The sequence below is a fragment of the Streptomyces sp. 17_S59 genome, from assembly GCF_056930295.1.
The window spans coordinates 4388488-4444355 of the sequence record NZ_JBXOWD010000001.1 but is presented as its reverse complement, the minus strand read 5'-3'; the positions used below and the strand labels follow the sequence as shown (position 1 = coordinate 4444355).

Annotated in this window: 54 protein-coding genes and 1 pseudogene (2 of these 55 only partly in view); 32 read left to right on the top strand and 23 right to left on the bottom strand. The window is 70.8% G+C overall.

Going from position 1 to position 55868, the window contains the following annotated elements; all coding sequences use genetic code 11:
* The 3 genes from mmpB to AC1Z4A_RS20135 form a co-directional block, all read left to right on the top strand.
* Positions 1-6 carry the end of a morphogenic membrane protein MmpB gene (gene mmpB, locus AC1Z4A_RS20145; protein WP_483680723.1) on the top strand. It extends 120 nt beyond the left edge of the window, so only the last 6 of its 126 coding nucleotides appear in the window; its start codon lies off the left edge, out of view; the stop codon is at positions 4-6.
* Between the two features lie 108 nt (positions 7-114).
* Positions 115-1587, top strand: coding sequence for a peptidoglycan D,D-transpeptidase FtsI family protein (locus AC1Z4A_RS20140; protein ID WP_483680720.1), 1473 nt, complete (start codon positions 115-117; stop codon positions 1585-1587).
* 32 nt (positions 1588-1619) lie between these two features.
* Complete coding sequence (locus AC1Z4A_RS20135) at positions 1620-2231, top strand: Maf family protein (protein WP_483680717.1); 612 nt, start codon at positions 1620-1622, stop codon at positions 2229-2231.
* Between the two features lie 16 nt (positions 2232-2247).
* Here the strand turns inward: AC1Z4A_RS20135 and AC1Z4A_RS20130 are convergent, their stop codons facing one another.
* The gene (locus tag AC1Z4A_RS20130) at positions 2248-2805 is read right to left on the bottom strand and encodes a hypothetical protein (protein WP_483680715.1); all 558 of its coding nucleotides are present in this window, start codon (positions 2803-2805) and stop codon (positions 2248-2250) included.
* 187 nt (positions 2806-2992) lie between these two features.
* Here AC1Z4A_RS20130 and AC1Z4A_RS20125 point away from each other — a divergent pair, with 187 nt between their 5' ends.
* The 3 genes from AC1Z4A_RS20125 (at position 2993) to AC1Z4A_RS20115 (ending at position 6551) form a co-directional block, all read left to right on the top strand.
* A complete protein-coding gene (locus AC1Z4A_RS20125; protein WP_483680713.1) occupies positions 2993-3757 on the top strand; it encodes an IclR family transcriptional regulator in 765 nt (254 codons plus the stop codon).
* Positions 3758-4069: 312 nt separating this feature from the next.
* Complete coding sequence (locus AC1Z4A_RS20120) at positions 4070-5824, top strand: acetyl/propionyl/methylcrotonyl-CoA carboxylase subunit alpha (RefSeq protein WP_483680711.1); 1755 nt, start codon at positions 4070-4072, stop codon at positions 5822-5824.
* Positions 5825-6002: 178 nt separating this feature from the next.
* Positions 6003-6551 carry a TetR/AcrR family transcriptional regulator gene (locus AC1Z4A_RS20115; RefSeq protein WP_483683658.1) on the top strand — a complete coding sequence of 183 codons (549 nt, stop codon included), beginning with the start codon at positions 6003-6005 and terminating at the stop codon, positions 6549-6551.
* A gap of 8 nt (positions 6552-6559) precedes the next feature.
* On the opposite strand, the gene AC1Z4A_RS20110 is transcribed toward AC1Z4A_RS20115, so the two are convergent.
* Both AC1Z4A_RS20110 and AC1Z4A_RS20105 read right to left on the bottom strand, forming a co-directional pair.
* Positions 6560-7540, bottom strand: a complete 981-nt coding sequence (locus AC1Z4A_RS20110) for a DeoR/GlpR family DNA-binding transcription regulator (protein WP_483683657.1) — start codon at positions 7538-7540, stop codon at positions 6560-6562.
* A gap of 155 nt (positions 7541-7695) precedes the next feature.
* Complete coding sequence (locus tag AC1Z4A_RS20105) at positions 7696-9144, bottom strand: NAD(P)H-quinone dehydrogenase (RefSeq protein ID WP_483680709.1); 1449 nt, start codon at positions 9142-9144, stop codon at positions 7696-7698.
* A 175-nt stretch (positions 9145-9319) separates the two neighbouring features.
* Here AC1Z4A_RS20105 and AC1Z4A_RS20100 point away from each other — a divergent pair, with 175 nt between their 5' ends.
* The 3 genes from AC1Z4A_RS20100 to AC1Z4A_RS20090 all read left to right on the top strand — a co-directional run bounded on the left by AC1Z4A_RS20100 (position 9320) and on the right by AC1Z4A_RS20090 (position 12795).
* Entirely contained in the window at positions 9320-9757 is a 438-nt protein-coding gene (locus tag AC1Z4A_RS20100) for a gamma-glutamylcyclotransferase family protein (RefSeq protein WP_071965776.1), read from the top strand.
* Between the two features lie 154 nt (positions 9758-9911).
* Positions 9912-10733, top strand: coding sequence for a purine-nucleoside phosphorylase (locus tag AC1Z4A_RS20095; protein WP_483680706.1), 822 nt, complete (start codon positions 9912-9914; stop codon positions 10731-10733).
* 376 nt (positions 10734-11109) lie between these two features.
* The gene (locus AC1Z4A_RS20090; protein WP_483680704.1) at positions 11110-12795 is read left to right on the top strand and encodes a phospho-sugar mutase; all 1686 of its coding nucleotides are present in this window, start codon (positions 11110-11112) and stop codon (positions 12793-12795) included.
* Between the two features lie 406 nt (positions 12796-13201).
* On the opposite strand, the gene AC1Z4A_RS20085 is transcribed toward AC1Z4A_RS20090, so the two are convergent.
* Positions 13202-13825, bottom strand: coding sequence for a PH domain-containing protein (locus tag AC1Z4A_RS20085; protein WP_483680702.1), 624 nt, complete (start codon positions 13823-13825; stop codon positions 13202-13204).
* Between the two features lie 181 nt (positions 13826-14006).
* Here AC1Z4A_RS20085 and deoC point away from each other — a divergent pair, with 181 nt between their 5' ends.
* Genes deoC through AC1Z4A_RS20070 form a run of 3 tightly spaced genes read left to right on the top strand, consistent with a single transcriptional unit; the run spans position 14007 to position 17312 of the window.
* Positions 14007-14999 carry a deoxyribose-phosphate aldolase gene (gene deoC, locus AC1Z4A_RS20080; RefSeq protein WP_483683656.1) on the top strand — a complete coding sequence of 331 codons (993 nt, stop codon included), beginning with the start codon at positions 14007-14009 and terminating at the stop codon, positions 14997-14999.
* On the top strand, positions 14996-16432 hold the full coding sequence (locus AC1Z4A_RS20075) for an aldehyde dehydrogenase family protein (protein WP_483683655.1): 1437 nt from the start codon (positions 14996-14998) through the stop codon (positions 16430-16432). Before deoC ends, AC1Z4A_RS20075 begins: the two co-directional genes overlap by 4 nt.
* Complete coding sequence (locus AC1Z4A_RS20070; protein ID WP_483680700.1) at positions 16425-17312, top strand: aldehyde dehydrogenase family protein; 888 nt, start codon at positions 16425-16427, stop codon at positions 17310-17312. Before AC1Z4A_RS20075 ends, AC1Z4A_RS20070 begins: the two co-directional genes overlap by 8 nt.
* 212 nt (positions 17313-17524) lie before the next feature.
* Here AC1Z4A_RS20070 and AC1Z4A_RS20065 read toward each other — a convergent pair whose 3' ends face one another.
* Positions 17525-18016: a hypothetical protein gene (locus AC1Z4A_RS20065; protein ID WP_483680698.1), complete on the bottom strand. Its 492-nt coding sequence runs from the start codon at positions 18014-18016 to the stop codon at positions 17525-17527.
* Positions 18017-18147: 131 nt separating this feature from the next.
* Between AC1Z4A_RS20065 and AC1Z4A_RS20060 the strand changes: the two genes are divergently transcribed.
* On the top strand, positions 18148-18801 hold the full coding sequence (locus AC1Z4A_RS20060; RefSeq protein WP_483680696.1) for a uridine kinase family protein: 654 nt from the start codon (positions 18148-18150) through the stop codon (positions 18799-18801).
* 93 nt (positions 18802-18894) lie between these two features.
* Here AC1Z4A_RS20060 and AC1Z4A_RS20055 read toward each other — a convergent pair whose 3' ends face one another.
* Positions 18895-19641 (bottom strand): SigE family RNA polymerase sigma factor, encoded by a 747-nt coding sequence (locus AC1Z4A_RS20055; protein WP_483680694.1) that lies wholly within the window; start codon positions 19639-19641, stop codon positions 18895-18897.
* Between the two features lie 194 nt (positions 19642-19835).
* On the opposite strand from AC1Z4A_RS20055, the gene afsQ1 reads away from it, so the two are divergent.
* The 5 genes from afsQ1 to AC1Z4A_RS20030 all read left to right on the top strand — a co-directional run bounded on the left by afsQ1 (position 19836) and on the right by AC1Z4A_RS20030 (position 23638).
* A complete protein-coding gene (afsQ1, locus tag AC1Z4A_RS20050) occupies positions 19836-20513 on the top strand; it encodes a two-component system response regulator AfsQ1 (protein WP_483683654.1) in 678 nt (225 codons plus the stop codon).
* A gap of 88 nt (positions 20514-20601) precedes the next feature.
* The gene (locus AC1Z4A_RS20045; protein WP_483683653.1) at positions 20602-22098 is read left to right on the top strand and encodes an ATP-binding protein; all 1497 of its coding nucleotides are present in this window, start codon (positions 20602-20604) and stop codon (positions 22096-22098) included.
* Entirely contained in the window at positions 22095-22676 is a 582-nt protein-coding gene (locus AC1Z4A_RS20040; protein WP_483680692.1) for a hypothetical protein, read from the top strand. Before AC1Z4A_RS20045 ends, AC1Z4A_RS20040 begins: the two co-directional genes overlap by 4 nt.
* A 90-nt stretch (positions 22677-22766) precedes the next feature.
* The gene (locus AC1Z4A_RS20035) at positions 22767-23321 is read left to right on the top strand and encodes a VanZ family protein (protein WP_483680690.1); all 555 of its coding nucleotides are present in this window, start codon (positions 22767-22769) and stop codon (positions 23319-23321) included.
* Between the two features lie 110 nt (positions 23322-23431).
* On the top strand, positions 23432-23638 hold the full coding sequence (locus AC1Z4A_RS20030) for a PspC domain-containing protein (protein ID WP_483680688.1): 207 nt from the start codon (positions 23432-23434) through the stop codon (positions 23636-23638).
* An 89-nt stretch (positions 23639-23727) separates the two neighbouring features.
* Here the strand turns inward: AC1Z4A_RS20030 and AC1Z4A_RS20025 are convergent, their stop codons facing one another.
* Positions 23728-24159, bottom strand: a complete 432-nt coding sequence (locus AC1Z4A_RS20025; protein ID WP_483680686.1) for a hypothetical protein — start codon at positions 24157-24159, stop codon at positions 23728-23730.
* Between the two features lie 184 nt (positions 24160-24343).
* A complete protein-coding gene (locus AC1Z4A_RS20020) occupies positions 24344-25504 on the bottom strand; it encodes an adenosine deaminase (protein WP_483680684.1) in 1161 nt (386 codons plus the stop codon).
* Between the two features lie 104 nt (positions 25505-25608).
* Here AC1Z4A_RS20020 and AC1Z4A_RS20015 point away from each other — a divergent pair, with 104 nt between their 5' ends.
* Entirely contained in the window at positions 25609-26415 is an 807-nt protein-coding gene (locus AC1Z4A_RS20015) for an alpha/beta hydrolase (RefSeq protein WP_483680683.1), read from the top strand.
* A gap of 7 nt (positions 26416-26422) precedes the next feature.
* On the opposite strand, the gene AC1Z4A_RS20010 is transcribed toward AC1Z4A_RS20015, so the two are convergent.
* Entirely contained in the window at positions 26423-27445 is a 1023-nt protein-coding gene (locus tag AC1Z4A_RS20010) for a LysR family transcriptional regulator (RefSeq protein WP_483680681.1), read from the bottom strand.
* A gap of 45 nt (positions 27446-27490) precedes the next feature.
* On the opposite strand from AC1Z4A_RS20010, the gene AC1Z4A_RS20005 reads away from it, so the two are divergent.
* From AC1Z4A_RS20005 to AC1Z4A_RS19965, 9 genes are all read left to right on the top strand, one after another.
* On the top strand, positions 27491-28795 hold the full coding sequence (locus AC1Z4A_RS20005; RefSeq protein ID WP_483680679.1) for an MFS transporter: 1305 nt from the start codon (positions 27491-27493) through the stop codon (positions 28793-28795).
* Between the two features lie 321 nt (positions 28796-29116).
* Positions 29117-31528 carry a GMC oxidoreductase gene (locus AC1Z4A_RS20000; RefSeq protein ID WP_483680677.1) on the top strand — a complete coding sequence of 804 codons (2412 nt, stop codon included), beginning with the start codon at positions 29117-29119 and terminating at the stop codon, positions 31526-31528.
* Positions 31525-33363 (top strand): hypothetical protein, encoded by a 1839-nt coding sequence (locus tag AC1Z4A_RS19995; RefSeq protein ID WP_483680675.1) that lies wholly within the window; start codon positions 31525-31527, stop codon positions 33361-33363. The genes AC1Z4A_RS20000 and AC1Z4A_RS19995 overlap by 4 nt, the downstream gene beginning before the upstream one ends.
* A complete protein-coding gene (locus tag AC1Z4A_RS19990; protein WP_483680673.1) occupies positions 33360-34415 on the top strand; it encodes an alpha/beta fold hydrolase in 1056 nt (351 codons plus the stop codon). Before AC1Z4A_RS19995 ends, AC1Z4A_RS19990 begins: the two co-directional genes overlap by 4 nt.
* Positions 34412-35341 (top strand): acetoacetate decarboxylase family protein, encoded by a 930-nt coding sequence (locus AC1Z4A_RS19985; RefSeq protein ID WP_483680671.1) that lies wholly within the window; start codon positions 34412-34414, stop codon positions 35339-35341. The genes AC1Z4A_RS19990 and AC1Z4A_RS19985 overlap by 4 nt, the downstream gene beginning before the upstream one ends.
* A gap of 13 nt (positions 35342-35354) precedes the next feature.
* Positions 35355-35840 carry a hypothetical protein gene (locus AC1Z4A_RS19980; RefSeq protein WP_483680669.1) on the top strand — a complete coding sequence of 162 codons (486 nt, stop codon included), beginning with the start codon at positions 35355-35357 and terminating at the stop codon, positions 35838-35840.
* Complete coding sequence (locus tag AC1Z4A_RS19975) at positions 35837-36244, top strand: hypothetical protein (RefSeq protein WP_483680667.1); 408 nt, start codon at positions 35837-35839, stop codon at positions 36242-36244. The genes AC1Z4A_RS19980 and AC1Z4A_RS19975 overlap by 4 nt, the downstream gene beginning before the upstream one ends.
* Entirely contained in the window at positions 36241-37590 is a 1350-nt protein-coding gene (locus tag AC1Z4A_RS19970) for a patatin-like phospholipase family protein (RefSeq protein WP_483680665.1), read from the top strand. The genes AC1Z4A_RS19975 and AC1Z4A_RS19970 overlap by 4 nt, the downstream gene beginning before the upstream one ends.
* Positions 37591-38365: 775 nt before the next feature.
* The gene (locus AC1Z4A_RS19965) at positions 38366-38905 is read left to right on the top strand and encodes a class I SAM-dependent methyltransferase (RefSeq protein WP_483680664.1); all 540 of its coding nucleotides are present in this window, start codon (positions 38366-38368) and stop codon (positions 38903-38905) included.
* Positions 38906-39304: 399 nt separating this feature from the next.
* On the opposite strand, the gene AC1Z4A_RS19960 is transcribed toward AC1Z4A_RS19965, so the two are convergent.
* The 4 genes from AC1Z4A_RS19960 to AC1Z4A_RS19945 all read right to left on the bottom strand — a co-directional run bounded on the left by AC1Z4A_RS19960 (position 39305) and on the right by AC1Z4A_RS19945 (position 41348).
* Entirely contained in the window at positions 39305-39892 is a 588-nt protein-coding gene (locus AC1Z4A_RS19960) for a Uma2 family endonuclease (RefSeq protein WP_483680662.1), read from the bottom strand.
* Positions 39893-39971: 79 nt separating this feature from the next.
* A complete protein-coding gene (locus AC1Z4A_RS19955; protein ID WP_483680661.1) occupies positions 39972-40247 on the bottom strand; it encodes a DUF397 domain-containing protein in 276 nt (91 codons plus the stop codon).
* On the bottom strand, positions 40240-40461 hold the full coding sequence (locus AC1Z4A_RS19950) for a DUF397 domain-containing protein (RefSeq protein WP_483680659.1): 222 nt from the start codon (positions 40459-40461) through the stop codon (positions 40240-40242). Before AC1Z4A_RS19950 ends, AC1Z4A_RS19955 begins: the two co-directional genes overlap by 8 nt.
* 8 nt (positions 40462-40469) lie before the next feature.
* Entirely contained in the window at positions 40470-41348 is an 879-nt protein-coding gene (locus AC1Z4A_RS19945) for a helix-turn-helix domain-containing protein (RefSeq protein ID WP_483680658.1), read from the bottom strand.
* A 259-nt stretch (positions 41349-41607) separates the two neighbouring features.
* Here AC1Z4A_RS19945 and AC1Z4A_RS19940 point away from each other — a divergent pair, with 259 nt between their 5' ends.
* From AC1Z4A_RS19940 to AC1Z4A_RS19925, 4 genes are all read left to right on the top strand, one after another.
* Positions 41608-42183 (top strand): ATP-binding protein, encoded by a 576-nt coding sequence (locus AC1Z4A_RS19940; RefSeq protein WP_483680657.1) that lies wholly within the window; start codon positions 41608-41610, stop codon positions 42181-42183.
* Positions 42180-42443 carry a DUF6255 family natural product biosynthesis protein gene (locus tag AC1Z4A_RS19935; RefSeq protein WP_483680656.1) on the top strand — a complete coding sequence of 88 codons (264 nt, stop codon included), beginning with the start codon at positions 42180-42182 and terminating at the stop codon, positions 42441-42443. Before AC1Z4A_RS19940 ends, AC1Z4A_RS19935 begins: the two co-directional genes overlap by 4 nt.
* Positions 42444-42649: 206 nt before the next feature.
* Entirely contained in the window at positions 42650-42856 is a 207-nt protein-coding gene (locus tag AC1Z4A_RS19930; protein ID WP_483680655.1) for a hypothetical protein, read from the top strand.
* 1051 nt (positions 42857-43907) lie between these two features.
* Entirely contained in the window at positions 43908-44402 is a 495-nt protein-coding gene (locus AC1Z4A_RS19925; RefSeq protein WP_483680654.1) for an RICIN domain-containing protein, read from the top strand.
* Between the two features lie 283 nt (positions 44403-44685).
* Here the strand turns inward: AC1Z4A_RS19925 and AC1Z4A_RS19920 are convergent, their stop codons facing one another.
* The 10 genes and pseudogenes from AC1Z4A_RS19920 to AC1Z4A_RS19875 form a co-directional block, all read right to left on the bottom strand.
* Complete coding sequence (locus AC1Z4A_RS19920) at positions 44686-45561, bottom strand: AraC family transcriptional regulator (protein WP_483680653.1); 876 nt, start codon at positions 45559-45561, stop codon at positions 44686-44688.
* A gap of 181 nt (positions 45562-45742) precedes the next feature.
* Positions 45743-46861, bottom strand: coding sequence for a TerD family protein (locus AC1Z4A_RS19915; RefSeq protein WP_483680651.1), 1119 nt, complete (start codon positions 46859-46861; stop codon positions 45743-45745).
* A 172-nt stretch (positions 46862-47033) separates the two neighbouring features.
* Positions 47034-48317 (bottom strand): thymidine phosphorylase, encoded by a 1284-nt coding sequence (locus tag AC1Z4A_RS19910; protein ID WP_483680650.1) that lies wholly within the window; start codon positions 48315-48317, stop codon positions 47034-47036.
* Between the two features lie 95 nt (positions 48318-48412).
* Entirely contained in the window at positions 48413-48808 is a 396-nt protein-coding gene (locus AC1Z4A_RS19905) for a cytidine deaminase (protein WP_483680649.1), read from the bottom strand.
* Positions 48805-50094 (bottom strand): ABC transporter permease, encoded by a 1290-nt coding sequence (locus AC1Z4A_RS19900; protein WP_483680648.1) that lies wholly within the window; start codon positions 50092-50094, stop codon positions 48805-48807. The genes AC1Z4A_RS19905 and AC1Z4A_RS19900 overlap by 4 nt, the downstream gene beginning before the upstream one ends.
* The gene (locus AC1Z4A_RS19895) at positions 50091-51197 is read right to left on the bottom strand and encodes an ABC transporter permease (protein ID WP_483680646.1); all 1107 of its coding nucleotides are present in this window, start codon (positions 51195-51197) and stop codon (positions 50091-50093) included. The genes AC1Z4A_RS19900 and AC1Z4A_RS19895 overlap by 4 nt, the downstream gene beginning before the upstream one ends.
* Positions 51198-51415: 218 nt before the next feature.
* A pseudogene (locus tag AC1Z4A_RS19890) lies at positions 51416-52999 on the bottom strand (ABC transporter ATP-binding protein); the annotation flags it as partial.
* A gap of 204 nt (positions 53000-53203) precedes the next feature.
* Positions 53204-54235 carry a BMP family lipoprotein gene (locus AC1Z4A_RS19885; RefSeq protein ID WP_483680644.1) on the bottom strand — a complete coding sequence of 344 codons (1032 nt, stop codon included), beginning with the start codon at positions 54233-54235 and terminating at the stop codon, positions 53204-53206.
* A gap of 131 nt (positions 54236-54366) precedes the next feature.
* Positions 54367-55599, bottom strand: coding sequence for an amidohydrolase (locus tag AC1Z4A_RS19880; RefSeq protein ID WP_483683652.1), 1233 nt, complete (start codon positions 55597-55599; stop codon positions 54367-54369).
* 106 nt (positions 55600-55705) lie between these two features.
* A protein-coding gene (locus AC1Z4A_RS19875; RefSeq protein WP_483680642.1) for a hypothetical protein crosses the window boundary here: on the bottom strand, positions 55706-55868 show its end. 1097 nt of this gene lie beyond the right edge of the window; 163 of the gene's 1260 nt are visible here — the last part of the coding sequence; its start codon lies off the right edge, out of view — the gene reads right to left on this strand; its stop codon occupies positions 55706-55708.

Genomic DNA, 55868 nt, shown 5'->3' with positions numbered 1-55868 from the left:
GTGTGACGTCACACAGGTCACAGGTGACACATAGGTTTGCCCCGACCGCAACCGCAATTGCCCGATTCGCGTCATGCCCAGTGATATGCCCGCGAACCGGGGAGCCCGTCACTCATGAACAAGCCCGTCCGCCACATAGCGATATTCGCCGGCTTGCTCGTCTTCGCCCTGCTCGCCCAGGCGACCTGGGTGCAGTTCGCCCGCGGCGACGAGCTGGCGAGCAGCAAGTGGAACCGGCGCGTCAAGATCGCGGACTTCGCCCAGCCGCGCGGCAACATCATCGTCGGCGGCCGCCCGATCACGGGCTCCGCGGAGACCTCCGGCAGCGACTTCAAGTGGAAGCGCACCTACACGGACGGCGCCCTGTACGCACCGGTCACCGGCTTCTTCTCGCAGATCTACGGCGGCACCCAGCTGGAGGCCGAGTCGGTCGACGGCAAGTGGCTGAGCGGCAGCGACGACCGGCTGTTCCTGCGGCGCACCGCCGACATGCTCAGCGGCAAGAAGAAGCGCGGCGGTGACGTCGTCACGACCATCGACCCCGATGCGCAGAAGGCGGCCTACGAGGGCCTGGGCAAGTACAAGGGTGCGGTGGTCGCCATCGAGCCGGACACCGGCAAGATCCTCGCGATGGCCTCCACCCCCTCGTACGACCCCTCGGTCTTCGCGGGCAGCTCCGGCGACGACAAGAAGGCGTGGGCGGCGCTGGAGGGCGACAAGGACAAGCCGATGGCGAACCGGGCCCTGAAGGAACGGTTCCCCCCGGGCTCCACCTTCAAGATCCTCACCGCCGCGGCCGCCCTCGACCACGGCCTCGTCTCGGACATCGACGCCCCCTCGGGCGCCCCGGCCCCGTACACCCTGCCCGGCACCCGGACGCAGGTCCGCAACGACATCCCGTCCGCGCCCTGCGACAAGGCGTCGCTCAAGGTCGCCATGCAGTGGTCCTGCAACAACGTCTTCCTCGACCTCGCCGCCCGCCTCGGCAAGGACAAGATGCGCGAGACGGCGGAGAAGTTCGGCTTCAACAACGCCAAGGTCGACACCCCGGTCCGCGCCTCCAAGAGCATCTACCCCGACAACATCGACCAGGCGCAGACCGCGCTCACCGGCATGGGCCAGGGCAGCCTCGACGCGACGCCCCTCCAGATCGCCATGATGACGGCCGCCCTCGTCAACGACGGCAAGCTGATGAAGCCCTACATGGTCGACTCGCTGCGCAGCCCCGACCTGTCGACCGTCGAGAAGCACAAGCCCGAGGTCATGTCCCAGGCCGTCTCCGCGGACGCCGCGAAGAAGGTCCAGCAGATGATGGAGAACACAGCCGGCGAGGGCACCGGCAAGGCGGCCCTCATCGACGGGATGACCGTCGGGGCCAAGACGGGCACCGCGCAGCACGGCGTGGACAACAAGGAGACGCCGTTCGCCTGGTTCGTCTCGTACGGGAAGAACAGCGAGGGCAAGTCGGTCGCCGTCGCCGTCTTCATCGACCCGCGCGGCTCCGACATCGCCCGCGAGGACGTGCACGGCGGCACGCTCGCCGGGCCGATCGCCAAGAAGGTCATGGAGTCGGTGCTGAAGAAGTGAGGGCCGCCGGGCACCGGACCGGCCGCCTTACGATGGCGGGCATGACCGCACAGCGCCGCCTCGTCCTCGCCTCCCAGTCCCCCGCCCGCCTCGGCCTGCTGCGCCAGGCCGGGCTGGCCCCCGAGGTGATAGTGAGCGGGGTGGACGAGGACGCCCTGGACGCCGCCACGCCCGGCGAGCTGGCGCTGGCGCTGGCCGAGGCGAAGGCCACGGCCGTGGCCGCGCAGCCCGCCGCGGCGGGGGCGCTCGTGGTCGGCTGCGACTCGGTGCTGGAGCTGGACGGCCAGGCGCTCGGCAAGCCGGCCGACGCCGAGGAGGCCACGGCGCGCTGGAAGGCCATGCGCGGCCGCTCCGGCGTGCTGCGGACCGGGCACTGCGTGATCGACACCGGGAACGGGCGCCGGGCCTCGGCGACCGCCTCCACCACGGTCCGTTTCGGGGAGCCGACCGACGCCGAGATCGCCGCCTACGTGGCTTCCGGCGAGCCCCTGCACGTGGCGGGCGCCTTCACCCTCGACGGCCGGTCCGCCCCGTTCGTCCAGGGCATCGACGGCGACCCGGGCAACGTCATCGGCCTGTCGCTCCCGCTGCTGCGCGAGCTGCTGGCGGAGCTGGAGATCGGGATCACCGACCTCTGGGCGTAGTCCGTACGGGACGCGATTACAGGGGAAGGGCGTTCGCGGCCTGGCCGACCTGCTTCAGCTGGCCCAGCTGGTCGAGCTTGCCGAGCCCGTTGACGACGCCCGGGTAGACGCTGGTCTCCGGGGCCTCCGGAGCGGGCTGCTGCGGGGTCGCGGTGGGGGTCGGGGAGCCCTTCGGCTGCTGCGCGTGGGCGGGGGCCTGCTTGGCGGGGGCGGCCTGGGGGGCCGGGTTGCCCTTGGCGGCCGGGGACGACTTGGGGGCGGGCGCGGCCTTCGCCGGGGCGCCCTTCACCGGAGCCTCCTTCGCGGGGGCGGCCTTGCCCGGCGCGGGCTTGGCGGGGCCCTTCTTCGCGGGGCCCTGCTTACCGGAGTCCTGCTTGCCGGCGTCCTGCTTGCCCGGGGCGGCTTTCGAGGGAGAGGCGGGCGAGGGGGCGGTCACGCCCAGGGGCCCGGCGTTCGAGGACGGGGGCGGCGCCACCGGGGTGGGCGCGACGGGTGCGGCGGAAGCGGTGGCTACGGAGGACATGGACAGTGCGGCGCCGGCCAGAGCGGCAGCGGCTGCAATGCGCTTGATCATGACTTCTTCAACGATGTCCTGGCATATCGGTCACCTCCCCGTCCCTCGGTCGAGGGGAATTCCGGCACCGCCCGGAACCCGGATATTTTCCGCAACTTCCTTTTAGATCCAGTCGGATCCAGCCTCTGGATCTCACCTCTGGATCCAGGCACTCAGCGAGCCACGAGAACCGAGCAAGGAGCCCGTCATGCCGCAGTCCGTGGACCGCGCCCTGGACGTCCTGGACGCCGTGGCCGCCTCCGACGGCCCGGTGCCCGCCAAGTCCCTCGCCCGGCAGCTGGGCTGCGGGCTCTCCACGGTGTACGAACTGCTGGGCACCCTCACCGCCCGCGGCCACCTGGTCCGCACCCCCGCCGGCTATGTCCTCGGCTATCGCGTGCCCTCCCTGCACCAGGCGTTCCGGCGGCAGATGCGGGTGGCCGACGAGGTGCAGGAGCTGCTGGTGCGGGCGCGCCGGGCGATCGGCGTCGACACCTACTTCAGCACCTACCGCGACGGGGGCGTCGCCGTGCTCGCCGGCACGGCCGCCACCCACCCGGCGACCGGCGGCTTCGCCCTGGGCCAGGACCCCGCGGCGCACGCCACCGCGCACGGCAAGGTGCTGCTCGCGGCCCTGCCCCGGGCCGCGCGGCTGCGCTATCTGACGGCGTCGGGGATGGAGGCGTTCACCTCGCACACCATCACCTCGCCGGAACGCCTGGACGCCCAGCTGCGGCAGGTGCGCCGCACGGGGAGCGCCGTGGAGGTCGAGGAGAGCGTGCCGGGCGTGGCCTGTGTGGCCGTACGCGTGCCGGCCCCGGCCGGGGGTGCCCTCACCGCCGTCTCCGCCGCACTGCCGCTGACGGACTTCCGGCGGCGCGGGGAACGGGTGACCGAGGCGATCCGCCTCGTCGCGACGGAGGCGGCCAAGTTCCAGGGCGCGGCCGACATCACCCGGCCTACCGGCGGGTAGACCTGAAATACGGGGTTCCGGAAGATCGGGCGGGCCGCAAACTTTATGTCACCCGTTCGTAGGGACTCCACAAAGATTCGGCGCCGCCGGTCCCTGGTGCACGCCGAGAGCTAGGCCACACCACCACGCGAGCAGCGCTCCAGGAAACCCGGCGTACCGTGGAGGTTCCGGGGACTTGGGGCTACGCGGAACCTCCGATTCACGCTCCGTGTGGGCAACGTCACGCCGGAAGTCGGGTCGGCACAAGGTGTCGCCAGTACCTAAACTCGCGACGTTACTTAATTGCGGCGCAGCGCCAAGGAAGGATCCATCGTGCGCAAGGTGCTCATCGCCAACCGTGGCGAAATCGCTGTCCGCGTGGCTCGTGCGTGCAGGGACGCCGGCATCGGGAGCGTGGCGGTCTACGCCGACCCCGACCGCGACGCGCTGCACGTGCGCGCGGCCGACGAAGCGTTCGCGCTGGGCGGTGACACCCCGGCGACGAGTTACCTCGACATGGCCAAGGTGCTTGCCGCGGCAGCCGAGTCGGGCGCCGACGCGATCCACCCCGGTTACGGCTTCCTCTCCGAGAACGCCGACTTCGCCCAGGCCGTCATCGACGCGGGCCTGACCTGGATCGGCCCCCCGCCGCAGGCCATCCGCGGCCTCGGCGACAAGGTGGCGGCGCGTCATATCGCGCAGCGCGCCGGGGCGCCCCTGGTGGCCGGCACGCCCGACCCGGTCTCCGGTGCCGACGAGGTCGTCGCCTTCGCCGAGGAGCACGGCCTGCCGATCGCCATCAAGGCGGCCTTCGGCGGCGGCGGCCGCGGCCTGAAGGTCGCCCGCACGCTCGAAGAGGTGCCCGAGCTCTACGACTCCGCCGTGCGCGAGGCCGTCGCGGCCTTCGGCCGTGGCGAGTGCTTCGTCGAGCGCTACCTGGACCGTCCGCGGCACGTCGAGACCCAGTGCCTGGCCGACAAGCACGGCAACGTGGTCGTGGTCTCCACCCGCGACTGCTCCCTCCAGCGCCGCCACCAGAAGCTGGTCGAGGAGGCCCCCGCGCCGTTCCTGACCGAGGAGCAGAACGCCGAGCTGTACCGCGCCTCCAAGGCCATCCTCAAGGAGGCCGGCTACGAGGGCGCCGGCACCTGCGAGTTCCTCGTGGGCCAGGACGGCACGATCTCCTTCCTGGAGGTCAACACCCGTCTCCAGGTGGAGCACCCGGTCACCGAGGAGGTCACCGGCATCGACCTGGTCCGCGAGATGTTCCGCATCGCCGACGGCGAGGAGCTGGGCTACGAGGACCCGGCGCTGCGCGGCCACTCGTTCGAGTTCCGCATCAACGGCGAGGACCCGGGCCGCAACTTCCTGCCCGCCCCCGGCACCGTCACCCGCTTCGTGCCGCCGTCCGGTCCGGGCGTGCGGCTGGACGCGGGCGTGGAGTCCGGCTCGGTCATCGGCCCCGCCTGGGACTCCCTGCTGGCCAAGCTGATCGTCACCGGTGCCACCCGCGAGCAGGCCCTGCAGCGCGCGGCCCGCGCCCTGGCCGAGTTCCAGGTCGAGGGCATGGCCACGGCCATCCCGTTCCACCAGGCCGTGGTGACGGACCCCGCCTTCACCTCGGACCCGTTCCGGGTGCACACCCGCTGGATCGAGACCGAGTTCGAGAACACCATCCAGCCGTTCAGCGGCGCGGGTGCCGACGAGGACGAGGAGGCGGCCGGCCGCGAGACGGTCGTCGTCGAGGTCGGCGGCAAGCGCCTGGAGGTCTCGCTGCCCGCCTCGCTGGGCATGACCCTGGCCCGCACCGCCGCGGCCGGCGGCGCCAAGCCCAAGCGCCGCGCCGCCAAGAAGTCCGGCTCCGCCGCCTCGGGCGACGCGCTGGCCTCGCCGATGCAGGGCACGATCGTCAAGGTCGCGGTCGAGGAGGGCCAGCAGGTCAACGAGGGCGACCTGATCGTGGTCCTGGAGGCCATGAAGATGGAGCAGCCGCTCAACGCCCACCGTGCGGGCACGGTCAAGGGCATCACGGCCGAGGTCGGCGCCTCCGTCTCCTCCGGCGCCGTCATCTGCGAGATCAAGGACTGACCGGACGACCCCGTCCGTCCCACGGGCCCCGGCTGCATCGGCCGGGGCCCGTGGCATTCGTGGTCCGGCGTCTCTCGGCGCCTGGCATCCTTGACTGACGGGGACCGTGGGCCCAGAGCCACCGATCGGGAGGACGGACGCAATGGCGACCGATGCGGCGCAGACGTCACCACGACCCATGCGCGCGGACGCGCGGCGCAACTACGAGCGGCTGCTCGCGGAGGCCCGCACGGCATTCACCGAGCACGGCACGGATGCCTCGCTGGAGGACATCGCCAAGCGGGCCGGCGTCGGCATCGGAACGCTCTACCGGCACTTCCCCAACCGCACCGCCCTGATGAGCGCGGTCTTCCAGGGCGAGGTCGACGGCCTGCTCGCCCGCTCCCGGGAGCTGCTGGCCTCCCCCGAGCCCTGCCGGGCGCTGGTGGCCTGGCTGCGGGCCATCGTCACCCACGCGGGCACCTACCGCGGCCTGTCGCGGGCCCTGATGGCCGCGCAGAGCGACGAGGCGTCCGCCATGTCGCGGTGCAGCCTGCCGATGCGGGAGGCCGGCGACACCCTGCTCACCCGGGCGAAGCGTGCCGGGGCCATCCGCGAGGACGTGGGCATCACGGATCTGATGCAGCTGACCAACGCCATTTCGCTGGCGGCCGAACAGTCTCCGGACGACCCGGAGTTGGCCGACCGCCTGCTCATGCTGACGCTGACCGGGATCAAGGCACTCTGATCGGCCGGTCAGCGCCGCCGGGGCGCCAGGTCCGCCACCCGGGCCGAGGGCTGCTCGCCCAGGGACACCGCGCTGCGCAGCTGGGCTCCCGGCGGACCGCCCTGGATCGGCCCCGGCTGCTGGCCGTGCCCGTGCCCGAGGGGCAGGCTTCTGCGCTGCCCCGGCAGTGGCGGAACGTCCCGGCGGCGGGCCGGGGAGACCGTGTCGCCGTGCACCGCCGCGGCCCCCGGGCCCGACCCCGCGCCGGGCCCGGCGACCGAAATGTGCACGCCCTGGTCGGCCAGCGCCTGGAGTTCCGTGGCCGCCCGGTCGTCGTGCGCCGGGGGCTCGTCGGTCACGAGTCTGGTGATGACGTCCGTGGGCACGGTCTGGAACATCGTGTCGGTGCCCAGCTTGGTGTGGTCGGCGAGGACCACGACCTCGGCCGCGGCCTGCACCAGCGCCCGGTCCACGCTCGCGGAGAGCATGTTGGAGGTGGACAGGCCGCGCTCGGCGGTGAGCCCGCTCCCGGACAGGAACGCCCGCGACACCCGCAGCCCCTGGAGGGACTGCTCGGCCCCGCTGCCGACGAGCGCGTAGTTCGACCCTCTGAGCGTGCCCCCGGTCATGACGACCTCGACACGGTTGGCATGGGCCAGCGCCTGGGCGACCAGCAGGGAGTTGGTGACCACGGTGAGACCCGGTACGCGGGCGAGCCGGCGGGCCAGCTCCTGAGTGGTCGTACCGGCGCCGACGACGACGGCCTCGCCCTCTTCGACGAAGCTCGCCGCGAGATCGGCGATGGCCGTCTTCTCGGCAGTGGCTAGATGGGATTTCTGCGGGAAGCCGGACTCCCTGGTGAATCCGCCCGGCAGTACCGCACCGCCGTGCCGGCGGTCGAGCAGTCCTTCGGCCTCCAGCGCCCGCACGTCCCGCCGTACGGTCACTTCTGAGGTCTGGACGACGCGGGCGAGCTCACGGAGCGAAACCGCTCCGTTGGCCCGCACCATTTCGAGGATCAATTGGCGACGTTCTGCAGCGAACACGAAACCGACAGTAACGCCAACGTCCATCTGTTTTCAGCAGGTTGCAGCAATTAACGGAAGTTGTCCGCTCCGCAACCCAAGGAGTGGTAGAGGGATCCGGAACCCGGAGTCCCGTCTCCTTACGCCTCGCGCTGCGTCTTCCTCGTGTGCAACTGCCGTGCCACCTCGGCGATCGAGCCGGACAGCGACGGATACACGGTGAACGCATTTGCGATCTGCTCGACGGTCAGGTTGTTGTCGACCGCGATCGAGATGGGATGAATCAGTTCACTCGCCCGCGGGGACACCACGACACCGCCCACCACGATGCCCGTACCGGGACGGCAGAACATCTTCACAAAACCATCCCGGATGCCCTGCATCTTCGCCCGCGGATTACGCAGCAGCGGAAGCTTCACGACCCGGGCGTCTATCAGGCCGTTGTCGACATCGGCCTGCGTATAGCCGACCGTGGCAATCTCGGGATCCGTAAACACGTTCGCCGATACAGCCTTGAGATTCAGCGGGTACACCGCATCGCCCAGGAAGTGGTACATGGCGATGCGCCCCTGCATGGCGGCGACGGAGGCCAGCGCGAAGACCCCGGTGCAGTCGCCGGCCGCGTAGACACCCGGCGCGGAGGTCCGCGAGACCTTGTCCGTCCAGACGTGGCCGGACTCCTTGAGCCGGACCCCGGCCTCCTCCAGCCCTATCCCCTCGGTGTTGGGGATGGACCCGACGGCCATCAGGCAGTGGGTACCCGTGATCACGCGGCCGTCGGCCAGCGTCACCTCGACCCGGTCCCCGACCCGCTTGGCGGACTGCGCCCGGGACCGCGCCATCACGTTCATGCCGCGCCGCCGGAAGACGTCCTCCAGCACGGCCGCTGCGTCGGGGTCCTCGCCGGGCAGCACCCGGTCCCGCGACGACACCAGCGTCACCTTGGACCCGAGCGCCTGGTAGGCACCCGCGAACTCGGCGCCGGTCACGCCGGAGCCCACCACGATCAGCTCTTCGGGCAGCTCGTCGAGGTCGTAGACCTGGGTCCAGTTCAGGATCCGCTCGCCGTCGGGCAGCGCGTCCGGGATCTCCCGGGGGTGGGCACCCGTGGCGATCAGCACGGCGTCCGCGGCCAGCGTCTCCTCGGTGCCGTCGGCGGCCCGCACCACGACCCGGCGCGAACCGTCCGGCGCCTGCTGCGGCTCCAGCCGCCCGCGCCCGCGCATGACCCGGCCGCCCGCGCGCGTCACCGAGGCGGTGATGTCGTGCGACTGCGCCAGCGCGAGCCGCTTCACACGGCGGTTGACCTTGCCCAGGTCCACGCCGACCACGCCGGCGGCCTGCTCCAGGGGCGGAGTGTCGTCGGCGACCATGATCCCCAGCTCCTCGTAGGAGGAGTCGAAGTTGGTCATCACCTCTGCCGTGGCAATGAGTGTCTTCGAGGGCACGCAGTCGGTCAGCACCGATGCCCCGCCCAGACCGTCGCAGTCGACGACGGTCACCTCCGCGCCGAGCTGAGCGGCGACCAGCGCCGCCTCATAGCCGCCGGGTCCGCCACCGATGATCACGATCCGAGTCACGTATTCCATTGTTCCGCACCCATCGAAGCGGCTCCTTCCGGGGCCTCCCTACGCGATCCTTACGCTGATCTGTACGACTTTCGAGGGAACTTTGAGCGAGATCCGTCCGAAAGTTCCACGCGAACCTCCCTTCGAGCCTGCCACCCCAAAGGCCGTTCCGCCTCACTCCCGTACCCTCGGAACCATGTCGCTCTATGCCGCGTACGCCGGCAACCTCGACGCGCGGCTGATGACCCGCCGCGCACCGCACTCGCCGCTGCGCGGCACGGGCTGGCTCAACGGCTGGCGGCTGACCTTCGGCGGGGAGCAGATGGGCTGGGAGGGCGCGCTCGCCACCATCGTGGAGGCCCCCCGGTCGCAGGTGTTCGTCGCCCTCTACGACATCGCCCCGATGGACGAGGACTCGATGGACCGTTGGGAGGGTGTCGGCCTGGACATCTACCGCCGCATGCGGGTCCGGGTGCACACTCTGGACGGCGAGGAGCCGGCCTGGGTCTACGTCCTCAACGGCTACGAGGGCGGTCTGCCCTCCGCCCGCTATCTCGGGGAGATCGCCGACGCGGCGGAATCCGCCGGGGCCCCGCACGACTACGTCATGGAGCTGCGCAAGCGGCCGTGCTAGGGGGTGTCCGATGGGCCTGTGCCGGCCCGTCGGACGCCCCCTGAAAGCGTCCGAGATGACGATTGCATCTCGTCGCAAAGCACAAAGCAACAATCGGAACACCGTAACCAGAGACATCTACGCGCGTAGGCGATTAGCGGTTACCCTCGTCCGCGTGAACGCATCTGTTACCCCGGACATCCAGACCGACCCGTACGCCGCGGCCGACGCCGCCGCCGCCCGCCTGCGCGAGCTCACTGGCGCCGAGACCCACGACGTCGCCCTGGTCATGGGCTCCGGCTGGGTCCCCGCCACCGAAGCGCTCGGCGCCCCCGAGGCCGAGTTCCCGGTGACCGAACTCCCCGGCTTCACGCCGGCCGCCGTCGCCGGCCACGCGGGCACCATTCGCTCGTACAAGATCAACGACAAGCGTGCGCTCGTCTTCCTCGGCCGCACCCACTACTACGAGGGCCGCGGCGTCGCCGCCGTCGTGCACGGCGTCCGCACATCCGTCGCCGCCGGCTGCAAGACCGTCGTCCTGACGAACGGCTGCGGCGGCCTGCGCGACGGCATGCGCCCCGGCCAGCCGGTCCTGATCAGCGACCACATCAACATGACGGCGACCTCGCCGATCGTCGGCGCCAACTTCGTCGACCTCACCGACCTGTACTCCCCGCGCCTGCGCAGCCTGTGCAAGGAGGTGGACGCCACCCTGGAGGAGGGCGTCTACGTCCAGCTCCCCGGCCCGCACTACGAGACCCCGGCCGAGATCAAGATGGTCCGCACCCTCGGCGGCGACCTGGTCGGCATGTCCACCACCCTCGAGGCGATCGCGGCCCGCGAGGCCGGCGCCGAGGTGCTGGGCATCTCCCTGGTGACCAACCTCGCCGCGGGCATGACGGGCGAGCCGCTGAACCACGAAGAGGTTCTGCAGGCCGGCCGTGACTCCGCTGCCCGCATGGGTTCCCTGCTGGCGCAGGTCCTGCCCAAGCTGTGACCTTTGGCGGTCCGCATCGCCGCCTGCCTCACCCCGGTGCCGGGGGCGCATCTTCGCGCCTCCGGCGCGGGTGTTTTCCGCGCCTTCGGCGCGATTTGCACCCACCCGCCCGCCCGATACCCCGCATCCGCCCATGCAGGTGGGGCCACGGCCCGCAGTCGCCGACGGGCGGGAGGGGCCGGGGCGGGACGGGCCCCGGCAGGGGGCGTCTCGGCATATTTGCGGCGTCCTTCCGGGCACCATGACGCAAGACCGTTGCCGTAAATATCCCTAGCCCCCAGAGGGGCCCGTCCCGCCCCGGCCCCGACCCACCCACGCACCCCGTGCGCACCTGTGCACCAGGGGCGCACCGAGAAACACCGACGGAGGAAACGACGTGGAGCGAGACCTCATCGCGCAGGCCAACACCTGGCTCGCCGAGGACCCCGACCCCGAGACCCGCGAGGAGCTGGCCCGGCTCATCGAAGCCGGCGACCTCACCGAGCTTGCCGCCCGCTTCGCCGGCACCCTTCAGTTCGGCACCGCCGGTCTCCGCGGGGAGCTGGGCGCCGGCCCCATGCGCATGAACCGCACCGTCGTCATCCGCGCGGCCGCGGGCCTCGCCGCGTACCTCAAGAAGCAGGGCCACACCAGTGGCACCGTCGTCATCGGCTACGACGCCCGCTACAAGTCCGCCGACTTCGCCCGTGACACCGCCGCCGTCATGGTGGGCGCCGGGCTGAAGGCCGCGCTGCTGCCCAAGCCGCTGCCCACCCCGGTGCTCGCCTTCGCGATCCGCCACCTGGGCGCTGTGGCCGGCATCGAGGTCACCGCCAGCCACAATCCGCCCCGCGACAACGGCTACAAGGTCTACCTCGGCGACGGCTCCCAGATCGTCCCCCCGGCGGACGCCGGCATCGCCGCCGAGATCGCCGCGATCGAGAGCCTGAACGACGTGCCCCGGCCGGACGCCGGCTGGGAGACCCTCCGCGAGGAGGACGTGGTCGAGGCCTACCTGGCCCGCACGGACGCCGTCCTCACCGCCGGTTCCGCCCGTGACGTCCGCGTCGTCTACACGCCGATGCACGGCGTCGGCCGCGACGTGCTGACCGCCGCCTTCGCCCGCGCCGGGTTCCCCGCGCCGTCCGTCGTGGCCGCCCAGGCCGAGCCGGACCCGGACTTCCCGACCGTCGCGTTCCCCAACCCGGAGGAGCCGGGCGCGATGGACCTGTCCTTCGCCACCGCCCGCGAGGCCGCGGCCCGGGGCGAGGCGCCGGACATCATCATCGCCAACGACCCCGACGCGGACCGCTGCGCCGTCGCCGTGCCCGCGCCGGAGACCGTCGAGGGCTGGCGCATGCTGCGCGGCGACGAGGTCGGCGCGCTGCTGGCCGAGCACCTGGTGCACAAGAACGCCCGGGGCGCGTTCGCGACCACCATCGTCTCGTCCTCGCTGCTGTCCCGGATCTCCGCGGCCGCCGCCGGCACGACGTACGAGGAGACGCTGACGGGCTTCAAGTGGCTCTCCCGTGTGGACGGGCTGCGGTACGCCTACGAGGAGGCGCTGGGCTACTGCGTGGACCCGGACGGGGTGCGCGACAAGGACGGCATCACGGCGGCCCTGCTGATCGCCGAGCTGACCGCCGAGCTGAAGGAGTCGGGCCGTACGCTCGCCGACCTGCTGGACGACATGGCGGTCGAGCACGGGCTGCACGCGACGGACCAGCTGTCGGTGCGGGTGGAGGACCTGTCGCTGATCGGTGCGGCGATGCGGAGGCTGCGGGAGCAGCCGCCGACGGTGCTGGCCGGGCTGCACGTGGTGTCCGCGGAGGACCTGACGAAGGGCACCGAGTCGCTGCCGCCGACCGACGGGCTCCGCTACCAGCTGGCCGGGGACGAGGCCGGTGCGGTGTCCGGGGCGCGGGTGATCGTGCGCCCGAGCGGCACGGAGCCGAAGCTGAAGTGCTACCTGGAGGTCGTGGTGCCGGTGGCGTCAGCCAGCGCGCTGGCCGACGCGCGGCGCAAGGCAGACGAGGTCCTGGCTTCCGTGAAGACAGACCTCTCGCGCGCCGCGGGCATCTGACGCTCATGGGTCACCCCGAACCGGGGTGACCCACCCCCGGCCCGGTGGGTGGGTCGGGGGTGGGGTGGGACGGGTGGGCCCTTCTGGGGCTGCACTCTTCGCGGCGTTCCGTTCCGTGTCACGGCGTACCCCGCACCTGCCGCGAAGAATGCTTTACGCCCCTGCCAGGGCCCACCCGTCCCACCCCACCCCCTCCGCGCCGCAGTCAGGTTGCGGGCAATCGCGCCGCAGTCAGATTGCGGGCAATCGTTCCTCCCCCAGCTACCGCTGGGAGGTGCCCCCAGGCGATGGGGGTGCCCCCATGCCGTTCAGGCAATGGGGGAGGGTGGGCACAACCGGAACGACGGCCCGCACCCCCACCGGCAACCCCGGTGCCGCGCACCGTCAACCGTTAGCCGAAACGGCCTCACCCAACCCCCGCCAGCGCAGCAAACAGCACCAAGCCGACGATCGACGGAACGATCAGCTCAAACGCCCACCGCACCGAAGGTGCGCCTTGTGCCCCCTCACGCGAAGCACACCGCTCCGCAAGTTCCCGCAAATCCTCGATCGCCTGATCGGACGCCGCCCGCAGAGGGCCACCCGAAACAGGGGCCACCGGGGACACCGTCCCCGTCACATCCTCCGCCGCCGACCGAGCCGCATTCCGCGCCGCCCTCTTCCGCTGCCGCAGCGACACCGGAATGGCCCACAGCTGGTACTTCGCACCACCCGCGAGCACCTCACTGGAGTACCCGGCCCGAACGGCCTCGACAGAGGCCCACGGCAAGGTGATCGTGCGGAACGGATTCCGCACCAGCAGCCGGTCCTCCCCCGCCCACACCGCCGGCCGCACCGTGAAGGCGATGATCAGCGGTGCCGCGAAGAGCAGTCCGGCCAGGGCGAGCCAGGGCGCACGGCCCTCGCCGCGGGCGATCGCGTCGCCCCCCAGCCACGCGGCCAGTATCAGCAGCAGCACGCCGCTGCCGATGCCTGCGGAGGAGCGGTAGCACCGCTCGGCGTATTCCGGTGCCTTCGGGTCGCTCGTCATGCCGCCGATTGTGCCCCACGCTGCGGCGCGAGCCGGGTGGTGTGAGCATGGGGCCGGTATGGGGTCGGTACGGGACCGGCACGGTAAGGGCACAGGAAGGCCACGGGAAGGGCACGGAAAGGCAGTGCCCGCACGGGGGGTTGGCACGCGCTACGCGCGTAGATATGCTCATCGGGTGACCATGCCCACTGTTCCCTCAAACGGCAACGAAGCCGCGGAGCGACTGGCGTCGATGGCGGACGTGACCGCCTCCGACGGTGCGCTGCGCCGCTTCCTGCACGGCCTCCCGGGCGTCGACCCGGTCGGGCTGGAAGCCCGCGCCGCAGCGCTCGGCACCCGCTCGATCAAGACCACGGCGAAGGCCTACGCCATCGACCTGGCGATCTCGATGATCGACCTCACGACCCTCGAGGGCGCGGACACCCCGGGCAAGGTCCGGGCCCTGTGCGCCAAGGCCCTCAACCCCGATCCGACCGACCGCGAGACCCCCCGCACCGCGGCGATCTGCGTCTACCCCGACATGGTGGCCACCGCCGCGGAGGCCCTCGCGGGCTCCGAGGTGAAGGTCGCCTCCGTCGCCACCGCCTTCCCGGCCGGCCGCGCCGCCCTGCCGGTGAAGCTCGCCGACACGGTCGACGCCGTCGCCGCGGGCGCGGACGAGATCGACATGGTGATCGACCGCGGTGCCTTCCTCGCCGGGCGCTACCTGAGCGTCTTCGAGGAGATCAAGGCCGTCAAGGACACCTGCCGCCGCCCCGACGGCTCGGCGGCCCGGCTCAAGGTCATCTTCGAGACCGGTGAGCTGTCGACGTACGACAACATCCGCCGCGCCTCCTGGCTCGGCATGCTCGCCGGCGCAGACTTCATCAAGACCTCCACCGGCAAGGTCGCGGTGAACGCCACCCCGGCCAACACCCTGCTGATGCTGGAGGCCGTGCGCGACTTCCGCGACACGACCGGCGTGCAGGTCGGCGTGAAGCCCGCGGGCGGCATCCGGACCACCAAGGACGCCATGAAGTTCCTGGTGCTCGTCAACGAGACCGTCGGCGAGGAGTGGCTGACCAACGAGTGGTTCCGCTTCGGCGCGTCGAGCCTTCTCAACGACCTGCTGATGCAGCGGCAGAAGCTGAGCACCGGGCGCTACTCCGGTCCCGACTACGTGACGGTGGACTGATCATGGCTTTTGAATACGCACCGGCGCCCGAGTCGCGCACGGTCGTCGACATCGCCCCGTCCTACGGGCTGTTCATCGACGGCCAGTTCCGCGAGGCGTCCGACGGGAAGGTCTTCAAGACCGTTTCGCCGTCGACGGAGGAAGTGCTCTCCGAGGTCGCGCAGGCCTCGGCCGAGGACGTCGACGCGGCGGTGAAGGCCGCCCGCAAGGCCTTCGAGAAGTGGTCCGCGCTGCCGGGCTCCGAGCGGGCCAAGTACCTGTTCCGCATCGCCCGGATCATCCAGGAGCGCTCGCGCGAGCTGGCCGTTCTGGAGACCCTCGACAACGGCAAGCCGATCAAGGAGACCCGCGACGCGGATCTGCCGCTGGTCGCCGCGCACTTCTTCTACTACGCGGGCTGGGCGGACAAGCTGGAGCACGCCGGTTTCGGGCGGGACCCGAAGCCGCTGGGCGTCGCCGGCCAGGTCATCCCGTGGAACTTCCCGCTGCTGATGCTGGCGTGGAAGATCGCCCCGGCGCTGGCCGCGGGCAACACCGTCGTGCTGAAGCCCGCCGAGACCACGCCGCTGTCGGCGCTGTTCTTCGCGGACATCTGCCGTCAGGCCGGGCTGCCCAAGGGCGTCGTCAACATCCTGACGGGTGACGGGACGACCGGTGCCGCGCTCGTCGCGCACGACGGGATCGACAAGGTCGCGTTCACCGGTTCCACCGGCGTGGGCAAGCAGATCGCCCGTACCGTCGCCGGTACGGACAAGCGGCTGACGCTGGAGCTGGGCGGCAAGGGCGCCAACATCGTCTTCGACGACGCGCCGATCGACCAGGCGGTCGAGGGGATCATCAACGGGATCTTCTTCAACCAGGGCCAGGTCTGCTGCGCCGGTTCGCGCCTGCTGGTGCAGGAGTCCATCCAGGACGAGCTGCTGGACGCGCTCAAGCGCCGGATGTCCACGCTCCGGGTGGGCGACCCGCTCGACAAGAACACCGACGTCGGCGCCATCAACTCCGCCGAGCAGCTGGCCCGCATCACCGCTCTCGCCGACAGCGGCGAGGCCGAGGGTGCCGAGCGCTGGTCGCCCGCGTGCGAGCTGCCGGCCGCCGGTTACTGGTTCGCGCCGACGCTGTTCACCAACGTCTCCCAGGCCCACCGGATCGCCCGCGAGGAGATCTTCGGCCCGGTGCTGTCCGTGCTGACCTTCCGCACGCCCGCCGAGGCCGTCGCCAAGGCCAACAACTCGCAGTACGGGCTGTCGGCCGGCATCTGGACCGAGAAGGGCTCGCGGATGCTGGCGGTCGCCGACAAGCTGCGTGCGGGCGTCGTCTGGGCCAACACGTTCAACAAGTTCGATCCGACTTCGCCGTTCGGCGGGTACAAGGAGTCGGGCTTCGGTCGCGAGGGTGGCCGTCACGGTCTGGAGGCCTACCTCGATGTCTGAGCGTCTTAGCGTTTTCAAGACCTACAAGCTGTTCGTCGGGGGCAAGTTCCCCCGGTCCGAGAGCGGGCGGGTGTACGAGGTGACCGACTCCAAGGGCAACTGGCTCGCCAACGCGCCCCTGTCGTCCCGCAAGGACGCGCGGGACGCCGTCGTCGCGGCCCGCAAGGCGTTCGGTGCCTGGTCGGGCGCCACCGCCTACAACCGCGGCCAGATCCTCTACCGCGTCGCCGAGATGCTCGAGGGCCGCCGCGACCAGTTCACGGCCGAGGTCGCCGACGCCGAGGGGCTGTCCAAGTCCAAGGCCGCGGCCCAGGTGGACGCCGCGATCGACCGCTGGGTCTGGTACGCGGGCTGGACCGACAAGATCGCCCAGGTCGTGGGCGGCACCAACCCGGTCGCGGGGCCGTTCTTCAACGTCTCGTCGCCGCAGCCGACCGGTGTCGTCGCGGTCGTGGCGCCGCAGGAGTCCTCGCTGCTGGGCCTGGTCTCCGTGATCGCCCCCGCCATCGCGGGCGGCAACACGGTCGTGGTGGTGGCCTCGGAGAAGGCCCCGCTGCCCGCCCTGTCCCTGGGCGAGGTGCTGGCCACCTCCGACGTGCCCGGTGGTGTGGTCAACATCCTGTCCGGCAAGGTCACGGAGATCGCCGTGCCGCTCGCCGCGCACCAGGACGTCAACGCCATCGACGTGACCGGGGCCGACCCCGAGACCGCCAAGGCGCTGGAGATCGAGGCCGCGGACAACCTCAAGCGCGTGGTCCGCCGTCCACAGGCTGTGGACTGGTCCGCCACCCCCGGCACCGACCGCCTCACGGCCTTCCTGGAAACGAAGACGGTCTGGCACCCCACGGGCTCCCTGGGCGCAGGCGGCTCCTCCTACTGAGCCGCTGACGACAATCGCCGGTGCCCGTCCCCTTCGGGGGACCGGCACCGGCGCATTCAGGGGACCGGCACCGGCGCATTCAGCCCGTCCGGGCGGCAACTCCAGCCCGTCCGGCGTTTGAGGACCGGGGGTCTGGGGGCAGAGCCCCCAGTTACGGGAAGGGGCGGGGTGGGGAAAGAACCGCCGGAGGCCCCCGGACGCCCCCGGAACCCTCACCCCAGACTGACCCCCTCCGGCGAAGCCGGCCCCGGCAGCATCCCCAGCACCGACCCCACCAGCGGCAGCTCCTTCAGCTGCCCACTCGGCGCGATAGCGCCCGTCGCAGAAGGCGCACCCACCTCCTGGAAGTCCGCCACCTTCGTCTTGACGCCGTTGTCCAGCGGGTCCACCCCCGTCCCCGCCATCGGGTACGCCTTGAAGGACTTGATCACCGGCGAGAGCCCTTGCAGCGACTTGTCCAGGGCGATGCCCACGCCCTGGAAGGCGGCGCCCACGTCCGTGCGGCCCAGTTCGGCCCGCGGCGCCTGCGGCGCCCTCGGCGCCCCCGGGTGCGGAAGCGGAACGACCGCGGCCGCCGCCGTCGCGCCGCCCCCGACGAGCGCGGCGCCCGCCGAGACGGTCAGGCCGACCCGTGCGAGCGTGCGCCGCAGACGCGGCGGCGGGGGAACGGAAGCGGAGCGTGCGTGACGTGCGTGGGATGCCATGACCACCTGCCGGGGCGTGAGTTGTGTGGACGGTCGTGCCGAGTCGTACCGAGTCGCATCGAGTCGAGTCGACTGCGCAGCGTAGTTGAGCGATCACGGTGCGCGCACGCCCCGACCCAGAGGGATCCCCCATGCGGAGCAATGCCTCACACTGGTGTCCCGTGACCTCCCTCCTGCCTTCCGCTCGCGTCATCCTGCTGACCGGTCCGTCCGGCTCCGGAAAGTCGTCCCTCGCCGCCCGCACCGGGCTCCCGGTGCTCAACCTGGACGACTTCTACAAGGAGGGCGACGACCCCTCGCTGCCGCTGCTCGAGGACGGCGGCACCGACTGGGACTCGCCGCTGTCGTGGGACGCGGAGGCGGCCGTCGCCGCGATCGACGAGCTGTGCCGCACGGCCCGGACCGAGGTGCCGGTGTACGACATCTCGAGCAGCTCGCGCGCCGGCCGGACCCGGCTGGACATAGGCCGCACCCCGCTGTTCATAGCGGAGGGCATCTTCGCCGCCGACATCATCACGCAGTGCCGTGATCTGGGTCACCTCGCGGATGCGCTGTGCCTGCGCGGGCGGCCCTCGACGACCTTCCGGCGGCGGCTGCTGCGCGACATCCGCGAGGCCCGCAAGCCGGTGCCGTACCTGGTGCGCCGCGGGCTGCGGCTGATGCGCTCGGAGCGGGCCATCGTGGCCCGGTGGGTGGCGCTGGGCGCCTTCCCCTGCGGCCGGGACACGGCCATGGGCCGGATCGCCTCCGCTGCCGCCGGGCGGCGGGAGACCGTACGCAGCTGACACGGGCCAGGACATGCGAGAGCGGGCGCGGCAATCCCCCCGGCTGCCACGCCCGCTCTCTCCCCCGTGCCCCCGTTTCCCCCGTTGGCTCCCCTAGGCCACCAGCTCGCCGAAGCACTCCTCCGCGATCCGGCCGGAGGCGATGGCCTCGTCGTCCCGCAGGCGGCGCAGCGAGCGCCAGATGCTGCTCTTGACCGTGCCGACGCTGATGTCGAGGATCTCCGCGATCTCCGGGTCCGTACGGCCCTCGTAGTAGCGGAGCACGAGCATCGTGCGCTGCAGTTCGGGCAGCCGGGCGAGCGCCTGCCAGAGGACGGCGCGCAGCTCGGTGCCGCGCATCGCGTCCTGCTCACCGGGCGTCTCCGGCAGCTCCTCGGTCGGGTACTCGTTGAGCTTGCGGCGGCGCCAGGCACTGATGTGCAGGTTGGTCATGGTGCGGCGCAGGTAGCCGCCGACCGCCGCCTTGTCGCTGATCCGGTCCCAGGCGCGGTAGGTGGAGAACAGCGCGCTCTGCAGCAGGTCCTCCGCCTCGTACCGGTCACCGGTCAGGTGGTACGCGGTCGCGTACAGGGAGGCCCTGCGCTCCTGGACGTAGGCGGTGAACTCCGCCTCCGTCCGCGACACCTCGGTGCCGCGTTCCCCCGTGCCCCCCGGAGCGCCCCCCTTGGGCTCCCCGTACGCGATCGCGTCGATGGCCACCATGTACGGCGGCCGTGCCGTGCGTCCGGTGCCGCGAGCGCACCCCCGCCCGCCCACGGCACCGGACTTCTCCGTGCTCCGGCCGGCGTCGTGCAGGCGCGTGCGAACTGCGCTGTTCGTGGTGCTGTGCAGTGTGTTCATCTCGCGCCCCCCGTCGGTGGAGCCAGCTCGGTCCGTCAGTGATCCGGACCGCTAACTGCCCGGTGACCAAAAGCCTGCCGGGCCAGTTTCATCGCGTTGTCCGCCGACTGTCACAGCCCTGCAACAGCTCGCCGCGGGGCGCTGCGACATCCTTCTGTCGAACTACCGGCCAGTCTTAGGCCAGAATGACCACTGTGCCTTTCCTGTTGCTGATCGAGGACGACGACGCCATCCGCACGGCCCTCGAGTTCTCCCTGTCCCGTCAGGGCCACCGTGTGGTGACCGCTGCGTCGGGCGAGGACGGGCTGAAGATGATGCGCGAGCAGCGGCCCGATCTGATCGTGCTGGACGTGATGCTGCCGGGCATCGACGGCTTCGAGGTCTGCCGGCGGATCCGGCGTACGGACCAGCTGCCGATCATCCTGCTGACCGCCCGCAACGACGACATCGACGTGGTGGTCGGGCTGGAGTCCGGCGCCGACGACTATGTGGTCAAGCCGGTGCAGGGGCGGGTGCTGGACGCCCGGATCCGGGCCGTGCTGCGGCGCGGCGAGCGGGAGTCGAGCGACTCGGCGGTCTTCGGGTCGCTGGTCATCGACCGGTCCGCGATGACGGTCACCAAGAACGGCCAGGACCTCCAGCTGACCCCGACCGAGCTGCGGCTGCTGCTGGAGCTGAGCCGCCGGCCGGGGCAGGCGCTGTCCCGGCAGCAGCTGCTGCGGCTGGTGTGGGAGCACGACTACCTGGGCGACTCCCGCCTGGTGGACGCCTGTGTCCAGCGGCTGCGCGCCAAGGTCGAGGACGTGCCGTCCTCGCCGACCCTGATCCGCACGGTCCGCGGCGTGGGCTACCGCCTGGACGCACCGCAGTGACGATCACGAGGACTGAGAGCACAGAGTGACAGAAGAGCCCGGCCGGGAGCGGGGCTGGGCGGTGGTGCGGAACGTGCTGAAGCCCAGCATGCGGTGGATCAGTCTGCGGCTGCGGCTGATGCTGGTGTTCGCGCTGGTGGCGCTGGCCGCCGCCGTGTCGGCGTCCGGGATCGCCTACTGGCTCAACCGGGACGCCGTGCTGACCCGTACCCAGAACGCCGCCCTGGACGACTTCCGCAAGTCCCTCCAGGACAACACCGGTTCGCTGCCGCTGCCCCCGACCTGCCCCGAGCTCCAGGAGGCCGCGGACCGGATGGCGGCCACCTCGCAGAAGTACGAGGTGCTGCTGATCGGCACGGTCAAGGGCGGGGGCGACTGCGCCGCGCCCTCGGACCGCGATCTGTTCACGCTGCGCGTGGTGCCGAAGACGCTGGTCACCGCCGTCAACCGGGAGCGGAAGGTCGACGAGTCCAACCCGTACCCGTACCACCTGTACTGGCAGCGGATCACGCTCGGCGGCAAGCCGTACCTGGTCGGCGGCGCAAAGGTGATCGGCGGCGGGCCGACCGGCTACCTGCTGAAGTCCCTGGAGAACGAGCGGGCCGACCTCAACTCCCTGGCCTGGTCGCTGGGGATCGCCACGGGCCTCGCGCTGATCGGTTCCGCGCTGCTCGCCCAGGCCGCCGCCTCCACGGTGCTGCGGCCGGTGCAGCGGCTCGGCGATGCGGCGCGGCGGCTCGGCGAGGGCAAGCTGGACACGCGGCTGACGGTGTCGGGCACGGACGAGCTGGCCGACCTGTCGCGCACCTTCAACAGGACCGCGGAGTCCCTCCAGAAGCGGGTGGAGGACCTCAGCTCCCGGGAGGCGGCGAGCCGGCGCTTCGTCGCCGACATGTCGCACGAGCTGCGGACCCCGCTGACGGCCATCACCGCGGTGACCGAGGTGCTGGAGGACGAGGCGGATTCCCTCGACCCGATGATCGCGCCCGCGGTGCAGCTCGTGGTGAGCGAGACCCGTCGCCTGAACGACCTGGTGGAGAACCTGATGGAGGTCACCCGCTTCGACGCGGGCACGGCCCGGCTGGTGCTGGACGACGTGGACATCGCCGACCAGATCACGGCGTGCATCGACGCGCGGGCCTGGCTGGACGCCGTGGAACTGGACGCCGAGCGCGGCATCATGGCGCGGCTGGATCCGCGCCGGCTCGACGTCATCCTGGCCAACCTCATCGGGAACGCCCTCAAGCACGGCGGTTCGCCGGTGCGGGTGTCGGTGCGGTTGACGGACGACACGCTGGTGATCGCGGTACGGGACCACGGGCCCGGCATCCCCGAGGACGTGCTGCCGCACGTCTTCGACCGCTTCTACAAGGCGAGCGCCTCGCGCCCGCGCTCCGAGGGCAGCGGGCTGGGCCTGTCCATCGCGCTGGAGAACGCCCACATCCACGGGGGCGAGATCACGGCCGCCAACTCCCCCGAGGGCGGGGCCGTCTTCACGCTGACGCTGCCGCGCGACGCCTCCGGCATCGCGGACGAGGGTGCTGCGCCCGCCAACGGCACGGCCCCGGAAGGCGGTGCGTCGTGAGACCCGTCGCCTTCCTGTGCACCGCCGTCGGCCTGGCCGCGGGCGGCGTCCTGCTCGCCGGGTGCGGCATCCGGGGCACCGCGGTGCCCGTCGACGCCGGGAGCGCGCCCTCCCGGGCCACCTGTGTGGTGCGCCCGGCGCCGCAGGGCACGGCGGCGCCGGCCGGTACCGCCGTGTCCGTCCAGCTGCTGTGCGCCTCGCAGTTGCTCCCGGTGAGCCGGCAGGTCGCGCTGCCGGAGGGCAACGACGCGGTGGCGGTGGCCCGGGCGCTGCTCGACGAGCTGAAGCGGCAGCCCTCGGTCGCGGAGGACGAGGCCGGGTTCTCCACGGACGTGCCGAACCGGCTGGCCGTCGAGGGCCCGCACCAGGGCGATCCCGCGGGCACCCTGCGGCTGGACAGCAAGCCGGAGGAGCTGGCTCCGCTCGCCTTGGCGCAGCTCGTGTGCACGTTCGCGGACACGGCCGCGGCCGACGGCCGGAGCACGGTGGTGCTGGGCGGGCCGGGCGACGACAAGCCCCGCGAGTTCACCTGCACCGATGAGACACGCACCCATCCGGAGCGGGTGCACGGGACCTAGCGACCCCTTTGGGCGCGTCCCGGCGCGGGGTGCTGACTCTCCGTACGCGGCTGCGGAACCGCGCGCCCCGCGCGTCGCGTCATGGGGGGCGTGCAGCGTCATGGCTTCGGCGGTACGCCCGCCCTCCGATACCGCTACCGCGTGGCGGGCTGTGTCCTCCTGGCCGCCCACCTCCTGGTGATCGGCTGGCTCGCCCTGCGGCCGCTGACGGCACCGTGGGTGACCGCCGCGCGCCCGGAGCCGCTGGCCACGATCCGCGCGGACCTCGCCCTCGGTCCCTGGGCGGCGGCGCGCGCCATCGGGTCGGGGGTGCTGTCCTTCGCCCCGCTGGGGGTGCTGCTGCCGTGGGCGGGCGGGCGGATCGGCGCGTCCGCCCTGGGCTCGCTGGCGCGGACGGTCTTCACCGGGGCCATGCTCTCGCTGGCCCTCCAGGTGGTGCAGAGCGGTGTGGTGGGGCAGGTCCTGGACGTGGACACGCTGCTGCTCAACGTCACGGGCGTGACGCTCGCGCACCTCGCGGTGGTACCCGCGGTGCGGGCCCGGCTACGTCGCAGGATGGACGGGCGCCCTACCGCACCCCTACGCCGGGAGGAGCCGGATCGGGGTCTGACCCCGACGATCCCCAGGGTCGGGATCGCACCGTAGAGTGACGTTTTGCCCAGGGCGGCGACCGTAGCGTTGGAGTCGTCGGGAAACGTTCCCGCACCGATGACCGACCGATGACTACACGACACTGACGACAAGGAGTCGCCGCCATGTCCGCTCCGCTGGTCCGCCCCCGCAACCACAGGATGATCGCCGGCGTCTGCGCGGGCCTGGCCGAGCGGTTCGGCATCTCCCGCACCACTATGCGGGTGATCTTCCTGCTCTCCTGCCTGCTGCCCGGCCCGCAGTTCCTCCTCTACCTCGCGCTGTGGATCCTGCTGCCCTCGGAGAAGGGCGGCGCCGCCACCGCCTGGTGACCTGCGTGCACGCGGCGGCCGCGCACCCCGTTCGGGGGTGCGCGGCCGCCGCGTCGCTCTGTCCCGTACCGACGCGCTGTCCAGTGGCGTCAGCGCATGTTGTTCGGGGTGCCGAGGCCGGGCAGGGAGATCCCGTTGGGGGCGATGGCCTTGGTGGGCAGACCGCCGAGCAGGCCCGCGTTGCCCTTGTTGTCGGCGGGGGCGGCGGCCCGCTTGCCGGTGGCGGCGTCGGCGGCGTTGGTCAGCTTCTCGGTGGGGAGGCTGGGCGCCAGGGCGATGTCCAGCGCTTTGGCCGACTGCTCGAGCACTCCGGAGCGGATCAGCCTGTTGCCGGCCACGAGCACCGGCCCGCCGGCCGGGGCCACCGGGGCCACCTGCTCGATGGGGAGTCCCTTCGTCGCACCGGTGGCGGTGGTGGTGACCCCTTCGAGCGTGCCGGCCGACGCCGTGCCGGCGGCGCCGGCGGCGAGCGCGGCGCCGAAGGCCACGGCACCTAGAGCCTTGATGGTTGCCTGCTTCATCTGCGATCTGTCCTCGTGACGGGGGAACGGCAGGAAATGCCGGGCGTCCCCGCAACCTAGCCACGAGTCCGGCGGGCCCGCAATCAATGACACGAATACGAAGCGGCCGGGACTTGAAGTCCCGGCCGCATTCGCTGTATGCACCACCGGCCGCCCTCCGGGCACCCGGAAAGGGAATTGCTGGTCAGGCGGTTTCCGTCGCCGTCTGACGGAACAGCCACTCGGACTTCAGCTCCGCGTAGCCCGGCTTGATCACGTCATTGATCATGGCCAGACGTTCATCGAATGGGATGAAGGCCGACTTCATGGCGTTGACGGTGAACCACTGCATGTCGTCCAGCGTGTAGCCGAACGCCTTGACCAGGTGCTCGAATTCCAGGCTCATGCTGGTACCGCTCATGAGCCGATTATCGGTATTCACCGTGAGGCGGAAGTGCAGCCTGCGGAGAAGTCCGATCGGGTGCTCTTCGTATGAATTCGCCGCGGCCGTCTGGAGATTGGACGTCGGGCACATCTCCAGCGGAATGCGCTTGTCCCGCACATAGGAGGCCAGCCGGCCGAGCTTGACCGTGCCGTCCTCCGCGACCTCGATGTCGTCGATGATGCGCACACCGTGGCCCAGACGGTCGGCGCCGCACCACTGCAGGGCCTGCCAGATCGACGGCAGGCCGAAGGCCTCGCCCGCGTGGATCGTGAAGTGGTTGTTCTCGCGCTTGAGGTACTCGAACGCGTCCAGGTGGCGGGTGGGAGGGAAGCCCGCCTCGGCGCCCGCGATGTCGAAGCCGATGACGCCGGAGTCCCGGTAGCGGTTGGCCAGTTCGGCGATCTCCAGCGCACGGGCCGCGTGCCGCATGGCGGTCAGCATGGCGCCGACGCGGATGCGGTGACCGTTGGCGCGGGCCAGGCGCTCGCCCTCGCGGAAGCCCTCGTTCACGGCCTCGACGACCTCTTCGAGGGTGAGCCCCGCCTCCAGGTGCTGCTCGGGGGCGTAGCGCACCTCCGCGTAGACGACGCCGTCCGCGGCCAGGTCCTCGGCGCACTCGGCGGCCACGCGGACCAGCGCCTCGCGGGTCTGCATCACGGCGCAGGTGTGCGCGAACGTCTCGAGGTAGCGCTCCAGCGAGCCGGAGTCGGCGGCCTCGCGGAACCAGATGCCCAGCTTGTCCGGGTCGGTCTCGGGAAGCTTGTCGTAGCCGATCGCGGCGGCGAGGTCGACGACGGTGCCGGGGCGCAGACCGCCGTCGAGGTGGTCGTGGAGCAGCACCTTGGGCGCGCGCCGGATCTGCTCCGGAGTGGGAAGGGACGCCGTCTGGGCGGTCCCCTGGGAGAAGGTCTCGCTCGTCATTTCCGCACTCTAGCCCCTACGCGCGTAGATGTCGGCGAACGATACGGAACGGTGACCCATCGGCGGGGTGGACACCACCCGTCCTTCTGCCATCGTTGTCTGCCATGGTGCAGCAAGCGTTGCCGCAGCGAGATCCAGAAGGTCCGGCAGGCACGTCGAGCGCGTCCGGGACGGCCCCCCGGCTCGGCAGAGCACTGGGCGCCGGGCACTCCGGGAGGGCCGTGCACGCGGTGGCCCTGCTGCTGCCCGGCGGCAGCGCCACCGGAACCCGCCGCCCCTCGTCCTTCACGGTGGCGGCGCAGCGGCCGCTGGCCCGCCGGCTGACGAAGGCGGGCGAGTCCGAGGGCCTGGCCACCCACCTCGTCCGCTGGCGGCACCGCGGCTGGAACGGCCCCGCCGCCGATCCCGTGCAGGACGCGCGCTGGGCGGCGGACGAGATGGTGCGGCGCTACGGCGACGTACCGGTGTGCCTGGTGGGTACGGGCATGGGCGCGCGCGCCGCGCTGCTGGCCGCCGGGCATCCGGCGGTCACGGCGGTGCTGGCGATCGCCCCCTGGCTGCCGGAGCCGGAGGCCGTCCTCGACCCGGACCCCGTGCGCCAGCTCGTGGGGCGCCGGGTCCTGCTGGTGCACGGCACCAACGACGAGCGCACGGACCCCGACCTCTCCTACCGCCTCGCAGAGCGGGCCAAGAAGGTGAACCGCGACATCTGCCGCTTCGAGGTCCACTCCGACGGCCACGCCCTGCGCCAGCACCGCCCCGAAGTCCTGGCCCTGGCCACGGACTTCGTCCTCGGCTCGCTCTTCGGCCACCCCTACGCCCGCCCGGTGGCCGACGCCCTGGCGGCCCCACCGCCGCTGGGGTTGCGGATGCCGCTGGCGTCGGGGTTCGGGGAGTCGCTGCAGCACTGAGACGTGCCTAGCGGTGCAGCAGCAACTGCCCCCTCCGCGACAGCAGAAACCGCTTGAAGGCCGCCACCGGCGGGGTATCGGGATGCCCGTCCAGCCAGGCAACCCCGATCTCCCGCACCGCCCGCGGCGCCGTGACCGTCAACTCCACGACTCCCGGCCGCGGCACCGCCGGCGGCGGCAGCAGCCCGACCCCGAGCCCCGCCGCGACCAGCCCCCGCAGCGTCTCCGGGTCCTCCCCTTCGAACGCCACCTTCGGCGTGAACCCCGCCTCCGCGCACAGCGCATCCGTGATCTTCCGCAGCCCGTACCCCGGCTCCAGCGTCACGAACAGCTCCGCCGCCGCCTCCGCCAGCCGGATCCGCTTCCGCGCGGCCAGCGGATGGTCGTCCGGCACCACGAGCCGCAGCTTCTGCTCGTCCAGCCGCCGCGCGACGAGGTCCGGCGCGTCCGGCACGGGCGACGTCAGGCACAGGTCCAGATCCCCGCTGCGCAGCCGCTCGATCATCGCCTCGCCGTAGTTCTGCACGAGCTGGAAGCGCACCCGCGGGTGATCGGTCCGGAACGCCCTTATCAACTCGGGTACCGTCTCCGAGCCCATCGTGTGCAGGAAGCCGAAGGCGACCTTCCCGGTGGCGGGGTCGGCATCGGCCCGTACGGACTCGGCGGCGCGCTCGACCTCCGCGAGGGCGCGCTCGACGGTGGCGAGGAACGCGCGCCCGGCCGCGGTGAGGGAGACGGTGCGCCCGTGGCGGGCGAAGAGGTCGACGCCCAGGTCGTGTTCCAGGCGGGCCATCGACCGGCTGAGCGTGGACTGCGGCATACCGAGCTGCTGCGCGGCCCGGGTCACGTGCTCGTGCCGGGCGACGGCGGTGAACTGCGCGAGGCGCGGTGTGAGCGTGGCCGCCCAGGAGTCGGCGGCCAGCTCGGCCGTTGCCGTCGTATCAAAGTCTTGCGTAACACCTCTGTGGCCAGTTGGTGACAGAGGCGCCCCTGACCTGCGTTCATGCTCCACGGAATGGATTATGGCCATTCTGTGCATTGGACGCATCAAATGCGTCGTGCATACGTTTGATGCATGCCTCCTGCCGATACCGGGGCATCCACCGTCGTCATGCGGTCGGATGCCTCTGCCCCGTCGTCCCTTCAGAACGCCACCGCTACCGATGACACCCGGCTGGTCCCCGGCGGGCCCGGCTATCGCCGGATGAGCTTCGCGCTCTTCGCGGCCGGTGTCGCCACCTTCGCCCTCCTCTACTCCACGCAGGCCCTCCTCCCGGCGATCTCCGACGGCCTCGGTGTGACGGCCGATCAGGCCAGTTGGACGGTCTCGGCCGCGACGGGCGGCCTGGCCCTCGCGGTGGTCCCGCTCAGCGCCTTCTCCGAGCGCTTCGGGCGGCGCGCGACGATGACCACGGCGCTGTGCGTGGCCGCGCTGGTGGCCCTGCTGGTGCCGTTCGCCCCGGGTCTCGGCTGGCTGGTCGCACTGCGCACGGTGCAGGGCGTCGCCCTGGCCGGGGTCCCGGCGTCGGCGATGGCGTATCTGGCGGAGGAGGTCCGTCCGAAGGCTCTGGTGGGCGCGATCGGCCTGTTCGTGGCGGGCAACGCCATCGGCGGCATGACCGGCCGGATCCTCGCCGGCTGGGTGGCCCAGGCGTGGGGCTGGCGGGCGGGGCTCGCCGCGGTGGGCGCCCTGGCGGTCGTCTGCGCCGTGGCCTTCCGGGTGCTGATCCCGAAGGCCCGGCACTTCGCCCCGGCGGCCGTCTCGGCCCGCTCGCTGGGCCGCACGGTGGCCGGCCACCTCTCCGACCCGCTGCTGCGCCGCCTGTACCTGATCGGCGCACTCTTCATGACCGTCTTCGGCGCGGTCTACACGGTCATCGGCTACCGCCTGGCCGCCGCCCCGTTCTCCCTCCCCCAGGGTGTCGTCGGCTCGATCTTCCTGGTCTACCTGGTGGGTACGGTCTCGTCGGCGGCGGCCGGGAGGCTCGTGGGCCGCATGGGCCGCCGCGGTGCGCTGTACCTGGCGGTGGGCACGACCACGACGGGTCTGCTGCTGACCCTGGCGTCGTCGCTGGGCACGGTGCTGGCGGGCCTGATCCTGATCACGGCGGGCTTCTTCGCGGGTCACGCGGTGGCGTCCTCCTCGGTCAGCCACACCGCGAGGACGGGCCGCGCCCAGGCCTCGGCGCTCTACCAGACGGCGTACTACATCGGCAGCTCGGTGGGCGGCACGCTGGGCGCCCTCGCCTTCCGTGCGGCGGGCTGGGACGGCACGGTGGTGCTGGGCCTGCTGGCGATGGTGGGCGCGGCGTCGATCACGCTGTACGCGACGCGGCAGGCGATGGTCCGGCAGCGGCTGGTCGTGGCGGCCCGGCGCTGACGCGGGAGGGTTTGATTCCCCCACCCCGCCCCTTCCCGAAACTGGGGCTGCGCCCCAGACCCCGGGACCGCGCTGCGCGCGCCACGCGGCGGAGCCGCAAATAGAGCGCAGCCTCAAACGCCGGACGGGCTGGATTTCCAGCCCGTCCGGCGATTGAGGACCGGGGGTCCGGGGGCAGAGCCCCCGGGTTACGGGAAGGGGCGGGGTGGGGGAATCAAACCTGTCCCGGTGGGGCGAGCCCTTCGCGCACCGACCCGGCGCGTTTGCCGGTATGCACCATAAGACCCAGCATGTTCCTATGGGCCCGCAAGGGAAGCGTCGATGACGGCCCCGCGGCCCCGAGGCCGCCCCGGCGTCGACGTCGTCGATGCCGTCGTCGTCGGCTCGGGGTTCGGGGGTTCGGTGGCCGCCTGCCGTCTCGCCGAGGGCGGCCGGTCCGTGGTGGTGCTGGAGCGGGGCAAGCCGTACCCTCCCGGCGGCTTCCCGCGCAGCCCGGCCGGCATGGCCCGTAACTTCTGGGACCCCAGCGAGGGCATGCACGGGCTGTTCGACGTGTGGTCGTTCCGTGGCCTGGAGGGAATCGTCTCCAGCGGTCTGGGCGGCGGTTCGCTGATCTACGCGAACGTCCTGCTGCGCAAGGACGAGCGGTGGTTCGTGCACGAATCGCCGCTGCCCGGCGGCGGTTACGAGAACTGGCCGGTCGGCCGCGCCGACCTCGACCCCCACTACGACCGCGTCGAACGGATGCTCGGCGGCACGCCGTACCCCTACACCGACACGCCGAAGACGGTCGCCATGCACGAGGCCGCGGAGCGGCTCGGCCTGCACATCTCGCGGCCGCCCCTCGCCGTCACGTTCGCGCCGGAGCCCGGCGGGGAACCGGTCCCAGGGGCGCAGCTCCCGGAGCCCGAGTACGGCAACATCCACGGACTGCCGCGCAGCACCTGCCGGTTGTGCGGCGAGTGCGACGTCGGCTGCAACTTCGGCGCCAAGAACACCCTCGACCACACCTACCTCTCGGCGGCGCAGCACCACGGCGCCGACATCCGCACGCGCTGCGAAGTGCGCGGCTTCGCGCCGCTGCCCGGCGGCGGCTACGAGGTCCGCTACGTCGTCCACGACCCGGCCCGCGAGGGCCGGCCGACCGCGACCGGCCGACTCCCGGTGCGGCGGATCGTCTGCGACCGCCTGGTGCTGGCGGCCGGCACGTTCGGTTCGACGTACCTGCTGCTGCGCAACCGGGCGGCGCTGCCCGGCATCAGCGGCGCCCTGGGAACCCGGTTCTGCGGCAACGGAGACCTGCTGGGGCTGCTCGTCGGGGCGACCGCGGGCAGCGTCCGGCGCGAGCCGCGCAGGCTGGACGGCAGCACCGGCCCGGTGATCACCAGTGCCGTCCGCGTCGGCGACGAGGCCGACGGGGACGGCTCGTCGGGGCGCGGCTTCTACATCGAGGACGCGGGCAACCCGGCGTTCGTCGACTGGCTCGCCGAGACGACACAGATGCCCGGCGCCATCCCCCGCGCCGTGGCGTTCGGCCTGCACCGGCTGCGCTCACGCCTCGGTCTGAGCCCGCAGAGCGACATCAGCGGCCAACTGGCCCTGCTGCTGGGGCCGGGCACGTTCTCGGAGTCGTCGCTGGCGCTGCTCGGCATGGGGCGCGACGTGCCGGACGGGCGGATGCGCCTGCGCCACGGCTACCTCGACGTCGACTGGACCACGCTGACGTCGCGCGGCTACTTCGAGCGCGTCCGGTCGGCCATGCGCGACGTGGCCGAGGCGCTCGGCGCGGAGTTCCACGACAACCCGCTGTGGTGGTCGCGGAGGGTGATCACCGTGCATCCGCTTGGCGGCGCCCCGATGGGCCGTCACCCCGCGGAGGGCGTCTGCGACTCCTTCGGCGAGGTCTTCGGCTTCCCGGGGCTGCACGTGCTCGACGGCTCGGTGCTGCCCGGGCCGGTGGGCGCTAACCCGTCGCTGACGATCGCCGCGGTCGCCGACCGCGCCTGCGACCGGATCCTCGAGGAGCCCGCCGGGCGGCGGTCCGCAGCCGGCGCGCCCGTACCGGAGACCACGCCGGGCGCCACACCGGACACCGCACCCGCCGGGAGCGCGCCGACCAGCCTCTCCTTCACCGAGGAGATGAAGGGGTACGCCGCCCTCGGCGCCACCGACCCCGAGGAGGGGCACGCACTCGGGCGCTCGCGGCACCAGCGGCTGAGCTTCCGGCTCACGATCACCGCCGCCGACGTGGACCGCTTCGTCGCCGACCCGGCCCACGAGGCCGCCGCCGTCGGCCACGTCGACTGCGACCTCCTCGGCGGCCGGCTGCCGGTCGAGCGGGGCTGGTTCAACCTGTTCACCCGCGGCACCGACCCGGCCCGGCGCCGGATGCTCTACCGGCTGCACCTGCGGGACCCGGGCGGCAACCCGCTCACGCTCGTCGGGCACAAGGACGTCCACGACGACCCCGGCACCGACCTGTGGCACGACACCTCGACGCTCTACGTCCGCCTGCTGGCCGGGCACGTGACGCCGGACGGCGACGACGCCGCACCGGTGCTCGGCGCAGGGATCATCGTCATCCTGGTCGGGGACTTCATCCGGCAGCTGACCACGTTCCGCGTCGTGGGCCCGCATCCCGTGCGGGCGCTGGAGCGCTTCGGGCGGCTGTTCCTCGGCGAGCTGTGGGCCGTCTACGGCCCGCGTCTCATGAGGTCCGGTGAACCGGCATGAACGTCCGCGAACTGCGCGAGCACGCCCGGGACCTGGGCTTCGTCCCGCAGGACCCGGTGCGGTGGCTGGCGCCGGGCCAGCTGGCCCGTACGGCGGTCAAGGTCGTGCTGGCCGGCGTCTTCGCCGGTTACTCGGACAAGAGGGAGATCCAGGGCGCGCTCGCCGCGGACCTCCTGGAGGCGCCGCTCAGCGAGCCCGGTGCGCAGCAGATGTGGCTCGACTACGTCGCCGACCTCGGCGACGGCTTCGACGCGACCGCCTCGGTGGCCTGGGCCCTGGCCGCGGAGAGCGTCACCGCCGACCACCCGGGATCGACACAACCGCCGCTGCCCCGCGGCTCGTTGCTCGTCCTCGGCGGCGACGAGGTGTACCCGGTGGCCTCGGCGACGGGGTACGAGGACCGGATGAAGGGGCCGTACCGCGCCGCCCTGCCGGCGGCGGACGGCCAGCCGCTCATGGTCGCGCTGCCGGGCAACCACGACTGGTACGACGGCCTCACCGCGTTCCTGCGGGTCTTCGCCCAGCAGCGGCCCATCGGCGGCTGGCGGACCCGGCAGACCCGGAGCTACTTCGCCGTGCGGCTGCCGCAGCGCTGGTGGCTCGTCGGGCTGGACAGCCAGCTCGGGTCGTACTTCGACGGTCCCCAGCTGCACTACTTCGAGACCCACCTGTCGGCGAACCTGCGGCCGGGCGACGGCGTGATCGTCTGCGCCGCCGAGCCCAGCTGGGTGAAGAGCGCCGAGAAGGACGCCGACGCCTTCGACTCGCTGCACTGGTTCGACCGCAATTTCATCCGGACCCGCATCGATCCGGGGACCGGGGAGCGGGTGCCGACGCACGCGTCGGTCCGGCTGTGGCTGAGCGGCGACAAGCACCACTACGCCCGCTACGCCGAGCGGCTGCCCGAGGACCCGCCGGGCTCCGGCGACCTGCCGCCGGACCCGCGGCGGCGCCAGATGGTGACGTGCGGGACGGGCGGCGCGTACCTGGCGGCGACGCACCGGCTGCCGCGCACGCTGACGCTGCCGCCTCCCGGCGCGCGGCTGCGGGACAGGGACGGCACGCCGTCCGTCTTCTCCCGCGCACCGGCGACCTGCCCCGGTGCCGCGGAGTCCCGCCGCATCGCCCGGCGCCTCGCACTGCCGTGGTCGCCGTACTGGCTGCCCCGGCGCAACCCGGGGTTCGCCAGGCTGGCCGCGGGCCTGCACGTCGTGCTGTTCCTCGTGGTGAGCTTCCTGTTCGCGCTGGCCGTCGACGGGCACCGGCCCGTCGACGCCGTGCGCGACGCCTCTGCCTGCGACCTCGGCCGCTTCGTGGGCCTGAGCCTGGCCGCCATGGTGGTCCTGCTCGTACTGGGCCGGGCCGACCGGCTGGTCCGGCGGCGCGGGCACGCGCCACCGTCCCACCCGGCCGTCGCCGTGCTGCTCCAGCTGGTGGTCGCGCTGGCGGCCCTGGCCGGCACCGTGGCGCTGCCGTTCCCGGCCTCCTGGCCCGGGTGGGCCGTGCTGGCGGTATGCCTGTGCACCGCCGGTGCGGTGGGTGCGGCCGTGGGGTCCGAGGCCTTCGCGCTGTGGGTGCTCTCGGCCCGCCGCGGCACCGTCGTCGAATGGCAGATGTCGGGCCAGTCGATCGAGGAGCACAAGGGGTTCCTCCGGCTGCACATCGCACCGGACGGCGCCCTCACCGTCCACCCGCTGACGCTCGACGGCGTCTGCCGCGACTGGGAGCTGCGGGACGACCCGGCCGGCGGGAAGCGCCCGGTGCCCGTACGGCCGCCGGCCGTACGGCTGATCGAGGACCCTGTCGTCATCGCCCGGGAGGTGCGGTCACCATGACCGGCACACCGAGCCGTCCCACGACCCGCCGCGACCACGTCACCGAGGTCCGGCCGCTGACCGCGCTGGACGGCACGCCGCTGACGCTGGTGCGCGTGCGGGGGCGCCACGCCCCCACCCGCGGCCCGGTCCTCGTCGTGCACGGCGCCGGGGTGCGGGCCGAGCTGTTCCGGCCGCCGCTGCCCCGTACGTTCGTCGACGCCCTGATCGACGACGGCTGGGACGTGTGGCTGCTCAACTGGCGGGCCTCGATCGACCTCGACCCGGTGCCCTGGACGCTGGACCAGGCGGCGGCGTACGACCATCCCGCGGCGGTGGCCCACGTGCTGTCGGCCACGGGCGCGGACCGGCTCAAGGCGGTCGTGCACTGCCAGGGCTCGACGTCGTTCATGATGGCGATGGCGGCCGGGCTGCTCCCCGAGGTGGACACCGTGGTCAGCAACGCGGTGTCGCTGCACCCCGTCGTCCCCCGCTTCTCGACCTTCAAGATCCGCTACCTGGCGCCGGTCATCAGCCGCGCGCTGCCGTACCTCTCGCCGGCTTGGGGAGACCGGCCGGAGGGCCTGCTGTCCAGGCTGCTGGTCCAGTCGGTGCGGGCGACGCATCCGGAGTGCCGGAACTCGGTGTGCCGGATGGTCAGTTTCACCTACGGCAGCGGCCGGCCCGCCCTGTGGTCCCACGCGAACCTCGACGAGGCCACGCACGACTGGATCCGCGGCGAGTTCGCCGACGTCCCGATGACGTTCTTCGCGCAGATGAACCGGTGCATCCAGGCCGGTCACCTGGTGCGGACGGAGGACATCGGGAGTCTGCCGCGGTCCTTCGTCGCGCAGGCGCCGCAGACCGACGCCCGGTTCGTGCTCCTCGCCGGCGAGGACAACCTGTGCTTCCTGGCCGACAGCCAGCGGCGCACCTTCGACTTCCTGCGGCACCACCGCCCCGGCCGCGACAGCCTGTACGTGCTGCCCGGCTACGGCCACCTCGACGTCTTCCTCGGCCGCCGCGCCGCGGCCGACACCTACCCGCTGATCCTGAAGGAGCTGGCCCGATGACGCCGTTCCTGTCCCTCGCCCGGCTGGCGCTGTCGGCCGTGCCGTCCCCGTACCCGCGCAGGCAGCGGCGGCTCGCGGGACGGTACGCGCTGGTCGACGGCATCCCCTTCGAGATGCCGGTCGACTCGTCCGACACCCCGTGCCTGATGGCCGCGTTCACGGTCGACCGCGCGGCGGCGGCCCGGCTGCTGCCCGGCGGCGAAGTGCACCCGATGGCCCTCCCGGGCGGCCGCGGAATGCTCCTGATCACCGTGGTCGACTACATGCGCACCGACATCGGCCGCTACATCGAGTTCTCCATCGCCCTCGCCTGCACCCACGGGCCCCGGCCCGCGCCGCCGCTGCTGCCGGGGCTGCTGCGCGGCGCGTTCGGCACCGGCCAGTACGTCGTGGACCTGCCGGTCAGCAGCGAGGTCTCGGTGAAGGGCGGCAAGGGCATCTGGGGGATGCCCAAACACCAGGCCAACCTCGACTTCCGGATCACCGGCTCGACCGTGTCGAGCGAGTACCGGACCGACGGCCGCCTGGGGATGCTCATCGAGATGGAGCGCCCGCCCGCGACGGCGCTGCCCCTGCGGGTGACGGCGGCCAACTACTGCGCCTTCCGGGGCATGCTGATGAAATCCTTCGTCTACTTCGAGGGCGCCGCCGACGTCGCACTGGGCAAGCGGGCCCGGGCCCGTCTCGTCGTCGGCGACGCGCCGCAGGTCGCCGCGCTGCACGGCCTGGACATCGCCGCCGCCCCGCTGTTCACCTGCTACCTGCCGTCGACCCGGGGCGTCCTCGACGACCACTTCGAGTCCTGGTTCCTCACCAGCCCAGAGCCCGGGCAGACCTTCGGCGAGCCGCTGACGAGCGTCGTCGGGCTCGGCCTGTCGGAGACGTGGCTGGACCCGCCCCGCACGGATGCCGGGGCGCGGCCGTGAACGGGGCACGGCCGTGAAGGAGATCCTGCTGCTGGTGAACGCGCTGTACTTCCTGTTCGGCGCGACGATGTACATGGGCACCATGTGGGTGCTCCGGTTCTTCCTCTATCCCACCTGGCGGTCCCTGACCCCGGAGAACGTCTACGCCCACTTCGGCGTGCCGACGCTGCTGGCGACCAAGTTCTTCACGTTCGTCGTGCCGCCGATGTTCCTGACCGGGATCGTGCTGGTGTGGAGCGAGTGGGGCAGCTGGTACGTCGTACTGGCGGCGGTCTGCCTGGCCGGCATCACCCTGCTCACCTGGGTCGGCCAGCGGCTCATCATCCCCGTCAACAAGAAGATCCGGGGCGGGGAGTTCGACGGCGCCGCCGGGCTCACGCCCTTGCTGCTGCGCTGGATGCGGCTGAACGACATCCGGTTCGTCGGCTCGACGGTGACCTGGGTGGCGATCGTCTGGTACATCGTCGGCAGGGCCGACCTGCTGGGGGCGCTCCCGTGAGCGTGCTGCCGGCCCGGGTCACGGGCGACCCGCTCCGCCTGGTGCTCGTGCTCATCGGAGGGGTGACGGTGCTGTCCGGCGCGTGCCAGCTGGTCGCGCCGGGGCCCGAGCTGGACCTGCTGTCGGCGGAATCGGCCGCGACGGACAGGCATCTGTTCGCGACCGTCGGCATGTTCATGGTGGTGATCGGCGGGCTGCTCGTCCAGGGGCTGCTGTCCCCCGCGCCACCGCCGTACCTGCTGCTCTGGGTGGGGCTCCAGAAGTTCGGCGCCTTCGCGCTGGTGACCGCCGCCGTCGCCCGTGACCTCTTCGGCCCGCTCGCGCTGCTGGTCGCGGCGTTCGACCTGATCACCGCCGCGCTCTGCTGGTGGATGGGGCGACGGCTCGCCGAGGGGACGCCGTGAAGCGCTCGCTGGTGCTGGCCGGCGGCGGGATGCGCGTCGCCTGGCAGACCGGTGTGGTCCGGGCGCTGCGGGAGCGCGGGATCGCCTTCGACCACGTCGACGGCACCTCGGGCGGGATCATGACCACCGGCATGCTGCTGTCCGGGCAGGATCCGGCGGAGATGGGCCGCCGGTGGTCCGCGCTGCACGTCCACGACTTCAGCTCGCTGCTGCCGCTGTCGGACTACCTGCGGGGCCCGTGGTCCCTGCCCGCCCTCGGGAGCGCCGACGGGGTGGTGCACAAGGTGTTCCCGGCGCTCGGCATCGACGTGGCGGCGATCCGGTCCGCTCCGCTGCGGGGCACGTTCAACGTCGTCGACTTCGTCACCAAGACGTGCGTGGCCGTGCCCAACACGGAGGTCGACCTGGAGTTGATGGCGGCGGGCATGTCGCTGGCGCTGTTCATGCCGCCGCTGCGGCGCGACGGGCACGTGTGGACGGACGCGGTGTGGGTCCAGGACGCCAACGTGGGCGAGGCGCTGCGGCGCGGCGCCGACGAGGTGTGGCTCATCTGGTGCATCGGGAACTCGCCGTACTGGGGCGACGGCCCCCTGGAGCAGTACGTGCACATGATCGAAATGAGCGCGAACGGGGCGCTGTTCGCCGAACTGGCCGCCGCGGAGGCCGCGAACCGTCCGTTCACCCTGCACGTGATCAAACCGGCGTACCCACTGCCGCTCGACCCGGAGTTCTTCGCCGGCCGGATCTCGGCGGACACCCTGGTGGCCATGGGCTACCGGGACGCGTGGGACTACCTGGACGGCGCGGCCCCCTCGGGCGTGGCGAAGGACCCGTCGTGCACGACGATGCGCGCCGCGCCGCGCGGGGTGCGGTTCCGGGAACGGATGCGGGGCGAGGTCGGCGGTGCCGGGCTGGTGCTGGACGTCACGGTCGAGCTGCCGCTCCCGGCCGACGGCACCGCGTCGCCGGGCGCACGGCTGGCCGGCCACGTCGACCACGAGCCGTGGGGCGGTCGGGTGCTGCTGGCCGGCGGCCGCGCCGAGGCCGACGCCACCGGGCTGACGTACGTCGCGCGTGCCCTGCTGGGCGGCGAGTGGCAGGAGGTACGCGCCCGCCGCGAGCTGACCCACGACCGGACCCTGGACCTGTGGTCGCCCGAGACGCGAACTGTGGACTTCCGGGCGGCCGACGGAAGCGCGGGCCGACTGGAGATCGGCCTGCGCGACGCCGCCCGGGCGCTGGCATCGGTGGAGCCGGTGGGAGCCCACGGCTTCCGGGCCCGCACGGAAGCCGTGGCGGAACTGGCCAGGATCGGGCTGCGGCGGGCGGTGGGGGGCGGCGGGTGATCCCACCGGGGATCTCCGATCTCTCGGTTCACACCCTTGGTTCACACCCTTGGTTCACACCCTTGCCGTGTGGGGCTGAAGTTGGGCGGCGGATTCGGTACGGTGATGGCGGTATCTCTTCGGGGGTGCCCGGGGTCGTGCGGACCGGAACCAACGTACGGCGCTGATACAAGAAAGAGGGCCCCGCCCGGACCGGCATCCAGACGAGGGCCCAGACACCGTATGGACAGCTCTGACCGCCGGTCCCCAGCGTATGTGGGGATCGTCGATCCCAACCGAAAAGGGCCCTCGCCGGAGCTGGGACTCCAGACGAGGACCCATCTACCGCAGGCCGGTTACACGACCGCCGGTCCCCAGTGTGTCGGGGGATCGTCGGTCACCGGCCGATCAGCCACCTCCCCAGCTCGCGGATCACAAAGTAAATCCGCTCGACCAGAGTGGGCTTGCGGTGACGAGCCATAGCCCGCCCTCCTCCACAGCGGCGGTCAAAATCCCGGTTGGCCGCGACCTTTGGATTCGGGCCGGGCCCCGACGGCGGGGCCCGGTCCTTCCTTGGAGGAGGGCGTGCCATTGGCACGCAAAGCGAGCCTAGCGACTCCAGTGGGACCAAGTTGCCCTATATGGGCATTGGTTGAGGGCGCACGGTGTGCACTGTGGGGCGCGTACGGGCGGCCATGCTGCGACGCCACGCCGCACAGCGCATGATCGGGATCCGGCGTTCGCCCTTGTTAATCTGCGAGCCCACGCCTCGGCTCCGGAGAAGAAGCACGCAGCCATGCCCAGAACCCCGGTGAGTTGCTACGCGTTCATCAGCCGCCGCCTGATCCGGGCGGCCCTGGGCGACCGCCCACGCCGGGATGTGCGCTGGGTCGAGGCCACCCCGGGCATGATCTGCGCGGAGATCGGCAGCGGTGGCGGCTTCTACACGGCGGAGCTGGCCAGGCACCTGGGAGACGGCTCCCTGCTGGTGGCACTCGATCCTGCCGCTCACGACCCCCGCTCGCACCGGGCCACCGGCCCCGGAGCCGCCACGGCATACGTGTCAGGTGACGGCTGTGCCCTGCCGTTCGCTTCCGCCGGCCTCGATGCGCTGCTGTACAGCTACAGCCTGGAAGAGATGCCCGATGTGCGGACCGCGCTGGCCGAGGCCGAACGCGTGCTCCGCCCGGGTGGACAGCTCGTGCTCTTCCTGTGGCGTCCCCTGCTCCGGAGTCGGCGCAGATCGACGGCGCTGGGCTTCTGCCGCGCCAGGTTCGAGATCCGGAAGGAAAGGATCGGGCGACAGAACATGCGGCTGGCCTATCGGAAGCGGTGACCTGCCCGCGTTCACGCCCTTGCCCCGTGGGGGCTGAAGTCGGGCGGCGGATTCGGTACCGTAGGCAGCGGTGACGAGCCAAGCCGTGCGGATGCACAAATGGGCCCTCGCCCGGACCGTGATTCCAGATGAGGACCCGCACCGTACGAACGGTCATTCGACCGACGGTCCCCAGTAGGTTGGGGGATCGTCGGTCACCGTCCGATCAACCACCTCCCCAGTTCGCGGATCACGAAGTAGATCCGCTCCAGAAGAGTTGGCCTACGCTTTGGAGGAGGGCGTGCCACTGGCACGCGGAGCGATTCCCGCGGCCCCCGGCTGACCGAAGTGGCATGGCTACCCGACCAGTTGAGCGGCCTCTAACTCGACCGCGTGATCGCGCCACTCGCGAACAGCGCGTCAGTTATCTGGGAAACTCCCGGTTTCGATGACGGTCTCGAAGGGCTCAGGCAATCGGATGTCCTCACCGAACTTCACAGCGTGCAGTACACGGTAGACGTCATCCTTCGGCTCGCCGTACAGCGTGATCGTGGGCCCACCCGGGGCCCACCTGTCGACGAGCAAGTACAGCGGGACCATGGCCCGCGCATAACCGGCTGCCTTCTTGATCCGGTCATGGTTTGCGTTGGTCTTCGAAGTGATCTCGACGATCAACTCGGCGCCGGCTGCCGGAACAAAGTTGTCGGACTCGACCCGCAGCATGACCTTGGGAACCACGGCAATGTCCGGGATATACAGGCCGCTGCGTGAAGGCACTGCAGTGCCGAGCGTTTGATAGATGCCCCAGTCCTCGGGGATCACCTGATACAGACGGCGCTGGATGATGTCCGCGATGTCGTTGTGGTCGATGGCGGGCGCGGGCGACACGGTGATGATCCCTTCAATGATCTCCACCTTGCAGCCCTCGGGTGCGTCCGTCTCCTCCCAGATCCGGACAAGGTCGTCCCAGCCCTGCTCCGGCTCGTGGTCGACGGTGAGTGCGCTCATGGCGGTCTCCTCTATCGGTACATCACCGATCCCAGCATGCCGAATCGGAACACCGGAGGTCCACCGATTGCGTTCACCCTTACGGGGAAGCGCAGGTCAGGCGATACGTTCCGGCACAAACTGCCGGGCGCTTGCCCGGTTCCCTTGCGATGACAGATCGCCCTTCAAAGGTGATCCTTTCCAGTTTGACGGTGTGGAGGAGGAGGCCCCAGACGATCGGGGTCGCCGTGACGATCTGGGTGGGTGAGTCGCTCTCGCGGAGACGTATCAGCCCGCCAGGGCTGGGAGCCACCTCCACGCAGTCGCCGTCTTGCCCGACACTGTACGAAGACTTCCGCCATGCACACTTAGGCACCCCGACACCTACCGCCCTTCACACAAGCCGCCACGCTCCCTGCTTTAACGCTGCAGAGGAGCACGGTCCAAGTCATGGGGGTGACGGTGATGACCCGGGTCGGGTCGTCGCTCTCGCGGAGGCGTATGAGGCTGCCAGGAGCCGGGGCCACTTCGAGACACGCACCATCCGACCCGACGCTGTATGACGACTTACGCCATGTGATCTGAGACATGTCGCTACCTATCGCAGTTCGTACAGGACGTGCTGGAGCAGACTCAATGAGTCATGGGGCTGCTGGCTCTCAGGGGCAGCCGCAGGGTCGATGGGAGCGAGAGCCAAGGAAGCGAGTCGCTCAAACATTCTGGCGTAGGAGGCGAGGCTGTCTCCATCCCCGATGAAGTCGGCGCTGGTCGGGTGCTCCCGGTACACGGTGTCCAACTCGGGAGTTGGTCCGCCCAGAAGGACAAAGGAACGGACGAACGTCGAGTATGGGCCCTGCTCAAACGGGAAGATCTGCAGCGTGACGTGAGGCAGGCGGGACGTCTCGATAAGCCGCAGCAACTGTTCTCGCATGATCTTCGCGCTCCCGACTCGCATTCGGAGCGCCGACTCAGGGATGACGGCGTGATAACTCTCCAGCCTTGACAAGACACGCTGGCGCTCCATCCGGAACTTCACCCATCGGTCGAGGCTTCCGTGATCACTCTCGACGCTTGAGATCACAGCCCGCGCGTAATCCTCCGTCTGGAGCAGGCCCGGGATGACCGATGACTCATGAGCGCGAATGGTGGCGGATCGTGACTCCACCTCTGCCAGGTCGAGAGCCCTGCGCGCCTGCGTGCCCTTGTAATCGTCCCACCATCCCCTACCCCGGTCGTGGGCCATATCCATCAATGCTCCGAGGAGAGGGCCGTCCTCGCAGCCGTAAGCGCGTAGCAACTTGTACAGCCCGTTCCGGGGTACGTCGACGCGCCCGGCCTCGATGTGGCTGACCCGAGAGCGATCCGCGTCGAGGAGCGCGGCAACATCATCACCGGACATCCGCGCGCGAGTTCGCAGCTTTCTCAACTCCGCGCCAAGTCGACGCTGTCGTTCGCTGGGGCTGGTTCTCGGTGGCATGCCGTTCCTCCGTGTGGATGTGCGCGCAGTTTGTCGCTCTCATCGCAACCCAGTCCACCGGGTCGTTCGAACGTCACTCTTGCGGGCGGTCTCAGCGGGACACGGTTGGAACGAACGCAACCCTGCTCGTACCGTCGACACAACTCACCGGCGCGCGGCAATGCGGAAGTGCACCTGCCCAACTGAAAGTTGGCGTGGGCAACGCCACCGCAAGCAGCCGCCCCCACCGGCACCCGACGCCTGCCCCAGGAGACGCGTCATGACAACCGACCCTGAACGAGACTGCTCCCTCGTCTTCCCACCCCACCCCGTATGGGTCCGCACCACCCGCGAGGTCGTACGCGCCCTGCTCGCCGCGGCCGAGCGCACCGAACTGACCGACACCGCCGTGACCCTCACCTCGGAGGCTGTGACCAATGCCGTCAACGCCTGCCAGGCGGAGGACTGCACCGCGCCGGTCACCGTCTTCGCCGAGTGGACCAACCTCGAGCAGCTGCTCGTGCTCGTCCACGACAACGCACCGGGCGTACCGGAGAACAACTGGCACCACGCCTCGCCCGAGGACGAGTCGGGCCGCGGCCTGATGCTGATCGAGGGCAGCGCGGACGCGTGGGGCGTCTGCACTCAGGGCGGCCGCCCCGGGAAGGCGACCTGGTTCGTACTGAGCCGACGGGCTGCCGAACCACCCGTCGGCTGTGCGGAATGCGCTGAACTCCAAGCCGCACAGCGGCAAGCCGTGGACAGCGGCACGCGAAAGGCAGCCGTCACCGCCACCATCGCCCACCGCCGCCACCTCAACGACGCGCACCAGTCCCCGAAAGACGGCGCCCGGTGACCGGCTGCGCCCACGCCTCCGGCTGGACCCACACGGACTCCGGCGAGTCGCGCTGCGACACCTGCGGTACCCGGCGCTTCACCGAATACGGCGCGCTCAGGCCCCCGGGCCTGCCCGAGAAGATCACGCCGGCGGCCCGGGACCACCACGCCGCTGACATAGCGACCGCCCGGAACATCTGGCGAGTCCTGCCACAGCCCACCCCGGCAAGCGAACACCGCAGCCGATTGTCAGACCCTGCTGACACCATCAGCCCGTGACCACACACCACGTGACTCTGATTCACGACAACTGGCCCAAGAAGAAGCCCGACTACTTCGCCTCACTCGCCGCCGACCCGCCCGCCGGGTTCGAGTTCTCGGACAAGACCTGAGGCCACTACCCCGGTGTCACGGGCGACCGTGAGGCGCCGAGCCGGTTCCACGCCATCGCGAGCGTCGTCGCCGAACTCGCCGAGAAGAACGGCGTGTTGCTCAACGACGCCGGAGTCGAGAAGCCTCAGGAGTGGATCGACGACGAGTGGAACCAGCAGATCACCGCGCACCTGCTGCTGATGGCAGTCCACCGGGCCGCATACTGCGGCCTCACCGTCGACGACCTGACCGAGTTCCTGCACTCGACCGCATTTGTGCACGAAGCCGCGGGCAAGGTCAGCGATGCCCCCATCGAGTGATGAACGAACCGACAAGGTCAATCGAGCACCACATACCACGGGACCGTCAGCGGAACTCCGCGGACGGTCCCGTCCACTGTCAACCGGTTCCAGGGACCGGGGATGCCGATGGCTGAAAGACCGCCGGGGTATCAACACATCGGAACGCCACATCTCCGGTCTCGGATCCGGGGAAACGTACGTTGATCTCTGAATATCCATGACCGGCCGAAACAGCCACCGCCGAAGCAGCAGTGCAAACAATCTGACTTCGCGCTACGGATGACAGCCTTGGCGTTCCTCGAGGCAGAACAATATAAACTTCGCCCGAACTGGCCGCAACCGTCGGCGATCCGATCATCTCGGGTATCACGGTTCGGAGTCCGCGTTGCCGCTCAGCCTCATCCGGCCCGTCCAGCAGAAGACGCAGTGCGCCTTCCGCATCGAGCTTCACCTTGGTGGAGCGATCCGTCTGAACGATCCGAGTTTCAAAGAGGAAGAAGAGTCGCGTATTAGTAGGCTGCTCCCCAGGACGCCTGGCTCCCTTGGCGGGCTCCCCAGCTTCAACAACGCTGGTAGGTTCAATTCCGCATCCGGCGACCAGGCCCAGTAAGCCCACAGCGAGCGCGGCTTGAGCCCACTTCACATAGCTTGACCGGACCGGTCGCGCTGAGGCCCAAATTCGCCAGCCACGATGCTGGTGCGGCAAGACTAAGAGACCTTCACAGTCCCCGCGTTCCCTCTGCCGGAATGGAAGGTTGTGCGCCATGAAGCACAGTATTCCTCCAGGGCGCCCCCAAGACGAGCATGGCAGGCCTCCCGGCGGTGAATTGTCATCAACTCATCACACTCTTCCAGATGGGGCAGCCTTTGCTCCCAGCAGTCAGAGGGGGTACCGCCTCTGACTGGCGTCCGCCCGCCGGGTCGGCGACGGCGAGTTCACAACAAGCATCATCGGGGAGTCAGATCGACTGACTTATGTTCACATTTGGCCGATTAACGACTACTTGCTCCATGCTTGCCCCTTTACCCTCAAGCCTTGTCTCGGCATTTGACCTACGAGGAGCAAGAGTTGAAGAAGTTAGCCACGAAGCTCACTGTCACGATCGTAGCCAGCCTCGCAATTCCGTTCGCAGCACCGACTGCGAGCCACGCAGACGACTACATGACCATATCCAGCGGAACCGGCAAATGCCTGGAGATCGAAAACTCCAGCTACAGCAACGGCGCTCGCGCCCAGCAATGGAGTTGCAATGGGCAGAGCGGTTCTTATTGGTACTTGCACCAACTACACAATGGATACTGGGAGATCAGAAACTACAACAGCGGAAAGTGTCTTGAAGTTGCAGATTCCCGAGTAGACGACGGAGCCCCAGTCCAACAATGGGACTGCGGCGGCGCCGGTACGCAACTTTGGTCCGCCCTCCAGGGGTCCGGTGGCACGATCTGGAAGAACGCTAACAGCGGTAAGGTCCTGGAGATCGAAAACTCCAGCTACAGCAACGGCGCTCGCGCCCAGCAATGGACCTATGCCGGCACCCCCGGCCAGCATTGGGCACAGATATAGTCCCGGCATGTGGGCAAAACGCTCCGCGGTTCCTGGTTCACTCCGTAGCTGAGTAAGGGCTGAGTTCGGGAAACCCTTCGGCACTGTTCATGACGCCCCCTCGCGGATGTCCGGCGTCGTACAGTCCGAGATCACCGTTCGGCGCCGTTGTGCAGCAGTAGGTGCCTCCCTGGAGTCGGGACCTGCAGACGAGGACCCGTTCACCGCAAGGATGGCGGCTTGACCGCCGGTCCCCAGTTTGTGTGGGGACCGGCGGTCACCGTCCGACTGGTTGAAGGGCCGCTCAGCCCTCAGTCCGCTCCACCGGAATCCACAGCGCCACATCCGCCTCCGTGCGGTCCGCCGAGAGGCGGGCGACCTGGAGGATCTCCGGGCCCGGGCGGCTGTGGTACGGGTTGGACGGGAACCACTGGGTGTAGACATCCCGCCACAGGTACTGGAGGGAGTGCGGGAACGGGCCGGAGTCCTCGAAGACCGCCCACGTGCCCGCCGGGACGGTGAGGGCGTCCAGGTCGTCGGGGACAGACGTCCCGGTGCCCGTCACCACCGCGTGGTAGTAGTCGTATTCCGTGCCCTCCTCGCGCGGGTCGGCGATGTCGTCGCTCACCGAGAGGATTCCCTTCGGCTCCTGGTCGGACAGGGCCGCTATCCGGTGCAGGGTCGGCTGGTCGATGCCCTGGATGAACTCCGCGACCGCCGGGTTCAGGCCCACGTGCACAAGGGGCACGCGCGCCTTCTTGCCCACCACACGGAACTCTTCCTTCTCCACGATCCGGTATCGCATACTGCTGCTCCCTTCGACGATGAGGCGGAAGGACATCCGGGGCTGTGAGTGCAGGGCCGCACCGGTCCGCCTGGCCTCGCCGGGGCCGATGCCGTGCACCGCGCGGAACGCGCGGGCGAACGCCTCCCCCGAGGCGTAGCCGTAGCGCACCGCCACGTCCAGCAGCGTCCGCTCCCCCGCGAGCACCTCCGCGCCCGCGACGGTCAGCCGCCTGCGCCGGATGTACTCCGACAGCGGCATCCCGGCCAGCGCCGAGAACAGCCGCCGGAAGTGGTACTCCGACGTCATCGCGATGCGCGCCAGCTCGGCGCCCTCGATCCGCTGGTCGAGGTGCGACTCGATGTGGTCCATGGCCTGGTTCAGCCTGTCCAGCACCCGGGCCTCCTTCCCTTTCGATCACTCACGCTATGGGTGGCCCACCCTGCCGGACCCGACATCCTGTGCCCGGTCCGGTCGGGTGCGTACCGGGCACAAGACGCGCGGGAGCCCCCCGGTACGGATCCGTTCCGGGGGGCTCCCGCGTCAGTGCGTCAGAGCGTCAGAGCGTCAGAGCGGCTCAGTACTCGTCGTCGCCCTCGTAGTAGTTGTTGACGATGACGTCCGGCTCGTCGTCGCTCATCGCCTCGTTGAGGAGCGCACCGCCGACGAGGCCGGCCGCGCCGGCGCCGATCAGCGCGCCCGTGCCGAAGCGGCGGCCGCCCTGCTGCTGGCCACCCTGCTGGGGGTAACCCTGCTGCTGGACGGGCTGCTGCGGGTAGCCCTGCTGCTGGGGGTAACCCTGCTGCACCGGCTGCGGGTAGCCCTGCTGCGCCTGGGGCGTGTAGTACGGCGGCAGCGTGGTCTGGATGCGCTGGGCGCAGCCGCCGCACGTCTGGACCTGACGGGGCACGCCCCACTGCGGGGACCACAGCACGGTCGTCATACCGGGGCCGTGGTTGGGGTCGAAGAAACACGTCACGGTGGGGCTCCCTGTGGGTTGTTGAGGTGCGGCCGCCGGTGCGGCCATAGGTGCGGCACCCGTCGGTGCAGACGCGGTGGACGGCGCGGGCGGTTGCGCCTTCTCGGTCGACACTCGCGGCGCGGACGGCGCGGGCGCCGCCGGGGCCTCGCGCAGGACGTCCACCCCGTAGTCCGTGGCGATGCCCGCCAGCCCCGAGGCGTAGCCCTGGCCGACCGCGCGGAACTTCCACTCCGCGCCGTGCCGGTACAGTTCGCCGAAGACCATCGCGGTCTCGGTCGAGCCGTCGCCCGGGGTGAGGTCGTAGCGGGTCAGTTCGGTGCCGTCGGCGTCGTTGACCACACGGACGTACGCGCTCGCCAGGCGGGCGAAGTTCTGGCCGCGCTGCTCGGCCTCGTAGAGGGAGACCGGGAAGACGATCTTCGCCACCTCGGCGGGGACCCGGGTGAGGTCGACCTTGAGCTGTTCCTTGTCGGCTCCTCCGCCCTTGGAGTGGGTGACGGAGCCGTCGGGGCTGCGCAGGTTGTTGAAGAAGACGAAGTGCTGGTCGGAGAGGACCTTTCCGGCCTGGTCGCACAGCAGTGCGCTGGCGTCCAAGTCGCACTCGGCGCCCGCGGCGGGGCGGGCCTGCCAGCCCAGCCCGACCGTCACGGCAGTCAGGCCGGGTGCCTGCTTGCTCAGCGACACATTGCCGCCCTTGGTCAGGGGCACGCCCATGAACTTCCTCCACAACTGTCACGGCCTCACGGCTTCCCGCGTCCATCGCGAACAACGGGGCTCACGCGCCCTCAGTTCCTGGATTGCGCAACAAACAAAATAGCCGGGCGCCCCGGCCGGCCATCAGCCGGCCGGGGCGCCCGGTCGTCGTCCGCCGCGTGCGTCCCGTCGCTTACGCGATGCGGTCCAGCACGATCGGGTTCGCCGTGAACTCCGTGCCCGCCGGGGCGATCTCCACGCCGCCCTCGAGCGCGGCGAGCGCGTAGTCGAACTTCTCCGGCGTGTCGGTGTGGAGGGTCATCAGCGGCTGGCCCGCCGTGACGGTGTCGCCCGGCTTGGCGTGCATCTCGATGCCCGCACCGGCCTGCACCGGGTCCTCCTTGCGGGCGCGGCCCGCGCCGAGGCGCCACGCCGAGACGCCCACCGCGTACGCGTCCAGCTTGGTGAGGACGCCGGACTCGGCGGCCGTCACCACGTGCTGCTCGCGGGCCACCGGCAGGGTCGCGTCCGGGTCGCCGCCCTGGGCGATGATCATGCGACGCCAGTGGTCCATGGCGGAGCCGTCCGCGAGGGCCTTGGCCGGGTCGGCGTCCTTGATGCCGGCCGCGTCGAGCATCTCGCGGGCCAGGGCCAGGGTCAGCTCGACGACGTCCGCCGGGCCGCCGCCCGCCAGGACCTCCACCGACTCGCGGACCTCGAGCGCGTTGCCCGCGGTGAGGCCGAGCGGGGTGGACATGTCGGTGAGCAGGGCCACGGTCTTGACGCCGTGGTCGGTGCCCAGGCCCACCATCGTGGAGGCCAGCTCGCGGGCGTCCGCGAGGTTCTTCATGAAGGCGCCCGAGCCGACCTTCACGTCGAGGACGAGCGAGCCCGTGCCCTCGGCGATCTTCTTGGACATGATGGACGACGCGATCAGCGGGATCGCCTCGACCGTGCCGGTGACGTCGCGCAGCGCGTACAGCTTCTTGTCGGCCGGGGCCAGGCCGTCGCCCGCCGCGCAGATGACCGAGCCGACGTTGCGCAGGACGTCCATCATCTCGTCGTTCGAGAGCAGCGCGCGCCAGCCGGGGATGGACTCCAGCTTGTCCAGCGTGCCGCCGGTGTGGCCGAGACCGCGGCCGGACAGCTGCGGCACGGCCGCGCCGCAGGCGGCGACGAGCGGGGCCAGCGGAAGGGTGATCTTGTCGCCGACGCCGCCGGTGGAGTGCTTGTCCGCGGTGGGCATGGGCAGGGTGGAGAAGTCCATGCGCTCGCCGGACTTGATCATCGCGGCGGTCCAGCGCGCGATCTCTGCGCGGTCCATGCCGTTGAGCAGGATGGCCATCGCGAGCGCGGACATCTGCTCGTCGGCGACCTCACCGCGCGTGTACGCGTCGATCATCCAGTCGATCTGCTCGTCGGTCAGACGGCCGCGGTCGCGCTTGGTGCGAATAACGGAAATGGCGTCCATCAGCACATTTTCCTTAAGTTCGTAGTCCTCAGGTCTTCCCGGGTCCGGAAAGTGACCCGGACGGGCTGAAAGTTCAGCCCGTCCGGCGCTTGAGGACATCTTTAACGATTCAGGTCGGCGGGCCCAAACGCGTCGGGGAGGAGTTCGGCGAGCGGGCGGATGCCCTTCGTCGTGTCCACTTCCAGCTCGGGGCCGCCGTGCTCCCAGAGCAGCTGACGGCAGCGGCCGCACGGCATCAGGATGTTGCCGTGGCGGTCGCAGCAGGTGAAGTGCGTCAGGCGGCCGCCGCCGGTGGCGATCAGCTCGGAGACCATGCCGCACTCGGCGCAGAGGGCGACGCCGTAGGCAGCGTTCTCCACGTTGCAGCCGGTGACCACGCGGCCGTCGTCCACCAGGGCCGCCGAGCCCACGGGGAAGCCGGAGTACGGGGCGTAGGCCCGGGACATGGCGTCCCGGGCCTGCGCACGCAGGGCCTCCCAGTCAGGGGAGTCGGTCACTTGCCCTGACCCTTCCGGTACGGCTTGCCGTCGGCCTTGGGCATCCGCAGCCGCTGCGCGGAGAGCGACAGGACCAGCAGGGTCGCGACGTACGGGGTGGCGTCGACGAACTCCAGCGGCACGGTCTTGGTGAGCGCGTACCAGACGACCAGGGCCGCCGCGACGGCGCCGCTGACGACCGCGGCCTTCTTCTTGCCGCCCTTCAGGCGCCACAGGGCCAGGCCGGCCAGCAGCACCGCGACGAGCAGCAGCAGCGCGTGGACGGTCGGGCCGCCGGAGCGCAGCTGGAGGCTGTCCATGAAGCCGAACAGGCCCGCGCCCATGGCGACGCCGCCCGGACGCCAGTTACCGAAGATCATCGTGGCGAGACCGATGTAGCCGCGGCCGCCGGTCTGACCGTCGGAGTACATGTGGGTGCCGATGGCGAGGAACGCACCGGCGAGGCCCGCGAGGCCACCGGAGACGATCACGGCCCAGTACTTGTACTTGTAGACGTTGACGCCGAGGGACTCGGCCGCCACCGGGCTCTCGCCGCAGGAGCGCAGGCGCAGTCCGAAGGCCGAGCGCCACAGCACGTAGAACGTGCCGACGAACAGCCCCACCGCGACGATGGTCAGCCAGGACACGTCCGTGACGAGGCCGCCGACGATGCCGGCGAGGTCGGAGACCAGGAACCAGTGGTGCTTCTCGACCGAGTGGAGCCAGTCGGACAGACCCGGGATCGAGAAGGACCCCATGTTCTCCATGACGGGCGACTGCTTGTCGTTGCCGCCCGCCTGCTGGGCCGCGCTGCCCTGGGCGCCGAACCACATCTTGGCCAGGTACTGGGTGATGCCCAGCGACAGGATGTTGATGGCCACACCGGAGATGATGTGGTCCACGTTGAACGTGACGGTGGCGATGGCGTGCACCAGGCCGCCGATCGCGCCGCCGACGATGCCGGCCAGGGCGGCCGCCCACGGGCCGTGCTGCCAGCCGATCCAGCCCGCGCTGAACGTGCCGAGCATCATCATGCCTTCGAGGCCGATGTTGACGACGCCCGCGCGCTCGGCCCACAGGCCGCCGAGGCCCGCGAGGCCGATCGGCACGGCGGCGCCCAGGGCGCCGCTGAACTGACCGGAGGAGGTCAGGTCGCCCGCGCTGGTGATCTCCCGCAGGGCGGCCAGCAGCACCAGGGATCCGGCGAGGATCAGCAGGACGACCGGGTAGGAGAGCTTGCGCCCCTTGGTGTCCTTGTTCCTGCCGCTCAGCTTCTCCGCGATGGCGGAGGTGAAGGTCGTACTCACGCGGAAACCTCCGTCTCGTCGCTCTTACGGGCCTGGGCAGCGAGTTCCTCGCCGACCTTGCGCTGCTGGATCTTGAGTCCGTACCGGCGCACGATCTCGTAGGCGATGACGACGCACAGGACGATGACGCCCTGGATCACGCCGACGACCTCCTGGGCGTAGCCCTCGAACTCGAGCTGGGTGCCGGTGCGCTCCAGGAAGCCCCACAGCAGGGCCGCGAGGGCCATGCCGACGGGGTTGTTGCGGCCGAGCAGCGCGATGGCGATACCGGTGAAACCGATGCCGGTGGGGAAGTCGGTGCCGTAGTTGTACGAGACACCGAGCAGGGTCGGCATGCCGACGAGGCCGGCGATGGCGCCGGACAGCAGCATGGAGGTGATCACCATGCGCTTGACGCTCACGCCGCTGGCCTGCGCGGCCGACTCGGACCGGCCGACGGTGCGCAGGTCGAAGCCGAAGCGGGTGCGGTTCAGGACGAACCAGTAGGCGACACCGGCGAGAGCCGCGACGACCACGAAGCCGTAGATGGGCTTGGGCTGGGTCGGGATCTCGAAGAAGTGCGCGGAGTCGGGCAGGTAGGGCGTGTGGATCAGGTTGCCCTCCTTCTCCGCGAGCCGCCCGTCCTGGAGGAAGTAGCCGATGATCGAGGCGCCGATGGCGTTCAGCATGATGGTGCTGATCACCTCGTTGACGCCGCGCGTGACCTTCAGCAGACCGGCGAGGCCGGCCCAGACGGCGCCGACCGCCATCGCGATGACGATGATCAGCGGGATCTGGATGATGCCCGGCAGCGTGACGGCCCCGCCCACGACGGCGGCGAAGAACGCCGCGATGCGGTACTGGCCGTCGACGCCGATGTTGAACAGGTTCATCCGGAAGCCGATGGCCACAGCCAGCGCGGACAGGTAGTACGGCGTCGCCTTGTTGATGATCCAGACCTGGCTGTCGGCCTTCGAGCCGAAGTCGACCATGACCTGGTAGGCGTGGAACGGGTCCTTGCCGGTGGCGCCGATGATGATCGAGGTGATCACCAGGGCGGTGACGATCGCCAGAACCGGGGCCGCGAGGCCCAGGATCAGCTTGTTCTTGTCGAACTTCTTCACTTCGAGTCACCGCCTTCCTGGTTCTTCTCGTTCTTCTTCTTGTCGTTCTTGCCGGTGCTCTTGCCCTTGTCGGAGGGCTTGTCGGCCTCGGGCTTGTCCCCCTCGGGGTCGTCCGCCTCGGGGTCGTCCGCCTCGGGGTCGTCCGCCTCGGGGTCGTCACCGGCCTTCGGGTCCTCGGGCTCGCCCGCCTCGGGCTTGTCCCCCTTGCCGGGTGCCTCCTCGCCGCCCTCGCCGCCCTCGGCGGCCTCGTGCTCGAGGTGGCCCGACGCCGCACCCGTCATGGCAGAGCCCAGCTCCTCCGGGGTGATCGTCGCGGGGTCCGCGTCCGCGACCAGGCGGCCGCGGAACATCACGCGCAGGGTGTCGGAGAGGCCGATCAGCTCGTCCAGGTCGGCGGAGATCAGCAGCACCGCCAGGCCCTCGCGGCGCGCCTCGCGGATCTGGTCCCAGATCTGCGCCTGGGCGCCGACGTCCACGCCCCGGGTGGGGTGCGCGGCGATGAGCAGCTTGGGGTCGTGGCTCATCTCGCGGCCGACGATCAGCTTCTGCTGGTTGCCGCCGGACAGGGAGGCCGCGGTGACCTCGATGCCGGGCGTGCGGACGTCGTACTCGCGCACGATCCGCTCGGTGTCCTCGCGGGCGGCCTTGGTGTCGAGGAGCCCGCGCTTGCTGTTGGGCTTCTCGGTGACGTGGCCGAGGATGCGGTTCTCCCACAGCGGCGCCTCGAGCAGCAGGCCGTGGCGGTGGCGGTCCTCCGGGATGTACCCGATGCCGTCCTCGCGGCGCTTGCGCGTGGGGGCCTGGGAGATGTCGGCGCCGTCGAGGGTGACGATGCCGCCGTCCGGGTGGCGCATGCCCATGATGGCCTCGACCAGCTCGGCCTGGCCGTTGCCCTCCACGCCCGCGAGGCCGAGGACCTCGCCCTTGTGGATGGTGAAGGAGATGCCGTCGAGCACCGCGCGGACGACGCCGTCGGAGTCGGTGGCCGACAGGTGCAGGCCGTCGACGGTGAGCATCGGCACGTCGGTGACCGTGGACTCGCGGGTCTCCGGCGAGGGCAGCTCCTCGCCCACCATCAGCTCGGCGAGCTGCTTGGGCGTGGTCTCGCTGGGGACCGCGGTGCCGACGGTGGTGCCGCGCCGGATGACGGTGATGTCGTCGGCGACGGAGAGCACCTCGCCCAGCTTGTGCGAGATGAAGATGACCGTCAGGCCCTCGGACTTGAGCTCGCGCAGGTTGTCGAAGAGCGCGTCGACCTCCTGGGGGACCAGGACGGCGGTCGGCTCGTCGAGGATCAGCGTGCGGGCACCGCGGTAGAGGACCTTGAGGATCTCCACGCGCTGGCGGTCGGCGACGCCGAGGTCCTCGACGAGGACGTCGGGGCGCACGCCCAGGCCGTACGCGTCGGAGATCTCCTTGATCTTCTTGCGGGCCTTGTTGCCGATGCCGTGCAGCTTCTCGGCGCCGAGGACGACGTTCTCGAGGACGGTGAGGTTGTCGGCCAGCATGAAGTGCTGGTGGACCATGCCGATGCCGCGCGCGATGGCGTCGGCCGGGCTGTGCAGGGTGACCTGCTCGCCGTCCAGGGTGATCGTGCCCTCGTCCGGCTTCTGCATGCCGTAGAGGATCTTCATCAGGGTCGACTTGCCGGCGCCGTTCTCGCCGCAGAGGGCGTGGACGGTGCCGCGGCGGACCGTGAGGTGGATGTCGTGGTTGGCCACGACACCGGGGAACCGCTTGGTGATGCCCGCGAGTTCTACCGCCGGCGCGGTGCCGCTGGGCTCTTTGGTGGACGCTTTGATGGCGCACTCTCCTCGGGGAAGGGAGCGGGGTGACCGACCGGCCGTGCGGGGGTCGGCGGGTCGGGCTGGGCGGAGGCGACGCTACACGCGTCAACGGGGTGCTACGCGCGTAGCGTTGGCACGTATGCACGGGCCCGGCGGCGAGGGGTAATCCCCGCCACCGGGCCCGCAGTCCTTACGGGCCGGTCAGGACCGGCCGTGAGGTCACGGCTGGGTCTTGACCTTGACCTCGCCGCTCACGATCTTCTGCTTCGCGGCCTCGATCTTGTCCTTGATGTCGTCGATGAAGCCACCGGAGGTGGCCAGCGACACGCCGCCGTCCTTCACCAGGTACGCGTGCGGGCCGGTCAGCGGCTTGCCGTCCTTGACGCTCTTGACGAGGTCGAAGACCGACACGTCCACGTTCTTCACGACCGAGGTGAGGATGGAGTTCTTGTACTTCTCCAGGCCCGGCTGCTGGTACTGGTCGGAGTCGACGCCGATCGCCCAGGCACCCTTCTGGGCGGAGATGGCCTCGATCGAACCGTTGCCGGAGAGGCCGGCCGCGGTGTAGATCACGTCGATGCCGCGGTCCAGCATGCCCTTGGCCTTGTCCTTGGCGGCCGCCGGGTCGTTGAAGCCCTTGTCGTTGTTGGCGTACAGGTACTCCGAGGTCACCTCGACGCTGGGGTCGGTGTCCTTGGCGCCCTGCTCGAAGCCGGCCTGGAACTTCTGGATCAGCGCGTTGTTCACGCCGCCGATGAAGCCCACCTTGTGGTTCTTGGACTTCAGGGCCGCCGCGACACCGGCAAGGTAGGAGCCCTCGTGCTCACCGAAGGTGATGCTGTCGACGTTGTTGCCCGGGACAACCGAGTCGACCACGGCGAAGGTGGTCTTCGGGTAGTCCTTGGCGACCTTCTCGATCGACTTGGCGTAGTTGAAGCCGACGCCGATGACCGGGTTGTAGCCCGCCTCGGCAAGCGAGTTCAGCCGCTGCTCGCGGTCGGCCTCGGTCTCACCGTTCTTGGCGGTCATCATCCGGTTCTTGACGCCGAGCTCCTTCTCGGCCTTGTCCACGCCACGGGCGGCGGACTCGTTGAAGGAGTGGTCGTCACGGCCGCCGACGTCGAACGCCAGGCCGACGCCCTTGTCCTTGCCGCCACCGGACTCGGTGGACGACTCGCCGCAGGCGGTGAGAGTGAATGCGAGGGCCGCGGTGGTGATACCCGCGGCAGCGATGGTGGATACCCGGCGCACGAAGGGCCCCTTCACTACGAAGCGCCTCCTTTGGCGCTGGTTCGCGGGCATCGTAACGCGCGTAGATGCAGATAAAAGGGGTACGAGAAAGCCGTTATCGGATCGTCGCGAACCGGTCTTGACCACTTTGCCTACATACGGTTGCCATCCAGCAAAGCGGCGGCGGTGAACAGCTCCACTCCGACCCGGATGGCGCTCTCGTCCACGTCGAAATCACCGCAATGCAGGTCACGGCGGGTGGTGTCACCCACCGGGCGGACCCCCAGTCGGGCCATCGCGCCGGGCACGTGCTCCAGGTACCAGGAGAAGTCCTCCCCGCCGAGGCTCTGCTCGGTGTCCTCCACGGAGTACCGCCCGCGGCGGGCGGTCATGGCGCGCCGGAGCAGCGAGGTGACCTCGGGGTCGTTCACGACCGGCGGCACGCCGCGCAGGTAGCTGATCTCCGACTTGGCGCGGTGCAGCCCGGCGACCTCGTCGACCGCGGCGTGCACCAGGTCGGGGGCCTCCCGCCAGGTGTGCACGTCGAGGCAGCGGACGGTGCCGGACAGCTCGGCGCGCTGCGGGATGACGTTGGCGGCGTGCCCGGTCTCCAGGCGCCCCCAGACGAGGGACAGGCCCGAGCGGGCGTCGGCGCGCCGGGCGAGCACGGCCGGGACGTCGACGGCGACCCGGGCGGCGGCGGTCACCAGGTCGGTGGTCAGGTGGGGGCGGGCGGTGTGCCCGCCGGCGCCGGCCAGGGTGACCTCCAGCTTGTCGCAGGCGGAGGTGATGGCCCCGGTGCGCAGCCCGAGCTTGCCTGCCTCGACCTTGGGGTCGCAGTGCACCGCGATGATCCGGCCCACCCCGTCCAGCGCGCCGGACTCGATCGCGTCGAGGGCGCCGCCGGGCAGCACCTCCTCGGCGGGCTGGAAGATCAGCCGGACCGGATTTGGCAAGAGGCCCTTTTCGGCCAGGTCCGCGAGGACCAGTCCGGCGCCCAGGACGACGGTCGTGTGCACGTCGTGGCCGCAGGCGTGGGCCATCCTGGGGACCGTCGAGCGGTAGGGGACGGTCTTGGTGTCCGGGATGGGCAGCGCGTCGAGATCGGCGCGCAGCGCCAGCACGGGACGGCCCGCGGAGGCGTACGAGGCGCCGTCCCGGCCGATGTCGCAGATGAGCCCGGTGCCGGTGGTGAGGGTGCGCGGTCTGAGCCCTGCCTTCTCCAGCCGCGCCCGGACCGCCGCGGTGGTGCGGAACTCCCGGTGGCCCGGCTCGGGGTGCATGTGCAAGTCCCGGCGGAACTCGACGAGTTCTGCGCGCAGCCCGGAGGGGAGCGCGCCGGGCAGTTCGCCGTCGGCGGTTTCGGCGTCGGCTTCGCAGGGCATCAGATGACTCACCCTGCGAAGCGTAGAGCCCCGAATGGGGCAACTGCCGCCTGATCAAGAAAAGTTCAGCCGCATGGATGGGTCGGCCGGGGGGTATGACCCGTATTTACGGCGTACTTTCGAACTTTGGCGCCGTGGCGGCTTGGTGCGGCAGCCTCCGGACGTCCCGCGCGGTGCCGCTGACCCCGGAGAGGAAGCCCTCGGCGCGGGGCGAGGCGTGTTCGGTGAGCCAGGCGGGGTCGATGTCGCAGACGGCCACGGTCACCCCG

What these genes read in the sequence shown, in the direction of transcription:
- AC1Z4A_RS20020 (WP_483680684.1), bottom strand. Translation starts at nt 25,504, where the DNA reads ATGACGAGCGAGACCTTCTCCCAGGGGACCGCCCAGACGGCGTCCCTT.
- AC1Z4A_RS19985 (WP_483680671.1), top strand. Translation starts at nt 34,412, where the DNA reads ATGACGCCGTTCCTGTCCCTCGCCCGGCTGGCGCTGTCGGCCGTGCCG.
- AC1Z4A_RS20000 (WP_483680677.1), top strand. Translation starts at nt 29,117, where the DNA reads ATGACGGCCCCGCGGCCCCGAGGCCGCCCCGGCGTCGACGTCGTCGAT.
- AC1Z4A_RS20055 (WP_483680694.1), bottom strand. Translation starts at nt 19,641, where the DNA reads ATGAACACACTGCACAGCACCACGAACAGCGCAGTTCGCACGCGCCTG.
- AC1Z4A_RS20130 (WP_483680715.1), bottom strand. Translation starts at nt 2,805, where the DNA reads ATGATCAAGCGCATTGCAGCCGCTGCCGCTCTGGCCGGCGCCGCACTG.
- AC1Z4A_RS19950 (WP_483680659.1), bottom strand. Translation starts at nt 40,461, where the DNA reads ATGTCTCAGATCACATGGCGTAAGTCGTCATACAGCGTCGGGTCGGAT.
- AC1Z4A_RS19995 (WP_483680675.1), top strand. Translation starts at nt 31,525, where the DNA reads ATGAACGTCCGCGAACTGCGCGAGCACGCCCGGGACCTGGGCTTCGTC.
- AC1Z4A_RS20015 (WP_483680683.1), top strand. Translation starts at nt 25,609, where the DNA reads ATGGTGCAGCAAGCGTTGCCGCAGCGAGATCCAGAAGGTCCGGCAGGC.
- AC1Z4A_RS19960 (WP_483680662.1), bottom strand. Translation starts at nt 39,892, where the DNA reads ATGAGCGCACTCACCGTCGACCACGAGCCGGAGCAGGGCTGGGACGAC.
- AC1Z4A_RS20005 (WP_483680679.1), top strand. Translation starts at nt 27,491, where the DNA reads ATGCCTCCTGCCGATACCGGGGCATCCACCGTCGTCATGCGGTCGGAT.
- AC1Z4A_RS20060 (WP_483680696.1), top strand. Translation starts at nt 18,148, where the DNA reads ATGCGGAGCAATGCCTCACACTGGTGTCCCGTGACCTCCCTCCTGCCT.
- AC1Z4A_RS20105 (WP_483680709.1), bottom strand. Translation starts at nt 9,144, where the DNA reads ATGGAATACGTGACTCGGATCGTGATCATCGGTGGCGGACCCGGCGGC.
- AC1Z4A_RS19945 (WP_483680658.1), bottom strand. Translation starts at nt 41,348, where the DNA reads ATGCCACCGAGAACCAGCCCCAGCGAACGACAGCGTCGACTTGGCGCG.
- AC1Z4A_RS20085 (WP_483680702.1), bottom strand. Translation starts at nt 13,825, where the DNA reads ATGACGAGCGACCCGAAGGCACCGGAATACGCCGAGCGGTGCTACCGC.
- AC1Z4A_RS20140 (WP_483680720.1), top strand. Translation starts at nt 115, where the DNA reads ATGAACAAGCCCGTCCGCCACATAGCGATATTCGCCGGCTTGCTCGTC.
- AC1Z4A_RS20100 (WP_071965776.1), top strand. Translation starts at nt 9,320, where the DNA reads ATGTCGCTCTATGCCGCGTACGCCGGCAACCTCGACGCGCGGCTGATG.
- AC1Z4A_RS20025 (WP_483680686.1), bottom strand. Translation starts at nt 24,159, where the DNA reads ATGAAGCAGGCAACCATCAAGGCTCTAGGTGCCGTGGCCTTCGGCGCC.
- AC1Z4A_RS20110 (WP_483683657.1), bottom strand. Translation starts at nt 7,540, where the DNA reads ATGGTGCGGGCCAACGGAGCGGTTTCGCTCCGTGAGCTCGCCCGCGTC.
- AC1Z4A_RS19940 (WP_483680657.1), top strand. Translation starts at nt 41,608, where the DNA reads ATGACAACCGACCCTGAACGAGACTGCTCCCTCGTCTTCCCACCCCAC.
- deoC (WP_483683656.1), top strand. Translation starts at nt 14,007, where the DNA reads ATGCCCACTGTTCCCTCAAACGGCAACGAAGCCGCGGAGCGACTGGCG.
- AC1Z4A_RS19915 (WP_483680651.1), bottom strand. Translation starts at nt 46,861, where the DNA reads ATGGGCGTGCCCCTGACCAAGGGCGGCAATGTGTCGCTGAGCAAGCAG.
- AC1Z4A_RS20135 (WP_483680717.1), top strand. Translation starts at nt 1,620, where the DNA reads ATGGCGGGCATGACCGCACAGCGCCGCCTCGTCCTCGCCTCCCAGTCC.
- AC1Z4A_RS19990 (WP_483680673.1), top strand. Translation starts at nt 33,360, where the DNA reads ATGACCGGCACACCGAGCCGTCCCACGACCCGCCGCGACCACGTCACC.
- AC1Z4A_RS20045 (WP_483683653.1), top strand. Translation starts at nt 20,602, where the DNA reads ATGCGGTGGATCAGTCTGCGGCTGCGGCTGATGCTGGTGTTCGCGCTG.
- AC1Z4A_RS20010 (WP_483680681.1), bottom strand. Translation starts at nt 27,445, where the DNA reads ATGGCCATAATCCATTCCGTGGAGCATGAACGCAGGTCAGGGGCGCCT.
- AC1Z4A_RS20125 (WP_483680713.1), top strand. Translation starts at nt 2,993, where the DNA reads ATGCCGCAGTCCGTGGACCGCGCCCTGGACGTCCTGGACGCCGTGGCC.
- AC1Z4A_RS20115 (WP_483683658.1), top strand. Translation starts at nt 6,003, where the DNA reads ATGCGCGCGGACGCGCGGCGCAACTACGAGCGGCTGCTCGCGGAGGCC.
- AC1Z4A_RS19965 (WP_483680664.1), top strand. Translation starts at nt 38,366, where the DNA reads ATGCCCAGAACCCCGGTGAGTTGCTACGCGTTCATCAGCCGCCGCCTG.
- AC1Z4A_RS20065 (WP_483680698.1), bottom strand. Translation starts at nt 18,016, where the DNA reads ATGGCATCCCACGCACGTCACGCACGCTCCGCTTCCGTTCCCCCGCCG.
- AC1Z4A_RS20030 (WP_483680688.1), top strand. Translation starts at nt 23,432, where the DNA reads ATGTCCGCTCCGCTGGTCCGCCCCCGCAACCACAGGATGATCGCCGGC.
- AC1Z4A_RS20070 (WP_483680700.1), top strand. Translation starts at nt 16,425, where the DNA reads ATGTCTGAGCGTCTTAGCGTTTTCAAGACCTACAAGCTGTTCGTCGGG.
- AC1Z4A_RS19880 (WP_483683652.1), bottom strand. Translation starts at nt 55,599, where the DNA reads ATGCCCTGCGAAGCCGACGCCGAAACCGCCGACGGCGAACTGCCCGGC.